The sequence below is a fragment of the Streptomyces sp. NPDC048604 genome, from assembly GCF_043199435.1.
In the GTDB taxonomy this organism is placed as follows: domain Bacteria; phylum Actinomycetota; class Actinomycetes; order Streptomycetales; family Streptomycetaceae; genus Streptomyces.
Window position 1 is genome coordinate 7,095 of sequence record NZ_JBICVX010000010.1, and the last position, 57,671, is coordinate 64,765.

At 72.4% G+C, this 57,671-nt stretch carries 43 protein-coding genes; 13 read left to right on the top strand and 30 right to left on the bottom strand.

The genetic code is table 11. The features are described 5' to 3' along the window. Window positions 1-147 precede the first annotated feature (147 nt). The 4 genes from ACGFMM_RS20945 to ACGFMM_RS20960 form a co-directional block, all read right to left on the bottom strand. On the bottom strand, window positions 148-984 hold the full coding sequence (locus ACGFMM_RS20945) for a BTAD domain-containing putative transcriptional regulator (protein WP_393647883.1): 837 nt from the start codon (window positions 982-984) through the stop codon (window positions 148-150). A 283-nt stretch (window positions 985-1,267) separates the two neighbouring features. After that, on the bottom strand, window positions 1,268-1,903 hold the full coding sequence (locus ACGFMM_RS20950; protein WP_393647884.1) for a ScbR family autoregulator-binding transcription factor: 636 nt from the start codon (window positions 1,901-1,903) through the stop codon (window positions 1,268-1,270). A 100-nt stretch (window positions 1,904-2,003) separates the two neighbouring features. Then, entirely contained in the window at window positions 2,004-2,774 is a 771-nt protein-coding gene (locus tag ACGFMM_RS20955) for a glucose 1-dehydrogenase (protein ID WP_393647885.1), read from the bottom strand. Between the two features lie 106 nt (window positions 2,775-2,880). Then, window positions 2,881-3,576, bottom strand: coding sequence for an HAD family hydrolase (locus ACGFMM_RS20960; RefSeq protein WP_393647886.1), 696 nt, complete (start codon window positions 3,574-3,576; stop codon window positions 2,881-2,883). 378 nt (window positions 3,577-3,954) lie between these two features. Between ACGFMM_RS20960 and ACGFMM_RS20965 the strand changes: the two genes are divergently transcribed. Further along, window positions 3,955-4,920, top strand: coding sequence for a ScbA/BarX family gamma-butyrolactone biosynthesis protein (locus ACGFMM_RS20965; RefSeq protein WP_393647887.1), 966 nt, complete (start codon window positions 3,955-3,957; stop codon window positions 4,918-4,920). Window positions 4,921-4,957: 37 nt separating this feature from the next. Here the strand turns inward: ACGFMM_RS20965 and ACGFMM_RS20970 are convergent, their stop codons facing one another. Beyond that, on the bottom strand, window positions 4,958-5,428 hold the full coding sequence (locus ACGFMM_RS20970) for a DUF1772 domain-containing protein (RefSeq protein WP_393647888.1): 471 nt from the start codon (window positions 5,426-5,428) through the stop codon (window positions 4,958-4,960). Window positions 5,429-5,517: 89 nt separating this feature from the next. After that, window positions 5,518-7,050, bottom strand: coding sequence for a von Willebrand factor type A domain-containing protein (locus tag ACGFMM_RS20975; protein ID WP_393647889.1), 1,533 nt, complete (start codon window positions 7,048-7,050; stop codon window positions 5,518-5,520). Between the two features lie 219 nt (window positions 7,051-7,269). On the opposite strand from ACGFMM_RS20975, the gene ACGFMM_RS20980 reads away from it, so the two are divergent. Next, window positions 7,270-8,058: a DNA-binding response regulator gene (locus ACGFMM_RS20980; protein WP_393647890.1), complete on the top strand. Its 789-nt coding sequence runs from the start codon at window positions 7,270-7,272 to the stop codon at window positions 8,056-8,058. Window positions 8,059-8,091: 33 nt separating this feature from the next. On the opposite strand, the gene ACGFMM_RS20985 is transcribed toward ACGFMM_RS20980, so the two are convergent. Both ACGFMM_RS20985 and ACGFMM_RS20990 read right to left on the bottom strand, forming a co-directional pair. Then, a complete protein-coding gene (locus ACGFMM_RS20985) occupies window positions 8,092-8,994 on the bottom strand; it encodes an ABC transporter permease (RefSeq protein WP_393647891.1) in 903 nt (300 codons plus the stop codon). Continuing rightward, window positions 8,991-11,648 (bottom strand): alpha/beta fold hydrolase, encoded by a 2,658-nt coding sequence (locus ACGFMM_RS20990; RefSeq protein WP_393647892.1) that lies wholly within the window; start codon window positions 11,646-11,648, stop codon window positions 8,991-8,993. Before ACGFMM_RS20990 ends, ACGFMM_RS20985 begins: the two co-directional genes overlap by 4 nt. 202 nt (window positions 11,649-11,850) lie before the next feature. Between ACGFMM_RS20990 and ACGFMM_RS20995 the strand changes: the two genes are divergently transcribed. Next, on the top strand, window positions 11,851-13,038 hold the full coding sequence (locus ACGFMM_RS20995; RefSeq protein WP_393647893.1) for a S8 family serine peptidase: 1,188 nt from the start codon (window positions 11,851-11,853) through the stop codon (window positions 13,036-13,038). Window positions 13,039-13,108: 70 nt separating this feature from the next. Here ACGFMM_RS20995 and mmsA read toward each other — a convergent pair whose 3' ends face one another. From mmsA to iolC, 5 genes are read right to left on the bottom strand one after another with little or no spacing between them, the layout of a single operon-like run. After that, on the bottom strand, window positions 13,109-14,611 hold the full coding sequence (gene mmsA / locus ACGFMM_RS21000; RefSeq protein WP_393647894.1) for a CoA-acylating methylmalonate-semialdehyde dehydrogenase: 1,503 nt from the start codon (window positions 14,609-14,611) through the stop codon (window positions 13,109-13,111). A 13-nt stretch (window positions 14,612-14,624) separates the two neighbouring features. After that, window positions 14,625-16,499, bottom strand: a complete 1,875-nt coding sequence (gene iolD, locus ACGFMM_RS21005; protein ID WP_393647895.1) for a 3D-(3,5/4)-trihydroxycyclohexane-1,2-dione acylhydrolase (decyclizing) — start codon at window positions 16,497-16,499, stop codon at window positions 14,625-14,627. Then, entirely contained in the window at window positions 16,496-17,314 is an 819-nt protein-coding gene (iolB, locus tag ACGFMM_RS21010; protein ID WP_393647896.1) for a 5-deoxy-glucuronate isomerase, read from the bottom strand. The genes iolD and iolB overlap by 4 nt, the downstream gene beginning before the upstream one ends. Before the next feature lie 24 nt (window positions 17,315-17,338). Further along, window positions 17,339-18,241 (bottom strand): deoxyribose-phosphate aldolase, encoded by a 903-nt coding sequence (locus ACGFMM_RS21015; RefSeq protein ID WP_393647897.1) that lies wholly within the window; start codon window positions 18,239-18,241, stop codon window positions 17,339-17,341. Next, a complete protein-coding gene (gene iolC, locus ACGFMM_RS21020) occupies window positions 18,238-19,275 on the bottom strand; it encodes a 5-dehydro-2-deoxygluconokinase (RefSeq protein ID WP_393647898.1) in 1,038 nt (345 codons plus the stop codon). The genes ACGFMM_RS21015 and iolC overlap by 4 nt, the downstream gene beginning before the upstream one ends. Window positions 19,276-19,398: 123 nt before the next feature. Here iolC and ACGFMM_RS21025 point away from each other — a divergent pair, with 123 nt between their 5' ends. Together ACGFMM_RS21025 and ACGFMM_RS21030 are read left to right on the top strand one after the other, a co-directional pair. Further along, on the top strand, window positions 19,399-20,346 hold the full coding sequence (locus tag ACGFMM_RS21025; RefSeq protein WP_393647899.1) for a sugar phosphate isomerase/epimerase family protein: 948 nt from the start codon (window positions 19,399-19,401) through the stop codon (window positions 20,344-20,346). Between the two features lie 235 nt (window positions 20,347-20,581). Continuing rightward, the gene (locus ACGFMM_RS21030) at window positions 20,582-20,779 is read left to right on the top strand and encodes a helix-turn-helix transcriptional regulator (protein ID WP_393647900.1); all 198 of its coding nucleotides are present in this window, start codon (window positions 20,582-20,584) and stop codon (window positions 20,777-20,779) included. Between the two features lie 21 nt (window positions 20,780-20,800). Here the strand turns inward: ACGFMM_RS21030 and ACGFMM_RS21035 are convergent, their stop codons facing one another. Further along, window positions 20,801-23,068: an MMPL family transporter gene (locus tag ACGFMM_RS21035; protein WP_393647901.1), complete on the bottom strand. Its 2,268-nt coding sequence runs from the start codon at window positions 23,066-23,068 to the stop codon at window positions 20,801-20,803. A gap of 163 nt (window positions 23,069-23,231) precedes the next feature. Between ACGFMM_RS21035 and ACGFMM_RS21040 the strand changes: the two genes are divergently transcribed. From ACGFMM_RS21040 to ACGFMM_RS21050, 3 genes are all read left to right on the top strand, one after another. Next, on the top strand, window positions 23,232-23,876 hold the full coding sequence (locus ACGFMM_RS21040) for a TetR/AcrR family transcriptional regulator (protein WP_393647902.1): 645 nt from the start codon (window positions 23,232-23,234) through the stop codon (window positions 23,874-23,876). 92 nt (window positions 23,877-23,968) lie between these two features. Continuing rightward, window positions 23,969-24,283, top strand: a complete 315-nt coding sequence (locus ACGFMM_RS21045) for a heavy-metal-associated domain-containing protein (protein WP_393647903.1) — start codon at window positions 23,969-23,971, stop codon at window positions 24,281-24,283. A gap of 100 nt (window positions 24,284-24,383) precedes the next feature. Beyond that, window positions 24,384-26,594, top strand: a complete 2,211-nt coding sequence (locus ACGFMM_RS21050; protein WP_393647904.1) for a heavy metal translocating P-type ATPase — start codon at window positions 24,384-24,386, stop codon at window positions 26,592-26,594. A gap of 362 nt (window positions 26,595-26,956) precedes the next feature. Here the strand turns inward: ACGFMM_RS21050 and ACGFMM_RS21055 are convergent, their stop codons facing one another. Both ACGFMM_RS21055 and ACGFMM_RS21060 read right to left on the bottom strand, forming a co-directional pair. Then, complete coding sequence (locus tag ACGFMM_RS21055) at window positions 26,957-28,246, bottom strand: citrate synthase (RefSeq protein WP_393647905.1); 1,290 nt, start codon at window positions 28,244-28,246, stop codon at window positions 26,957-26,959. A gap of 133 nt (window positions 28,247-28,379) precedes the next feature. Beyond that, complete coding sequence (locus ACGFMM_RS21060) at window positions 28,380-30,635, bottom strand: ATP-dependent RecD-like DNA helicase (RefSeq protein WP_393647906.1); 2,256 nt, start codon at window positions 30,633-30,635, stop codon at window positions 28,380-28,382. 122 nt (window positions 30,636-30,757) lie between these two features. On the opposite strand from ACGFMM_RS21060, the gene ACGFMM_RS21065 reads away from it, so the two are divergent. Both ACGFMM_RS21065 and ACGFMM_RS21070 read left to right on the top strand, forming a co-directional pair. Then, window positions 30,758-31,579, top strand: coding sequence for a Scr1 family TA system antitoxin-like transcriptional regulator (locus tag ACGFMM_RS21065; RefSeq protein WP_393647907.1), 822 nt, complete (start codon window positions 30,758-30,760; stop codon window positions 31,577-31,579). Then, on the top strand, window positions 31,566-31,790 hold the full coding sequence (locus ACGFMM_RS21070) for a DUF397 domain-containing protein (RefSeq protein ID WP_393647908.1): 225 nt from the start codon (window positions 31,566-31,568) through the stop codon (window positions 31,788-31,790). The genes ACGFMM_RS21065 and ACGFMM_RS21070 overlap by 14 nt, the downstream gene beginning before the upstream one ends. A 161-nt stretch (window positions 31,791-31,951) precedes the next feature. Here the strand turns inward: ACGFMM_RS21070 and ACGFMM_RS21075 are convergent, their stop codons facing one another. Genes ACGFMM_RS21075 through ACGFMM_RS21085 form a run of 3 tightly spaced genes read right to left on the bottom strand, consistent with a single transcriptional unit; the run spans window position 31,952 to window position 35,063 of the window. Beyond that, entirely contained in the window at window positions 31,952-32,734 is a 783-nt protein-coding gene (locus tag ACGFMM_RS21075; protein ID WP_393648132.1) for a sugar phosphate isomerase/epimerase family protein, read from the bottom strand. Window positions 32,735-32,760: 26 nt separating this feature from the next. Further along, complete coding sequence (locus ACGFMM_RS21080) at window positions 32,761-33,915, bottom strand: dihydrodipicolinate synthase family protein (RefSeq protein ID WP_393647909.1); 1,155 nt, start codon at window positions 33,913-33,915, stop codon at window positions 32,761-32,763. Then, on the bottom strand, window positions 33,912-35,063 hold the full coding sequence (locus tag ACGFMM_RS21085; RefSeq protein WP_393647910.1) for a Gfo/Idh/MocA family protein: 1,152 nt from the start codon (window positions 35,061-35,063) through the stop codon (window positions 33,912-33,914). The genes ACGFMM_RS21080 and ACGFMM_RS21085 overlap by 4 nt, the downstream gene beginning before the upstream one ends. A gap of 106 nt (window positions 35,064-35,169) precedes the next feature. On the opposite strand from ACGFMM_RS21085, the gene ACGFMM_RS21090 reads away from it, so the two are divergent. Together ACGFMM_RS21090 and ACGFMM_RS21095 are read left to right on the top strand one after the other, a co-directional pair. Then, window positions 35,170-36,216 carry a LacI family DNA-binding transcriptional regulator gene (locus tag ACGFMM_RS21090; protein WP_393647911.1) on the top strand — a complete coding sequence of 349 codons (1,047 nt, stop codon included), beginning with the start codon at window positions 35,170-35,172 and terminating at the stop codon, window positions 36,214-36,216. Window positions 36,217-36,626: 410 nt separating this feature from the next. Continuing rightward, window positions 36,627-38,447 (top strand): glycoside hydrolase family 3 protein, encoded by a 1,821-nt coding sequence (locus ACGFMM_RS21095; RefSeq protein ID WP_393647912.1) that lies wholly within the window; start codon window positions 36,627-36,629, stop codon window positions 38,445-38,447. Between the two features lie 76 nt (window positions 38,448-38,523). Here the strand turns inward: ACGFMM_RS21095 and ACGFMM_RS21100 are convergent, their stop codons facing one another. The 7 genes from ACGFMM_RS21100 to ACGFMM_RS21130 form a co-directional block, all read right to left on the bottom strand. Continuing rightward, window positions 38,524-39,972: a S28 family serine protease gene (locus ACGFMM_RS21100; RefSeq protein ID WP_393647913.1), complete on the bottom strand. Its 1,449-nt coding sequence runs from the start codon at window positions 39,970-39,972 to the stop codon at window positions 38,524-38,526. Window positions 39,973-40,095: 123 nt separating this feature from the next. Continuing rightward, window positions 40,096-40,461, bottom strand: a complete 366-nt coding sequence (locus ACGFMM_RS21105; protein WP_393647914.1) for a hypothetical protein — start codon at window positions 40,459-40,461, stop codon at window positions 40,096-40,098. Between the two features lie 176 nt (window positions 40,462-40,637). Beyond that, entirely contained in the window at window positions 40,638-44,357 is a 3,720-nt protein-coding gene (locus ACGFMM_RS21110; protein ID WP_393647915.1) for an ABC transporter ATP-binding protein, read from the bottom strand. A 147-nt stretch (window positions 44,358-44,504) separates the two neighbouring features. Further along, complete coding sequence (locus tag ACGFMM_RS21115) at window positions 44,505-45,380, bottom strand: serine hydrolase (RefSeq protein ID WP_393648133.1); 876 nt, start codon at window positions 45,378-45,380, stop codon at window positions 44,505-44,507. Window positions 45,381-45,557: 177 nt separating this feature from the next. Further along, window positions 45,558-47,240, bottom strand: coding sequence for a thiamine pyrophosphate-binding protein (locus ACGFMM_RS21120; protein WP_393647916.1), 1,683 nt, complete (start codon window positions 47,238-47,240; stop codon window positions 45,558-45,560). Window positions 47,241-47,282: 42 nt separating this feature from the next. Continuing rightward, window positions 47,283-48,254, bottom strand: coding sequence for an agmatinase (gene speB, locus ACGFMM_RS21125; protein WP_393647917.1), 972 nt, complete (start codon window positions 48,252-48,254; stop codon window positions 47,283-47,285). A 64-nt stretch (window positions 48,255-48,318) separates the two neighbouring features. After that, the gene (locus ACGFMM_RS21130; RefSeq protein ID WP_393647918.1) at window positions 48,319-49,164 is read right to left on the bottom strand and encodes a nitrilase-related carbon-nitrogen hydrolase; all 846 of its coding nucleotides are present in this window, start codon (window positions 49,162-49,164) and stop codon (window positions 48,319-48,321) included. A 119-nt stretch (window positions 49,165-49,283) separates the two neighbouring features. Between ACGFMM_RS21130 and ACGFMM_RS21135 the strand changes: the two genes are divergently transcribed. Then, window positions 49,284-50,795 carry a PucR family transcriptional regulator gene (locus ACGFMM_RS21135; RefSeq protein WP_393647919.1) on the top strand — a complete coding sequence of 504 codons (1,512 nt, stop codon included), beginning with the start codon at window positions 49,284-49,286 and terminating at the stop codon, window positions 50,793-50,795. 242 nt (window positions 50,796-51,037) lie between these two features. Here ACGFMM_RS21135 and ACGFMM_RS21140 read toward each other — a convergent pair whose 3' ends face one another. From ACGFMM_RS21140 to ACGFMM_RS21155, 4 genes are all read right to left on the bottom strand, one after another. Then, complete coding sequence (locus ACGFMM_RS21140; RefSeq protein ID WP_393647920.1) at window positions 51,038-52,540, bottom strand: MFS transporter; 1,503 nt, start codon at window positions 52,538-52,540, stop codon at window positions 51,038-51,040. Between the two features lie 171 nt (window positions 52,541-52,711). After that, window positions 52,712-53,491, bottom strand: a complete 780-nt coding sequence (locus ACGFMM_RS21145) for a M48 family metallopeptidase (RefSeq protein WP_393647921.1) — start codon at window positions 53,489-53,491, stop codon at window positions 52,712-52,714. Between the two features lie 4 nt (window positions 53,492-53,495). Beyond that, window positions 53,496-57,050, bottom strand: a complete 3,555-nt coding sequence (locus tag ACGFMM_RS21150; protein WP_393647922.1) for a type I restriction endonuclease subunit R — start codon at window positions 57,048-57,050, stop codon at window positions 53,496-53,498. A gap of 94 nt (window positions 57,051-57,144) precedes the next feature. Next, a complete protein-coding gene (locus tag ACGFMM_RS21155) occupies window positions 57,145-57,432 on the bottom strand; it encodes a hypothetical protein (protein WP_393647923.1) in 288 nt (95 codons plus the stop codon). Window positions 57,433-57,671 lie beyond the last annotated feature (239 nt).

Here is a 57,671-nt window from a genome sequence, read left to right on the forward strand (position 1 = left end):
GTCTTCTCGTATCGCCCCCCCCAATTTACTGGGCGCTCCGCCGCGGCCTTACCCCCCCACCCCCGGGCGGGGGGGGGGGCAGGACTTCCGCCGGCCCCCCCGCCGTCGTGCGTCGTGCGTCATGGGCCGTACGTCGTGCGTGTGTCCTCACACGAACGAGCCCGCCGGCGTGCCCACCAACGGACGCAGCGGCGGACGGACCGTCATGATCGAGCGCTGCAGCCGGCGCAGCCGGGGCGACGGCTCCCGGCCGGTCTCCCGGCGCAGCCCGTCCCGGAGCCGCTGGTAGACCTCCATGGCCTCGTCCTGCCGGCCGCAGCGCAGCAGCGCGACGATGAACTGGCAGTGCAGGGACTCGTTGGTGCGGTGCAGGGCGACGAGTTCGGAGAGCTCGGGCACCATCTCCACGTGCCGGCCGAGCTGCAGCCGCGCCTCGACCCACTGGTCCAGGGCGCTGAGCCGGGAGGCTTCCAGGCGCTCGATCTCGGCGCGTAGATGCGGGCCCGCGGCGACATCGGCGAACGGGTCACCGCGCCACAGTTCCAGGGCCTCGCCGAGCCTGCGGGAGGCGCGGTGGAGGTCGCCGGACTCCATGGCCCGGTAGCCGGCGCCGGTGGCCCGTTCGAACTGCCAGGCGTCGTGCGAGCCGCCGCCCGTGTCGAGCCGGTAGCCGCCGGGGAGGCTCACCAGAACCGCCTCGGCGGTGCGGCGCTCCTGCCAGGCGCCGCCGGCCGGCGGTGCCTCGGTGTTGCGCAGCGCGGTGGCGATCAGGGAGCGCAGCCCGTGGATGTGCGCCTGGAGTTCGGCGCGGGCGCCGCGGGGGGCGCCGGAGGGCCAGAGTTCTTCCAGGAGAACGGTGACGGGGACGACCTGGTCGGCCTTCGCGGCGAGGAGGGCGAGGACCTGGCGGGGTGCCGCGGCGGTGGCGACGACGCAGACGCCGTTCTCGCGTACCGACAGTCCACCCAGGATCCGGACGTCCACTGCTTCCCCCTCATGCGTGCGGCTCGGCCCTGCACGATTAGAAAAGAGACCGGGAGGCATGTCAATAAGAAACCTCGCGGTATGGAATACGGATTGCACTAAGATGCAGGTCCTGTCCGAAGTTTCCCGATTTAAAGGGATGATGCAAGCGCTTGCCGCACGCAGAAGCGTACCCCCGCGTCCAGATTCTGGACCCGGGGGTACGCTTTCATGGAGCGGAATCAAGGAACGTTCGAGCGACGTGCGGGTGCACGGCAAGAAAAACCGGCAGGTCGGTATGGTTTCACGCGCCGCCGAGCGCCCGCTCGCCACGGCCGGGCTCCATATCGAGCATCGCCAGCACCGCCGGCACCGCGATGCTCGGCAGCACATGGCGGTAGAGCACGGACGCCCACCGCTCCATGTCCGAACGCCCCGAACCCAGCGCCTGCGACATCAGGTTCAGCCCGGCGTACGAGCCCACGACCAGCGGCGCCACCTCGGCCGGATCGGCGTGCGGCAGCAACTCGCCGCGCGCCTTCGCCTCTTCGAGGACCTTCAGGTTCAGTTCCGTCCACTCGCGGTACGGGCCGCCGCGGTTGAGCTCGTGACCGCCCTGGTCGAGGGTGAGCCGTACGCTGCCGCGCAACAGTCCGTCGTGGGTGAGCCGGTGCGCGAAGATCATCCCGATGTCGACGAACTCCTGCAGCTTCGACACCTGGGGCCGCGGTTCGGGCGCGGCCGAGACCTGCGCCTCGATCACCGCGTTCGCCAGGTCCTCCTTGGACTCGAAGTGGAAGTACAGCGCGCCCTTCGTGACCTGGGCCAGTTCCAGGATGTCGGAGAGCTTGGCGGCGTCGTACCCACGCTCGTCGAAAACGGCGGCGGCCGCTTCCAAGATCGCCTGGCGGGTACGGATCGCCCGATCCTGTTTAGCCATTGGTGGTCACGTCCTTCGCTCTTGCCCGGTACCCGCCGGAGCGGGGACACCGGTGTGGCCCGCCGCTGCCGGCGTCGTTCGTCTCGCCGTCCATCGAGATTCACACCATTGTGAAGCCGCCGTCGACCGGCATGGTGACACCGGTGACGAACGACGCCCGGTCGCTGAGCAGCCACGCGGCCGCCTCCGCGATCTCCGCGGGCTCGGCCGTCCGCGGCTGCGGCGTCGCGGCGTGCAGCGCCTCCTCGACGCCGGGGACCGCGGCGAACCATTCGGCGACGACCTCGGTGCGGGTGGTCCCCGGGGCCACCGAGTTGATCCGTATCCCCTGCGCCGCGTACTCCGCCGCGGCCGCCTTCGTCAGCCCGACGACGGCATGCTTGGCGGCCACGTACGGGGCCGCGACGGGGGTGGCGAGCAGCCCGCCGACGCTGCTGTTGTTGACGATCGCCCCGCCGCCGGCCGGCAGCATCACCGCGATCTCGTCGCGCAGGCAGTTCCACACGCCGCGCACGTTGACGTCCATGATCCGGTCGTAGAGCTCGTCGTCCATCTCGTGCAGCGGTTCGCGGCCGGCGCCCCAGCCGGCGTTGTTGAAGGCCGCGTCGAGCCGTCCGTACGTCTCCACCGCGCAGGCCACGGCGGCCTTCGTGTCGGCGCGGCGGGTCATGTCGGCCACCACGTACTCGGCCTCGGCGCCGCTCTCGCGCAGCTCGGCCACCAGCTCCTTCAGCCGGTCCTCGCGGCGCGCGGCCAGCACCACCTTCGCCCCCTCGCGGGCGAACACCCGGGCGGCGGCGGCCCCGATCCCGCTGCTGGCGCCGGTGATCAGGGCGACCTTGTCGGTCAGCAGTCGGTGGTCTGCGGTCATGGCGGAGTCGTCCCTCTCGGACCGATGGATGGGATGGGTGTGGCATGTGTGGTGCGTGTGGCGCATGTGGTGCGTGTGGTGCCTATGGTGCACGGGCACGGCGGGCTCAGCCCGTCCAGACACGGCCGGCGGCGGCCTCGGCGTCGACGGCGCGCAGCAGGGGCTCGTCGATCGCGTCGAGCGAGCCGACGACATGGCGGACGCCCGCCCGGCGCATGAGTTCGCCCTGGAAGCCGTGCGCGAAGTCGCTCGGGTGGCCGACGAACGCGGTGCCGAGCTCGCGCGCGGCCTCGGCGACGCGGGCCACGTCGTCGATGAACAGCGCCCGGCCATGGTCGAGTCCGAAGACCTCGGCGGTGATCTCGTGCACCCCGGGACGGAAGTCGTTGGTGCACACGTAGCCCGGCTCGTCGAAGAGTCCGGCGAGCGGGCCGAGGTACGCGTCGAAGTGCCGCCGGTCCAGGCCGCCGTAGCAGACGGTCCGCAGGCCGAGCGAGCGCAGCCGGCGCAGCAGCGCCTCGGCGCCGTCGAGCACCCGCAGCGGGTGCTCGGCGAGATGGGCCGCGCGCTCCTCGAAGTAGCGGGCGAGGACGTCCTCGGGGCTGTCGGGCAGTCCGGCGGCGGCGCCGAGGGCGCGGGCGGCGGTCAGCTGGCCCTGGGAGAAGATCTCCCGCTCGACCTCGGCGGTGTAGCGGCCGCCGCGGCTGGTGACGAAACGATGGATCACCGGGCTGAACGTGTCGTTGAGCAGCACGCCGTCGATGTTGACGGCCGCGAGGCGCAGGTGGCGCAGGTGTTCCACGGAAACTCCCAGGACAGCCGAGACAACGAGCCGGGCACACCACGTCGAACCGCCCGTCGCGGGAGGTTCCGGCCCGGACCGGCCTCACTCGACACGTAGCCGACATTCGACCGAGAAACAAACCCGGCGGTACAGATTTCCGGCGTCTGGAAGATACCCGAAGCGCCTGCGGCTTTGAAGCCCGGGTCTCCCGCCACCGGACATGTGCCGTTCGCCGGAAGGAAATTCGGACGTCGGAACGTCGCGATGCACTTGTGAACGAATTTCGAACAGACCTGACACAGCCTGAGCGCGCGCCTTGTAAACCGACCCGGGGGTTCGTAACTTCCGGCCCAGCCGGTAGCCCGACCTCAACGACGAAGGCCGAGGGGATCCTCCATGCTCCAGACGTCCGCACCGTCCGAGACAGCGGCGGACGCGTCAGTGCCGCAGCTCTCCACGACGGCCCCGCGTCAGTACGTGCACCGCGCCGCGCTCGCCGAGGTCTTCCTGACCTCCGGATGGACCCGGCACGACGAGGCACACTTCACCATGGGCGCGCAGTGGCCGCGGGCGCACAGCTTCTTCGGGCCGCTGGGCGGCGGCCACTACGACCCCATGATGGCCGCCGAGACGATCCGTCAGGTCGGCGCCCTGCTCGCGCACGTCGGCTTCGACGTGCCGCTGGGACACCAGTTCCTGATGTGGGAGCTCAACTACCGCGTGACGCCGGGGCGGATGGCCGTCGGCGGCGCGCCGGCGGAGCTGCGGCTCGACGTCACCTGCACGGACATACGCCGGCGGGCGGGCCGGCTGACGGGGCTCTCGTACGAGGTCGAGATCAGCGAGAACGGCCGCACCCTCGCCTCCGGCGACGCCCGCTACACCTGCACCAGCCCGGAGGTCTACCGGCGGCTGCGCGCCGACCGGCCGGTCGTGGCGGACCTGGTGCCCGGCCTGCTGCCGGAGCCCGTCGAGCCCGCCCTGGTGGGCCGGCTGAGCCCGTTCGACGTGGTGCTATCCGCCGAGGACGCGGGCGAGACCGGCGACCGCTGGCGGCTGCGGGTCAACACCGCCCACCCGGTCCTGTTCGACCACCCCGGCGACCACATCCCCGGCATGGTGCTCCTGGAGGCGGCCCGGCAGGCGGTGCGCAGCCGCGCCCCGCGGGGCCTGGAACTGATGCCGGTGGCGATGGACAGCGCCTACCACCGGTACGCGGAGTTCGGCAGCCCGGTCTGGATCGAGATCGACCAGGCCGTGGACTACCCGGGCACCTCGGAGAGCCTGGTCTCGGTGAGCGGCCGGCAGGACGACGAGCTGGTGTTCACGGCGATCACGACGGTGGCCCCCTGCCCGAGGTGAGCGGGGCGGCGGGGGCTGTCCGATCGTCGGACGGTCCCTACGTGAGCGAGGCGGCGATCAGCAGGCCGAAGCCGGCGGTGACCAGCGGCGTACGGATCCGGTGGAAGGCGTTCCAGCGCCGCTCGAAGGCGGCCCGTACGGCGGCCGGGTCGTCGCCCGCGCCGCCCTCCGAGTCCGCCAGCGCGTTGTTGAGCGGGATGTTGCCCGCGACCGTCACCAGATGGTTGAGCAGGACGCAGACCAGGCCGGCGACGATCAGCCACTTCTGGGTGTCCGAGCGTCCGTCGACCGGGACGAGCAGCGCGGCCACCGGGAACACCACGATCCCGAGGAACACCACGAGGAAGAGCGGCTTCGGCACGTACTCGTTGATCCGCCGCATGGCGTGCACGAACTCCGCGTCCGTGAGCCGGGCCAGGGCGGGCATGATCCCGGTGAGGAAGATGAGCATGAAGCCGGCGTAGAGCCCGGTGCATCCGACGGCGAGGGCGAGCAGCAGGGTGGGCATGGCCCCATCATGACGGACCGTCACCCACCCCGCCGGGAATTGCGCTCACCTCTCCTGGCCGTCTTCGGTTCCTGAGGCGGTCCGCCTGCTCAGTTCCTGAGGCGGTCCGCCTGGCGGATCGACTCGGCCAGCTCCCGTACCGACGCGGACTCGGCCCGCTCCGCCAGCGCCCCGGCCTTCACGGCCAGCTCCGCGTACCCGGGCGCGCCCGGCAGTTCGCCGCCGCGCAGCCGGTCCGCGAAGTACGCGGCGATCGCCGTCAGCTGCAGGCTGTCGTGCCCGCCGCCCCACACCGAGCCGGCCAGCGCCCCGGTCTCGACCGAACCGGTCTGCTCGTGCGGGGCCCGGGTGGCCGGGTCCAGCCAGCGGACGGTCGCGGTGGCCAGGTGCCCGGAGCGGCCGGCGCGGACCTTGACCGCGTACAGCGCGGTGACGGTGTGGCCCGCGCCGACCTCGCCGCCGTCCACCCGGTCGTTGCGGAAGTCCTCGTCGGCGACGTCCCGGTTCTCGTAGCCGATCAGCCGGAACTGCTCCACGGTCTGCGGGTCGAAGGCCACCTGCGCCTTGGCGTCGCGGGCCCGCAGCTCGATGTGGGCGGGCAGCTGGTCGACGAAGACCTTGCGGGCCTGCTCCGGGTCGGAGACGTACGTGGTGTGGCCGTCGCCCTTGTCGGCGAGCTGCTCCATGAACGCGTCGCCGTAGTCGCTGCCGACGCCGACCCCGAAGAGGGTGATGCCGTACGAGCGGCGGGACTCGTCGATCCGGCGCAGGATCGACTGCGCGTCGGTGTCGCCGGTGTTGGCGAGCGCGTCGGAGAGCAGCACGACCCGGTTGGTCGCGCCCTTGCGGCGGCCCTCGACGGCGACGTCGTAGCCGGTGCGGACGCCCGCCTCGACGTTGGTGGACGAGGTGGTCTCCAGGCCGTTCACCACGGCGCGGATACGGTCCCGCGCGCCGCCGACTCGGGTCATCGGCAGCCGGGTCTCGGCCTCGTCGCTGAAGGTGACCAGGGCCACCGAGTCGTCGTCGCCCAGCTGGTCGGCGAGCACCCCGAGGGACCGCTTGACCAGGTCCAGGCGGCCGGGTTCGGCCATCGAGCCGGAGATGTCGACGACGAAGGTCAGCGCGGCCGGCGGGCGCGGGCCGTGCCGGTCGGCGGCGCGGGTGGCGAGCCCGACCCGGACCAGCGACCAGCCCTCGGCCGTCGTGCGGGCGCCGTCGACGGTGACGCCGAAGCCGTCGCCCTCGGGCCGCTTGTAGTCGGGGCGGAAGCTGTTGACGAACTCCTCGGGCCGCACCGTGTCCGGGGCGGGCAGCCGGCCCTCGGCGAGGGTGCGGCGGGCGTAGCCGTAGGAGGCGGTGTCCACGTCCAGGGCGAAGGTGGACAGGTAGTCGGGGGCGGGCGCGGAGCGCTGCTCGCCCTCGGGAGCGGAGTCGTCGCGGGCCGCGCCGGGGGCGGGGGCCTTGCCTCCGCCCCCGGATCCGCCGGTGGAACCGGCGCCGGGCTTCCGGGCTCCGCTGTCGGCGGACGTGCGGCTGACGTCGCCCGCGCTGCAGGCGGTGAGCAGCAGTCCGGCGGCCAGCAGTCCGGCGGCGAACGCCCTCCTGTGACGTCGGGTCATGTCATCTCCCCCTCTGTGTACGGCACTTGTGAATGTGACGTCCGAGACGGCCCGAAGGAGCAGACGAAGGAGTTGCGGAAGGATCTCAATGCGGCAACGGCCGTCTGCCGTGGCAGGCACTCGCCATCCTTCGAGCTGGGTCTTGTCACCGTGCGCAGTCACATGAGTACATGGAGTGGCGCACACCGATTTCTGCGGGGGGTGGTCACGGTGGCGGACATGGCGGGCTCCGTGCTCGGCCGGACGGCGACGGCGGGCACCTCCGCGCGCGACGGCACGGGCGTGCGGGGCGGGGCGGCCGGCACAGGCGTACGGGACGGTGCGATGGTGCCGGACGGTACGGGTGTGCGGGACGGACCGGCGGCGCTGCGGCCGTCCGGGCGGCCGGTGCGCGGAGTGCGGCAGATCAGCGCCGTACTGGCCGGGCTCGCCGGCTCGGCGCGGCACGAACTGCTGACATACGACGATCCGGCCGCCTCCGCGGGCCGTGCGATCCCCGGGCCGTTCCTGGAGCTGGCAGGAGCGTGCATGCGGACCGCGGCGGAGCGGGCCGGATCGGTGCGGCGGATCGTGCCGCGGCACGCCCTGCCGCAGGTCGACGGGACGGTCCGCACGGGCCGCGCCCGGGTCGCCCAGTCGATCCCGTTCAAGATGATCGTGGTCGACCGGCGGGTGGCCGCGGTCCCGCTCGATCTCGAACTGCTCTACAACGGGCTGCTGCTGATCCGCGACCCGGTGATCGTGCAGGCCCTCGTCCGCGCCCACCGAGCCACCTGGGACGCGGGCGAGGAACTGACCGGCGCCGTCGTCCCGCACCGCGAGCTGTCCCCGCAGCTCCGGCCGGTGCTCGAGGCGCTGCTCGCCGGGCAGACCGACGAGGCCGCCGCCGCCCGGCTCGGCATGTCGGCGCGCACCTACAGCAGACGGGTCGGCGAGCTGCTGAACGCCCTCGGCACGACGAGCCGCTTCCGGGCGGGTGCGGAAGCGGCTCGTCGGGGGTGGCTGTGAACGCCGGGGCGCCCGGGCTCAGGGCCCGTGCGGTCAGGACACGATGTCCTTGCGGGCGAAGCCGCGGAAGGCGAGCGCGAACAGGATCAGCGCGAAGGTCACCGAGACCGCCGCCCCCTTGGCCATGCCGCCCCACACCAGTTGCGGCTGGAGCGCGTCGGCCCAGGCGAACTGCCAGTGCGCCGGCAGGAACTCGCGCCAGTCGCCCAGCGCGGTCACCGCGTCCAGGACGTTGCCGATGATGGTCAGCCCGACCGCGCCGCCGACCGCGCCCAGCGGGGCGTCGGTGCGGGTCGACAGCCAGAACGCGAGCCCGGCGGTGACCAGTTGGGAGACGAACACGAAGCCGACGGCCAGCGCCAGCCTCGGCAGGGCCTCCCCGGTCGGCAGCGCTCCCCCGGTGGGCAGCTGCAGCGGCCCCCAGCCGTACGCGACCGTGCCCACGCCCAGGGCCACCAGTGGCAGCAGCACCATCGCGGCCGCGCTGAACGCCAGACCCACGACCAGTTTCGACCACAGCAGCCGGGCCCGCGGCACCGGCGCGGCAAGGAGGTAGCGCAACGAGGACCAACTGGCCTCCGAGGCCACCGTGTCACCGCAGAACAGCGCGACAGGCACCACGAGGAGGAAACCGGCCGAGACGAACAGGCACGTCGCGGCGAAATTGGCGCCGGACGCGGTCGCCGTGTCCATCAGGTTGATCCGGTTGTTGCCCCGGCCGTCCCCGTCCGGGCCCCCGCCGATCCAGAAGGCGACGGCGAGCACGAACGGCAGGGCGGCCAGGATCCCGGCCATCACGTAGGTGCGGCGGCGCTTGAGCTGACGCAGGGCCTCCACCCGCAGCGGCAACGTGCGCCGGGCCCGGTAGCCGGGCGCGGTCTCCGCCAGGGCCGCCGGGGCGGGGGCCGGGGCGGGAGAAGCGGTCGGGGCGGTCATGCGGAGTCCCCTCCGATCAGCGTGAGGAACGCGTCCTCCAGGCGATGGTGCGGGCCCACCCCGGTCAGCGGCACGTCCAGGCGGACGAGTTCGCCGATCAGGGCGGTCGGGGCCGCGCCGTCCAGCCGGACCAGGACGCCGCCCTCGGTACGGGCCGCGGAGCCGACGCCCGGCAGCGCGCCGATCTTCTCGACGAGAGGCTCGGACAGTTCGCCGGCGACGGTGACGAGCAGGGTGTCGCCGGCTCCGGTGATCTCCTCGACCGGCCCGGCCTGCACCAGCCGGCCGCGGTCCATGACCACGAGATGGGTGCAGGACTGCTCCACCTCCGACAGCAGGTGGCTGGAGACGATGACGGTCCGGCCCCCGGCCGCGTACCGGATCATCACGTCCCGCATCTCGCGGATCTGCGGCGGGTCGAGACCGTTGGTCGGCTCGTCGAGGATGAGCAGGTCCGGCAGGCCGAGCATGGCCTGGGCGATGGCGAGACGCTGCCGCATGCCCTGCGAGTACGTGCGCACGGCGCGGGCCAGGGCGTCGCCGAGACCGGCGATCTCCAGGGCCTCCTCGATGTGCGCGTCCTCGGTGGGCCGGCCGGTGGCCTTCCAGTACAGGTCCAGGTTGTCCCGGCCGGACAGGTGCGGCAGGAAGCCCGCGCCCTCGACGAACGCGCCGACCCGCGACAGCACGGGCGCGCCGGGCCGGATCGCCTGCCCGAACACCCGGATCTCGCCGTCGTCCGGGGTGATCAGACCCATCAGCATCCGCAGGGTGGTGGTCTTCCCGGCCCCGTTGGGGCCGAGCAGACCGAGCACCTGGCCCTGCTCGACACGGAAGGAGAGGTCCCGTACGGCGTACCGGTCGGTGGCGCCCGCGTACTTCTTCGTCAGCCCGGCGATCTGCAGCGGGACGGCGGCCAGCGCCGGGTCCGGGGCGGGCGCGGCGGTGCGGCGGCGGGCGGTGAGCAGCAGGGCGGCCGCGATCAGCGCGCCCGCGGCGGGCAGGCCCCAGACCCACCAGGGCAGTCCCGCCGCCTGGGTGCGCACGGCCGGCGCGGTGGGCACGGTGAGCGGCCCCTGCGGGGTGACGCTGTACGTGGCCGGGGTGACCGGCGAGGCGTAGCCGAGGTCGGTGGCGGCGAGCACCAGGCGCAGCCGGTGCCCGGCCTCGACCTCGTGGTCCACGGCGGGCAGCGTCAGGTCGACGGTCCGGCCCTGCCGTGCGCCCTCGACGCGCACCGGGGCGACGAGCTGGGAGGGCAGCACCTGCTGCCGGCCGTCCGGTCCGACGTCGTACACCTTGCCGAACAGGACCGCCTCGCCGGTGTCGGAGGCGACCTTGACGCGCACCGTCGGCGCGCCGGTGATCCGCATCGGCGTGGTCAGCGGGCGGGACTCGAAGGCGGCGGACTGGCCGGGGAAGTCCAGCGAGAGTCCGACGCCGAGGGAGGAGAAGGAGCCGAGCGCGCCGCCGACGCCGGGGACGGCGGAGATGGCGGGCGGGTTGGCGCCGGCGGGGTTGGTGAAGGTCCCCGGCCGGGCGGCGAGTTCGACGGTGCGTGCGCCGGCGGCGAGGCCGGGGTAGCGGTCGGCGGTCGCGCCGCGCAGCGTGGCCTGTCCGTCGGTGGAGTCGACGCCGCCGGAGCGGCTGACCCGGAAGGCGGGGCCGGTGTCGGCGTTCGCATCGCCCTTGAGGTGGCGGTCGAACCAGGCGCGGACGCGGGACTCGACGCGGTCGGTCTCGCGGTCGCCGCCGTCGTGGCCGCCGGCGATCCAGTCGACCGCGACCGGTGCGCCGTTGGCGGCGATGGTGCGGGCCATGGCGTCGGCGTGGGAGAGCGGGAACAGCGAGTCGGTCTGCCCCTGGACGATCAGCGCCGGGACCTTGATCCTGGCGCCGACGGCGGACGGGCTGCGGGCCTCCAGGAGCGCACGGGCGGCGGCGTCCGGCTTTCCGCTCACGGCGACGCGCTGGTAGAGGGCGCAGAGTTCGTCGCTGAAGCGGCCGCAGGCGGACGGCGCGGTGGGGCGTCCGGGAGCGCCCGGAGCCGCCGAGGTGGACCCGGTGGAGAAGAAGATCCCGGCCCAGAGCTTCTTGAACACCCCGTTCGGGAACAGGGCGTCCGCGAGGTTCCAGTACGTGATCGCCGGGGCGATCGCGTCGACGCGGGTGTCGTACCCGGCGGCGAGCAGCGCGATCGCCCCGCCGTAGGAGGCGCCGGCGACGCCGACCCGCGGGTCGCCCTTCTTGTCGAGCCGCACCTCGGGGCGCCCGGCCAGCCAGTCGATCAGCCGGCGGACGTCCTGGACCTCGTGGGCGGGGTCGTTGAGCCCGATCCGCCCGGTGGACCGGCCGAAGCCGCGGGCGGACCAGGTGAGCACGGCGTACCCGTCGCCGGCGAGCTTCTCGGCCTGGGCTCGCACATCGTCCTTGCTGCCGCCGAAGCCGTGCCCGAGGAGCACGGCGGGCCGACGGCCTTCACCGCCGGCGGTGAAGTACGAGGTGTCGATCCGCGCACCGGGCAGGTCGAGGACCCGGTCGGCGCGCTGCACGGGCGGGGGTCGGTCCGAGGCGGCGGCAGCCCAGGCCCCGCCGCCCGCGAGCACGGCGAGGACGGCGAGGACCGCGGTCCACCGGGGAAGTCGGGGCTTCATGCGCCAAACCCTAAGCGCCGCACCGGCCCGTAAGGCGGCCCACCGGTCGGAACCGCACGGCCTCCTTGAGGCGTACGCGGAGGTTCCGCGTACACCCGCTGCTGTATGTGGACGTCGCGTGATCCCCCCTTGTGCCGCACATGACAACAAGAGACTCTGTGGCACCCCCCGATCGGACAACGAAAGGTCAGGTGCCCCTTTCATGACTTCCGCATCCCGCCGGTCCCGCCGTCTCGGAGCGCTGATACCCGTCGTCGCGCTGGTGGGCGGCCTTCAGTTCGCCGCCTCCCCCACGGCGCAGAGTGCGACGGTCGGTGAGCTCCGGCTCGCGCCGAAGGCCGTGGCCGTGGACGGCAGTTGGATCGTCGTCCTCAAGGACGGCTCGACGCGCGCGGCGGACCTCGGCGTGACGCCGCAGCACGAGTACCGCTCGGTGCTCAAGGGCTTCTCGGCCTCGATGTCGCGGGCGCGGGCCGCGCGGCTGGCCGCGGACCCGCGGGTGAAGTACATCGAGCAGAACGCCACGGTCCGGATGGCCGGCACCCAGCCGGACGCGACCTGGGGCCTGGACCGGGTCGACCAGCGGAACCTTCCGCTGTCGACGACGTACACATACGACACCACCGCGTCGAACGTGACGGCGTACATCATCGACACCGGTATCCGCACCTCGCACGGCGAGTTCGGCGGCCGGGCCTCGGTCGGCACGGACACCGTCGGCGACGGGCAGAACGGCCAGGACTGCCAGGGCCACGGCACGCACGTGGCGGGCACGGTCGGCGGCGCGAAGTACGGCGTCGCCAAGGGCGTGAAGCTGGTGGCCGTCCGGGTGCTGGGCTGTGACGGCTCCGGTACGACCGCCGGTGTCATCGCCGGCGTCGACTGGGTCACCGCCAACGCGCAGAAGCCGGCCGTGGCCAACATGAGCCTCGGCGGCAGCGCGAACGCCTCCCTGGACGACGCGGTCAAGCGCTCGATCGCCTCGGGCGTGACGTACGCCGTGGCCGCGGGCAACGGTCTGCCGCTGCTCGGCCTGCCCGCGAACGCCTGCAACTACTCGCCGGCCCGCGTGCCCGAGGCCCTCACGGTCGGCGCGACGGACCGCACCGACCGCCGCGCCTCGTTCTCCAACTACGGCCGCTGCGTCGACCTGTTCGCCCCGGGCGTCGACATCACCTCGGCGTGGAAGGACGGCGACTCGGCCACGAACACCATCTCCGGTACGAGCATGGCGACGCCCCACACGGTCGGCGCCGCGGCCCTCTACCTGTCCGCCCACCCCACAGCCGCTCCGGCGCAGGTGAACGCGGCCCTGGTGGCCAACGCCACCCCGGACAAGGTCCAGAACCCGCTGACCGGCTCGCCGAACAAGCTCCTCTACACCCGGTAGCGGCAGCGACGGCCGAGGCCCCGTACGGATCGGACGATCCGTACGGGGCCTCGGCGCGAGGGGGGGGACCTCAGTGGTTGCGCGGGAAGCCCAGGTCCACGCCCGCCGGGGCCTCGGACGGGTCCGGCCAGCGGGTGGTGACGACCTTGCCGCGGGTGTAGAAGTGCACGCCGTCGTTGCCGTAGATGTGGTGGTCGCCGAAGAGCGAGTCCTTCCAGCCGCCGAAGGAGTGGTAGCCCACCGGCACCGGGATCGGCACGTTCACGCCGACCATGCCCGCCTCGACCTCCAGCTGGAAGCGGCGGGCCGCGCCGCCGTCCCGGGTGAAGATCGCCGTGCCGTTGCCGAACGGCGAGGCGTTGATGAGGGCGAGGCCGTCCTCATACGTCTCGGCGCGCAGCACGCACAGCACCGGGCCGAAGATCTCGTCGCGGTAGGCGTCCGCGTCGGTGGAGACCCTGTCGAGCAGCGACAGGCCGATCCAGTGGCCGTCCTCGTAGCCCTCGACCGTGTAACCGGTGCCGTCGAGGACGACCTCGGCGCCCTGGGCCGCGGCGCCGTGCACGTACGAGGCGACCTTGTCGCGGTGGACCTTGGTGATCAGCGGGCCCATCTCGGAGGTCGGGTCGTCGCCCGGACCGATCTTGATCTTCTCGGCGCGCTCGCGGATCTTGTCGACCAGCTCGTCGCCGATGGAGCCGACCGCGACGACCGCGGAGATCGCCATGCAGCGCTCGCCGGCCGAGCCGTACGCCGCGGAGACCGCCGCGTCGGCGGCGGCGTCGAGGTCCGCGTCCGGCAGCACCAGCATGTGGTTCTTCGCGCCGCCGAGGGCCTGCACGCGCTTGCCGTTGGCGGAGGCGGTGGTGTGGATGTGGCGGGCGATCGGGGTGGAGCCGACGAAGGAGATCGCGGAGACGTCGGGGTGCTCCAGAAGCCGGTCGACGGCCACCTTGTCGCCGTGCAGGACGTTGAACACGCCGTCCGGCAGTCCCGCCTCGGCGAGCAGCTCGGCGATCTTCAGGGACGGCGAGGGGTCCTTCTCGCTGGGCTTGAGGATGAACGTGTTGCCGCAGGCGATGGCCAGCGGGAACATCCACATCGGCACCATGGCCGGGAAGTTGAACGGCGTGATGCCGGCGACGACGCCGACGGGCTGGCGGATCGCGGCGACGTCGACCCGGTTGGAGACCTGGGTGGACAGCTCGCCCTTGAGCTGGGTGGTGATGCCGCAGGCCAGGTCGACGATCTCCAGACCGCGGGCGACCTCGCCGAGCGCGTCGGAGTGCACCTTGCCGTGCTCGGCGGTGATCAGCTCGGCGATGGCGTCGCGGTTGGCGTCGAGCAGGGCGCGGAACTTGAACAGCACGGTGGTGCGCTGCGCCAGCGAGGACTGGCCCCAGGTCGCGAAGGCGGCCTTCGCCGAGGCCACGGCCGCGTCGACCTCGTCGACGGAGGCGAGCGCCACCTGCGTGGTCACGGCGCCGGTGGCCGGGTCGGTGACCGGGCCCCAGTTGCCCGACGTGCCCTCGACGCTCTTGCCACCGATCCAGTGGTGGACGGACTTCGTCATGACGGTTACTCCTTCACAGATGGCGGCGTCGGGCTGTGACGTGCCGGTCGTACTGCTCCCGTGCCTTGACCGCCGACGGGCGGGTGGCGGTCTCGGCCACGGGCACATCCCACCACGCCTCGGCCGGGGGCGCGCCCGACACTGTGTCTGCCGTTTCGGTCTCGACGTAGACACATGTGGGGACGGTCGCGGCACGGGCGTCGGACAGTGCTTCCCGCAGGTCACGGATGGTGTGGGCGCGCAGCACCCGCATGCCGAGGGAGGCCGCGTTGGCTGCCAGGTCGACCGGCAGCGGGGGTCCGGTGTAGGTGCGGTCGGCGGCCCGGAAGCGGTAGGCGGTGCCGTACCGCTCGGCGCCGACGGACTCGGACAGCGAGCCGATGGAGGCATAGCCGTGGTTCTGCAGGATCACGAGTTTGATCGGCAGGTCCTCCTGTACGGCGGTGACGATTTCGGTGGGGTTCATCAGGTATGTACCGTCGCCGACGAGCGCCCACACCGGTCGGCCGGGCGCGGCGAGGGCGACGCCGACGGCCGCCGGAATCTCGTAGCCCATGCAGGAGTACCCGTATTCGACGTGGTACTGGTCGGCGGAGCGGGCCCGCCAGAGCTTGTGCAGGTCGCCGGGGAGCGAGCCGGCGGCGTTGATCAGGATGTCGTCCTCGGTGACCAGGGTGTCGAGCACGCCGAGGACCTGCGGCTGGGTGGGCCGGGCGTCCTCCCGTCCGGGGGCGTAGGCGGCGGAGACCCGGGCATCCCAGCGGTCCCGTTCGGCGCGGTACTCGTGCTCGTAGCCGGCCGGGACGCCGTGGCCGGTGAGTTCGCGGCGCAGCCGTTCCAGGCCGGCGCGGGCGTCGGCGACCAGGGGCAGGGCAGCGGCCTTGTGGGCGTCGAAGCCGGTGATGTTGAGGTTGACGAAGCGGACGCCGGGGCGGGCGAAGAGGGTGCCGGAGGCGGTGGTGAAGTCGGTGTACCGGGTGCCGATGCCGAGTACCAGGTCGGCGCTGCGGGCGAGGTGGTCGGCGACGGCGGTGCCGGTGTGGCCGATGCCGCCGACGTCGGAGGGGTGGCCGTGCGGCAGGGCGCCCTTGCCGGCCTGGGTGGCGGCGACGGGGATGCCGGTGGCGGCGGCGAGGACGCCGAGGGCGGATTCGGCGCCGCTGTGCTTCACCCCGCCGCCGGCGACGATCAGCGGGCGTTCGGCGCTGCGGATCGCGTGCACGGCGGCGGCGAGCTCGGCCTCGTCGGGCAGCGGGCGGCGCAGCCGCCAGTTGCGTTCGGCGAAGAACTCGGCGGGCCAGTCGTACGCCTCGGTCTGCACGTCCTGCGGCAGGGCGAGGGTCACCGCGCCGGTCTCGGCGGGGTCGGCGAGGGTCCGCGCCGCGGCGAGCGCGGCGGGGATCAGCTGCTCGGGGCGGGTGATCCGGTCGAAGTACTTCGAGACCGGCCGCAGGCAGTCGTTGACGGACACGTCGCCGGCGTGGGGGACTTCGAGCTGCTGCAGGACGGGGTCGGCGGGCCGCGTCGCGAAGACGTCGCCGGGGAGCAGCAGCACGGGCAGCCGGTTGATGGTGGCGAGCGCGGCGCCGGTGACGAGGTTGGTGGCACCGGGCCCGATGGAGGTGGTGACGGCCTGGGCGGAGAGCCGGCCGTTCTGGCGGGCGAAGCCGACGGCCGCGTGCACCATGGCCTGTTCGTTGCGGCCCTGGAGGTACGGCATGTCGTCGGCGTACTCGACGAGGGCCTGCCCGATGCCGGCGACGTTGCCGTGGCCGAAGATGCCCCAGGTCGCGGTGATCAGCCGGCGCCGGACGCCGTCCCGCTCCGTGTACTGGCGGCTCAGGAAGCGCACCAGGGCCTGGGCGACGGTCAGCCGCTCGACGCTCATCGGTAGCCCTCCGTGTGGTCGGGGTGGAAGCGGATCCGCCACTCCCGCTCGGCGCCGGGGCCCGCCATCACGTTCAGGTAGTACATGGTGTGGCCGGGCTGGGCGATCGACGGGCCGTGCCAGCCGTCGGGGACGAGGACGACGTCACCCGTGCGGACCTCGGCGAGCAGATCGGCGCCGCCGGGGCGGGACGGGGAGACGCGCTGGTAGCCGTAGCCCGCGCCGGCGATCTCGTAGTAGTAGATCTCCTCCAGTTCGGACTCCTCGCCGGGCAGGTGCTCGTCGTGCTTGTGCGGTGGATAGGAGGACCAGTTGCCGCCGGGGGTGACGACCTCGACGGCGATGAGGCGGTCGCAGTCGAACGCGCCGGCGGCGGCGAAGCCGCGGACCTCGCGGGCCGTGCCGCCGCTGCCGCGGGTCTCGACCGGAACCTCCGGCGCGGGGCCGTAGCGGGCGGGGAGTCGTCGCTCGCACTTCGCTCCTGCCAGGGCGAAGCGGCCTCCCGCACCGGAGGCGATCAGCACGCGGGCGTCCCTGGGCACGTACGCGAAGTCGGCGACTCCGTCGAACACGCTTGTCCGGCCCCGCAGTTGGAAGCTCTCACCGTTCACGTGCACCGTACCGCCGCCGGACAGCGGAAGCACGATCCATTCGAACTCCCCGCTGTCGAAGGCGTGCTCGCCGCCGGGGCCGAGGTGCAGGGTCCGCAGGGCGGAGTACGTCCATCCGGCCCGCTCGGGCTCGACGCGCAGCGCGTACGGGGCCTCGGCGGCGGCGCCGGCGGGCAGATGGAGGTCGGAGCCGGTCTTGTCCATGGTCGATGCGTACCCCTCCGGGAGTCAGAGCGCGGCGAGCAGGCCGGCGGCGGTGTCGACGGCGGCGGCCACGTCGCCGTCGGGCGGGTAGAGCAGGGAGCGGCCGACGACCAGGCCGCGGACGGTGGGCAGCCGCAGCGCGGTGCGCCACCTCTCGTACGCGGCGTCCTGGTCGGGGCCGACGTCGCCGCCGAGCAGCACGGCGGGCAGGGTCGAGGTCTCCATCACGGCGGCCATGTCGTCGGGGTCCTCGGTGACGGGGACCTTGAGCCAGGTGTACGCGGAGGTCCCGGCGAGCCCGGAGGCGACGGCGATGGAGGTGGTGACGGCCTCGGCGGACAGGTCGGTGCGGAGCCCTCCGTCGGGGCCGCGGCGGCAGACGAAGGGCTCGACGAAGACGGGCAGCCGCAGTGCGGCCATGGCGTCGACGGCGCGGGCGGCGGAGTGCAGGGTGTCGAGCGAGCCGGGGTCGTCGTAGTCGAGCCGGAGCAGCAGCTTCCCGGCGTCGAAGCCGAGCCGTGCGAGGTCCTCGGGCCGGTGTCCGGTGAACCGGTCGTCGAGCTCGAACGCCGCTCCGGCGAGCCCGCCGCGGTTCATGGACCCGACGGCGATCCGGTCCTCCAGGGCCCCGAGCAGCAGCAGGTCGTCGAGGATGTCCGCGGAGGCGAGCACTCCGTCGACGCCGGGCCGCGACAGCGCGAGCCGCAGCCGTTCGAGCAGGTCGATCCGGTTGGCCATGGCCAGCGGCCGGCCCCCGACGGCGAGCGCCCCGCGGGCCGGATGGTCGGCCGCGATGATCAGCAGCTGCCCCCGCTCCCCCACCAGCGCCCGCCGTTTGCGCCGCTCCGCGGCCTCGGCGACGGCCTCCGGGTGCCGGACGCGGACGTCGACGAGCTCGGCGGGGTCGATGGGGGCGGGGACGCTCATGAGGGGCCTGCCTCGGGTTCCACACGGCCGGGTTCCACACGACCGGGTTCCACGCGGCCGGTTTCCAGTGCCGCCTCGATCTCCTCGTCGTACGGCATGGCCGAGGAGCAGGCGAGGCGAGCGGCGACGAGGGCGCCGGCGGCGTTGGCGTAGCGCAGGACCTGGTCCAGGGGGCGGGCGGCCAGCAGGCCGTGGCAGAGGGCGCCGCCGAAGGCGTCCCCGGCGCCGAGGCCGTTGACGACGTCGACGGGGACCGGCGGCACGTCCGCGCTCTCGCCGTCGGCGGCGAGGGCGAGGACGCCCTTGGGGCCCCGTTTGACGACGGCGAGGCGGACGCCCGCGGCGAGCAGGGCGCGGGCGGCGGCGTGCGGTTCGTGCTCGCCGGTGGCGATCGCGCACTCCTCCAGGTTGCCGACGGCGACGGTCGCGTATTGCAGTGCCTCGCGGTAGTGCCGTCGTACGTCGGCGGGGTCGGGGTCGTCCCAGAGCATCGGCCGCCAGTCGAGGTCGAAGACGGTGTGCCGTCCGTCGCCCGCGGTGCGGGTCCGGGCGCGGGCACGCAGGGCCTCCAGGGTGGCGCCGCGGCTGGGCTCGGCGCTCAGGCCCGTCCCGGTCATCCAGAAGAGCCGGGCCGCGCGGACGGCGTCGAGGTCGAGCTCTTCGGCGCGGATCTCCAGGTCGGGGGCCTTGGGGCGGCGGTAGAAGTACAGCGGGAAGTCGTCCGGCGGGAACAGCTCGCAGAACGTGAGGGGGGTCGGCAGCCCGTCGACGGGCGTCGCCCAGCGGTCGTCGACGCCGAAGGCGCGCAGTTCGCGGCGCAGGTAGTCGCCGAACGGGTCCGCGCCGGTGCGGGTGACGACGGCGGTGCGCCGTCCGAGCCGGGCCGCGGCGACCGCGACGTTGGTGGCCGAACCGCCCAGGAACTTTCCGAAGGCGTCCACGTCCGCGAGCGGGACCCCGGTCCGCAGGGGGTAGAGGTCCACGCCGATCCGGCCCATGGTGATCACGTCGTACGCGTCGTCCTGCCGCTGCATGCGCGCCGCCTCTCGTGTGGCCCGGCACCAGATCTAGTCCCGCCCCGGAAGCCTGTCAACATTTTGTCCTTACATTCGGACGAACTCTTGACCGCTTACCGGCCCCCGGCCAAGCTGAGCCGCATGACGCCGACGCCCCCGCAGTCGTCCCCGCTGCCGTCCCTGTCGCCCTCATCTCCGCTGTCCCGGATCCGGATCGGCTCCGCCCCCGACTCGTGGGGCGTGTGGTTCCCCGACGATCCCCGCCAAGTCCCCTGGGAACGCTTCCTCGACGAGGTCGCGCGGGCCGGGTACGCGTGGATCGAGCTCGGCCCGTACGGCTATCTGCCCACCGATCCGGCGCGGCTCACCGAGGAGACCGAACGGCGCGGGCTGCGGGTCTCGGCCGGCACGGTCTTCACCGGGCTGCACCACGGCCCCGCGGTCTGGGACCGCACCTGGGCGCAGGTCGCCGACAACGCGGAGCTGGCCCGGGCCATGGGCGCGGAACACCTCGTCGTGATCCCGTCGTTCTGGCGGGACGACAAGACCGGCGAGGTCCTGGAGGACCGCACCCTGACCGCCGCGCAATGGCGCGATCTGACCGCCCTGACGGAGCGCCTGGGCCGGGAGGTGCGGGACCGGTACGGGCTGCGGATCGTCGTGCACCCGCACGCGGACACGCACCTCGACACCGAGGAGAACGTGGCCCGTTTCCTCGACGCCACCGACCCCGGCCTGGTCGCGCTCTGCCTGGACACCGGCCACTACGCGTACTGCGGCGGGGACAGCGTCAAGCTGATCGAGACATACGGCGAGCGGATCGGCTACCTCCATCTGAAGCAGGTCGACCCGGAGGTCCTGGCCCGGGTGGTCGCGGACGAGGTGCCGTTCGGCCCGGCGGTCGCGCAGGGCGTGATGTGCGAGCCGCCCGTCGGCGTACCGGCCCTGGAGCCGGTTCTGGCGGCGGCGCAGGCGCTGGGCGTGGAGCTGTTCGCCATCGTGGAGCAGGACATGTACCCCTGCCCGCCGGACAAGCCGTACCCGATCGCCGCGCGCACCAGGCGGTTCCTCCGCTCCTGCGGCGCCTGACGGGGCGCAGGACCGGACATATGATCGGACGTCACCTTCATCACCTCCGTCCCTTCCTCGTCACACATGTCTCCATTACACGGGCTTTCCGTCACAGCCGTTCGACAAGGGATCCCCGCCGGGCGCGGGGCGTCGTTCACGGGGCACAGGCTCAGTGATCGCCAGCGTGCACGGCGCAGCTCCCCCGACGGCACCCCCCGGCCGCAGCTGCGCCGCACGCAGGGAGGTGCCACACATGACGGACAGAAGACTCTGGTCGTACAGGGACATCGCCGCGCACATCAACGTGCAGCCGGACACCGTCCGCTCCTACCGCAAGCACGGGCTGCTGCCGCCCCCCGACCAAGTGGAAAGCGGCAAGCCCTACTGGTACGCGGAGACGATCCGCACCTGGGTCTCCAACCGCCCGGGCAACCGGGCCCGCAGGCCCTGACCACCCGCCGGGAGGGGGCCGTCAGGTCCCCGCCGGCACCTTCTCCCGGCCGGATGCCGCCCCGTCCGCCGAGTCAGCCGAGTCAGCCGAGTCAGCCGCGGGGGCGGATATCGTCTCGCCGCCCTCGCTGATGCCGAACCGGTCGTGGAGCCGGCGCAGCGGGCCGGGGGCCCACCAGGTCAGCCGGCCGGTCAGCTTCATCACCGACGGGACGAGCAGACTGCGCACCACCATCGCGTCCATGAGGACGGCGAGCGCGATCCCGAGGCCCAGCATCTTGGTGTTGGTCACCCGCGAGGTGCCGATCGCCACCATCACCACGGCGAGGATCACCGCGGCGGCCGTGATCAGCCCGCCGGTGCGGCTCAGCCCGAACCGCACGGAGTGCTCGTGGTCGCCGGTGGCGTCGTACTCCTCCTTGATCCGGGAGAGCAGGAACACCCCGTAGTCCATGGAGAGTCCGAAGGCCACGCAGAACATCAGCACCGGCAGGGTGGTCTCGATGTCCCCGGTCGAGGTGAAGCCGAGCAGCCCCGACAGATGACCTTCCTGGAAGACCCACACCATCGCGCCGAACATCGCCGTCAGACTGAGCGCGTTGAGCACCACGGCCTGCACCGGTATGAGCACGCTGCCGGTGAGCAGGAAGACCAGCACGAGCGTGACCACCACGATGATCCCCAGCGCCCACGGCAGCCGCTCCGCGATCGCGTCCTGGGAGTCGGTGAGCACCGCGGCCGTGCCGGTCACCGAGGTCTCGAAGGGAGCCGGCTCGGCGCGCAGCTCGTCGACCAGCGCCTTGGCCTCGGGCCCGACGGCCTCGCCGTCCGCCAGCACGGTGAAGTACGCGTCCGTGCCCTGCACCAGCGGCCCGTCCACCCGCACCGTGCCCGGCAGCGCGTCGATCCGCTCCCGGTAGTCGGCGTACTGGGCGGGCGTGGCCCGGCCCTCGGCGAGTACCGTGAGCGCACCCCCGGGGCTGCCGGGGAAGTCGTGCCGCAGCGCGTCCTGGACGACCCGGGACTCGGAGCCGACCGGCAGCTGCCGGTCGTCGGCGGTGCCCAACGAGACGTTCAGGAAGGGCAGTCCGAGCAGGACCAGGCCCACGATCGTGGCCACCGCGAAGACCGGGGCCCGCCGCATCACCAGCGTCGCCGCCCGCGCCCAGCCCGCCCCGGCCGCCTTGCCGGACCCGGCCGCCTCGCCGGACCCGGCGCCCTTGCGGCGGAACAACTTGCGCAGGTCCAGTGCGTTCACCCGCGGCCCGAGCAGCAGCAGCGCGGCGGGCAGCAGCGTCAGCGCGGCTGTCGCGGCGAGCAGGACGACGGCGATGCCGGCGTAGGCGAAGGAGCGCAGGAAGTACTGCGGGAAGACCATCATCGCCGCGAGCGAGACCGCGACGGTCAGCGCCGAGAACAGCACCGTCCGCCCCGCGGTGCGCAGCGTCGTCGCCACGGCCGTGCGCGTGTCGGCCCCGGCGTCCAGCTCCTCGCGGAACCGGCGGACGATGAACAGCGCGTAGTCGATGGCCAGGCCGAGGCCGAGGGCCGTGGTCAGGTTCATCGCGAAGACGGACACGTCGGTGAACTCGGTGAGCCCGCGCAGCACCGCGTTCGTCCCGAGGATGGCGACGATGCCGACGCCCAGCGGCAGCAGGGCCGCGACCGCGCTGCCGAAGACCATCACGAGCAGCACCAGCGTGATCGGCAGGGCGATCATCTCCGCCCGCAGCAGGTCCTCCTGGATGATCGTCTGCATCTCGTGCTGCACGGCCACCGGCCCGCCGAGCGACACCTCCACCGGTCCGTGCGCACCCCGGAACTCGGGGGCGATCCGCTCCAGCGTCTCGCCGGCCGCCTTCTCCTCGCCCTGGATCCGGGCGGCTATGACGGCCTGCCGGCCGTCCTCGGAGCGGAGCGCGGGCGACTTCGTGGTCCAGTACGAGCCGACGCCGGTGACGCCCGGCTCGGCGTCGAGCCGCTCGGCGAGCCGGGCCGCCTCGGCGGCGACCGCCGGGGCGTCCACCCCCGTCTTCCCGGCGTCGACGAGCAGGAGCAGATTGGGCTGGGAGGCCGGGAACTCGCGCTCCAGCACCTTGGTGGCGTACGTGGACTCCGCGTCCGGGTCCTGCCAGCCGCCGCTGCCCATGCGGTCCGCCACCCCACTTCCGGCGAGCACCGACAGGGCGGTGATCACCAGCGCGACCAGCAGCGTCAGGCGGGGCCGCGCGGTGACGAACCGCGTCCACCCCCCGCCCCGCGGCGGTGCTGAATTCTTGACTTCGGCCATGACGCGGTGTCCCCTTCACCGAGACCCGTGCGCCCGCTTCCGGGCAGGTCGCAGGGTCGACTCATTGCCATACACTGGCAAACACGAGACATCGCTCGCGTTTTCCTAGAATGCGAGCGAGCGCTCGTGTTTGTCAAACGCGTCACGAAAGCTGGGGACATCCATGTCCGAGGAACCCGCGCCGCGCCGCCGGCAGGCCCGCGGCGAACGCCGGATCGCGCAGCTGCTGCAGGCCGCCGCGAGCGTCTTCTGCCGCACGGGGTACGCGGCGGCCAGCACCAATGCCATCGCCCGCGAGGCGAAGGTCTCCCCCGGCACGCTCTACCAGTACTTCCCCAACAAGGAGGCGATCGCCGTCGAGCTCGGCGACCGCCTGCTGCAGGAGATGCGCGAGACCCAGGGGCTCGCCTTCGACCGGGCCGACCTGGAGCTCCCGCTGCCGGAGCTGGTGGACGCGGTACTGGAGCCGGTGATCGAGTTCAACTGCCGCAATCCGGCCTTCCTCGCCCTCATGCACGGCAGCGGCGACGTGCCCGGCCGGATCGCCGAGGAGCACGAGGCGGTGCACGAGTCGATGCTCACCCGGGTCGGCGGCCTGATCGAGGCCATGGCCCCCGGCCTGGACGCCGGTGAGCGCAGGTGGATCGCCGCCATGGCTCTCGGGATCGTCAAGGCCGGGCTCGATCTGGTCCTCGCCGCCCCCGAGGGCGCGGAGCGGGACGGGACCGTCGCCGAGCTGAAGCGCGCCCTCGTCCGCTATCTCGACCCGCTCTACACACCGCGGCGGCTCGGCGCGCCGCACCGTTGATCGGTACCCCCCAGGGGTATAGAGTGTGGTTCCGTGACCGGGCATCACACCGCACTGCCCGAAAGAGCACTGCCCCGAAAGAGGAGAACGCCATGACCGCCGAGACGAAGACCGAGCTTCCCCAGGCCACCGGCTCCTGCTGCTCGTCCACCGGCTCCTGCCACGACGGCGCGGCGGACGTCCGGGCCGGCGGCGTCACCACGGTCTACGAGGTCAAGGGCATGACCTGCGGGCACTGCGAGGGCGCGGTCAGCAGCGAGATCTCCGAGCTCGCCGGCGTCACCTCCGTGACGGCCGTGGCCGCCACCGGCACGGTCACCGTGGTCTCCGAGGCCCCGCTCGACCGCGCCGCCGTGGCCGACGCCGTGGACGAGGCCGGGTACGAACTGGTCGGCGTCCAGGCCTGAGCCGTCCGATCCGGGCCCGCACTACGGGCCCGGCCCCCGCAGCAGCCCCGCAGGGTCGTACCGTGGCAACGGTACGACCCTGTTCGCGTCGGGAAGGCACATGACCTCCAGCAGCACCACAGAGCTCCTCGTCGGCGGCATGACCTGCGCCTCCTGCGCGGCCCGCGTGGAGAAGAAGCTCAACCGGATGGACGGCGTGACCGCCACCGTCAACTACGCGACGGAGAAGGCACACGTCGAGCATCCGGCGGAGGTCTCGGTCGACGACCTCATCGCGACGGTCGTCAGGACCGGCTACACCGCCGAACTGCCCCCGCCGCCGGAACCGGAACCGGAATCCGAGTCCCCGACGAGGGTGCCCGCCGACGAGGCCGCCTCCCTCAGGCAGCGCCTGCTCGTCTCCGCGGTCCTCTCCGCGCCCGTGATCCTGCTCGCCATGGTCCCCGCGCTCCAGTTCGACGACTGGCAGTGGCTGAGCCTCACCCTCGCCGCCCCCGTCGTCGTCTGGGGCGGGCTGCCCTTCCACCGCGCCGCCTGGACCAACCTCAGGCACGGCGCGGCCACCATGGACACCCTGGTCTCACTCGGCACCGTCGCCGCCTTCGGCTGGTCCCTGTGGGCGCTGTTCCTCGGCGACGCCGGAATGCCGGGAATGCGGCACGGCTTCGACCTCACGGTCTCCCGCTCCGACGCCGCCGCCACGATCTACCTGGAGGTCGCGGCCGGAGTCACCACGTTCATCCTGCTCGGCCGCTGGCTGGAGGCCCGCGCCAAGCGGAAGGCGGGCGCGGCGCTCCGGGCCCTCATGGAGCTCGGCGCGAAGGACGTGGCGGTCCTGCGAGCGGGCGCGGAGGTCCGCGTCCCGGTCACGGAACTGCGCGTCGGCGACCGGTTCGTCGTACGCCCGGGGGAGAAGGTCGCCACCGACGGCACCGTCGTCGAGGGCGCCTCCGCCGTCGACGCCTCGATGCTCACCGGCGAGTCCGTCCCCGTGGACGTGACCGTCGGCGACGCCGTCACCGGAGCGACCCTGAACGCCGGCGGCCGGCTCGTCGTCGAGGCCGGCCGGGTCGGCGCCGACACCCAGCTCGCCCGGATGGCGAAGCTGGTCGAGGACGCCCAGAACGGCAAGGCCGAGGTGCAGCGCCTCGCCGACCGGATCTCCGCCGTCTTCGTCCCCGCCGTCCTCCTGATCGCGCTGGTCACCCTCGCCTTCTGGCTCGGTACGGGCGCGGGCACCACCGCCGCGTTCACCGCCGCCGTGGCCGTGCTGATCATCGCCTGCCCCTGCGCGCTCGGCCTGGCCACGCCCACCGCCCTCATGGTCGGCACCGGCCGCGGCGCGCAGCTCGGCATCCTGATCAAGGGCCCCGAGGTGCTGGAGTCCACCCGTCGCGTCGACACGGTCGTCCTCGACAAGACCGGCACGGTCACCACCGGCCGCATGGAGCTGCGCAAGGCGTACGCCGAGGGCGGCACGGACGAGAACGAGCTGCTGCGCCTCGCCGGCGCCCTGGAACACGCCTCGGAGCACCCGGTCGCCCGCGCGATCGCGGCCGGGGCGGCGCAGCGCGTGGGCGAGCTGCCGTCGGTGACCGGCTTCGAGAACGTGCCCGGCCTCGGCGTCCGCGGCACGGTCGACGGCCACCGCGTACTGGCCGGCCGCCCGGCGCTCCTGGAGGCGGCCGGGATCGTGCCGCCGCCGCTGCCGGACGACCGCGGGAGCACCGTCGTCGCGGTCGCCTGGGACGGGGTCGCCCGCGGCGTCCTCACCGTCGCGGACGCGGTGAAGGAGACCAGCCCCGAGGCGGTCGCCCGGCTGCGCGCCCTGGGCCTGGCCCCGGTGCTGCTGACCGGGGACAACCGGGCCGTCGCCGAGGCCGTGGCGGCGCAGGTGGGCATCGACGAGGTGATCGCCGAGGTGCTGCCCGAGGAGAAGGTCGCGGTGGTCGAGCGGCTGAAGGCCGAGGGCCGGACGGTCGCCATGGTCGGCGACGGGGTCAACGACGCGGCCGCGCTGGCCGTCGCGGACCTGGGCCTGGCGATGGGCACGGGGACCGACGCCGCGATCGAGGCCGGCGACCTGACCCTCGTCCGCGGGGACCTGCGGGTCGCAGCCGACGCGATCCGGCTCTCCCGGCGGACCCTCGCGACGATCAGGGGCAACCTGTTCTGGGCCTTCGGCTACAACGTGGCCGCGCTGCCGCTCGCCGCGGCCGGACTGCTCAACCCGATGATCGCGGGGCTCGCGATGGCCTTTTCGTCCGTTTTCGTAGTGTCCAACAGCCTGCGACTTCGGGCGTTCACGTGAAATCACGTTCACGTGACGCACAGGACCTTCACAAAGAGATCTAGATCACAGATATTTAGGGGTAACCATCTGGGCTGTTCGCGAGTCTAAGTGGGCGATGCCGAGAACGTCTTGGGGGACGTTCATGGGATGTCTTGGGGGACGTCCCAGGCAAGCGTTGGCCGGGGCACGTGCACCGGGGAGCTTTGAGCGGCCCTCCCGTACGTACGTACCCCGGCAGACCGCGCACAGACGCCCGGCCCGGATCCCGTGGGGGGAATCCGCACCGGGAATATGGGAAGCGCCCCGTTCGCCGACCCGTGGGGGGATCGGCGGCGGGGCGCTTTTCGTCACGAAGGGCTCGGCGAGCCCTCAGCAACCGCTCAGCGGGCCTCGACCGGGACGAAGTCGCGCAGGACCTCGCCCGTGTAGATCTGGCGCGGGCGGCCGATGCGGGAGCCCGGCTCCTTGATCATCTCGTGCCACTGGGCGATCCAGCCCGGCAGCCGGCCCAGGGCGAAGAGCACGGTGAACATCTCGGTCGGGAAGCCCATCGCGCGGTAGATCAGACCCGTGTAGAAGTCCACGTTCGGGTAGAGGTTGCGCGAGACGAAGTAGTCGTCGGAGAGCGCGTGCTCCTCCAGCTTCAGCGCGATGTCCAGCAGCTCGTCGGACTTGCCGAGCGCGGAGAGGACGTCGTGCGCCGCCGCCTTGATGATCTTGGCGCGGGGGTCGAAGGACTTGTACACCCGGTGGCCGAAGCCCATCAGGCGGACGCCGTCCTCCTTGTTCTTCACCTTGCGGATGAAGGAGTCGACGTCGCCGCCGTTGGCCTGGATGCCCTCGAGCATCTCCAGGACGGACTGGTTGGCGCCGCCGTGCAGGGGGCCCCACAGCGCCGAGATGCCCGCGGAGATCGAGGCGAACATGTTCGCCTGCGAGGAGCCGACCAGACGCACGGTGGAGGTCGAACAGTTCTGCTCGTGGTCCGCGTGCAGGATCAGCAGCTTGTCCAGGGCGGAGACCACGACCGGGTCGAGGTCGTAGTCCTGGGCCGGCACCGAGAACGTCATCCGCAGGAAGTTCTCGACGTAGCCGAGGTCGTTGCGCGGGTAGACGAACGGGTGGCCGACCGACTTCTTGTACGCGTACGCCGCGATCGTCGGCAGCTTGGCCAGCAGCCGGATCGTGGACAGGTGACGCTGCGTCTCGTCGAACGGGTTGTGGCTGTCCTGGTAGAAGGTGGACAGCGCGGAGACCACCGACGACAGCATCGCCATCGGGTGGGCGTCCCGCGGGAAGCCGCGGAAGAAGTTCTTGACGTCCTCGTGGACCAGCGTGTGCTGGGTGATCTCGTTCTGGAAGACGTTGAGCTCGTCCGTCTTCGGCAGCTCACCGTTGATCAGGAGGTACGCCACCTCCAGGAAGGTGGACTGCTCGGCGAGCTGCTCGATGGGGTAGCCGCGGTACCGCAGGATGCCCTTCTCGCCGTCCAGGTAGGTGATGGCGGATTTATAGGCGGCGGTGTTGCCGTAACCGCTGTCCAGCGTGACCAGACCGGTCTGGGCCCGGAGCTTCCCGATGTCGAAGCCCTTGTCGCCGACGGTGCTCTCGACCACCGGGTAGGTGTATTCACCGTCCGCGTACCGCAGTACTACAGAGTTGTCGCTCACGTCATCCCTCACCGACGTAGTGCCTCTTCTTCGAGGTGCCCTGACTGTCTCTACCATCCCCCATTTGGCTCAGCAGAGTGCACTCGGGGTCGACCATTGGGCCATTCGGCGGCACTCAGTGCCGCCAACCTGCTCATCCTGCCCCCTTCGCCCCGGTTGGGGAAAGTCCGCCGAGCCGGTGGGCGAGTGCCGTGCACCTCCGGCCCGCCGAGACGGTGCGCACCGCCTGGCCGATCGCCTTGCGCGAACCGACCAGTACGACCAGTTTCTTCGCCCGGGTCACGGCGGTGTAGAGAAGGTTCCGCTGGAGCATCATCCAGGCCCCCGTGGTGATCGGGATCACGACCGCGGGGTACTCGCTGCCCTGCGAACGGTGGATGGTCACAGCGTAGGCATGGGCCAGCTCGTCCAGCTCGTCGAAGTCGTACGGCACCTCCTCGTCCTCGTCCGTGCGCACGGTCAGCCGCTGCTCCACCGGGTCGAGGCCGGTGACCACGCCCACGGTGCCGTTGAAGACGCCGTTCGCTCCCTTGTCGTAGTTGTTGCGGATCTGGGTGACCTTGTCGCCGACCCGGAAGACCCGGCCGCCGAAGCGCTTCTCGGGCAGGTCGGGGCGGGCCGGCGTGATGGCCTGCTGGAGCAGGCCGTTGAGGGTGCCCGCGCCCGCCGGGCCGCGGTGCATCGGGGCGAGGACCTGCACGTCGCGGCGCGGGTCGAGGCCGAACTTGGCCGGAATACGGCGGGCCGCGACCTCGACCGCGAGCCGGCCGGCGTCCTCCGTCTCGTCCTCGGCGAACAGGAAGAAGTCCGGCAGCCCGGTGGTGAGCGGGTGCTGCCCCGCGTTGATCCGGTGCGCGTTGGTGACCACGCCGGACTGCTGGGCCTGCCGGAAGATCCGGGTCAGCCGGACCGCGGGCACCGGACTGTCCGGGGCCAGCAGATCGCCCAGCACCTCGCCGGCGCCGACCGACGGCAGCTGGTCCACGTCCCCCACCAGCAGCAGATGGGCGCCCGGGGCCACCGCCTTGACCAGCTTGTTCGCCAGCAGCAGGTCCAGCATGGACGCCTCGTCGACCACCACCAGATCCGCGTCGAGCGGCCGGTCCCGGTCGTACGCGGCGTCCCCGCCGGGCTTGAGCTCGAGCAGCCGGTGGACGGTGGAGGCCTCCGCGCCGGTCAGCTCGGCGAGCCGCTTGGCGGCCCGCCCGGTGGGCGCGGCCAGCACGACCTTGGCCTTCCGGGCGCGGGCCAGCTCCACGATGGAGCGGACCGTGAACGACTTGCCGCAGCCCGGACCGCCGGTCAGCACCGCGACCTTGCGGGTGAGGGCGAGCCGGACCGCCTCCTCCTGCTCCGGCGCGAGCGACGCCCCCGTACGCCGGGCCAGCCAGGCCAGCGCCCGGCCCCAGTCCACGTCCGCGAAGCCCGCCAGCCGGTCCTCGGGCGTGCGCAGCAGCCGCAGCACCTGGGCGGCCAGGGAGAGCTCGGCGCGGTGGAACGGGATCAGGTAGACGGCCGTGACCGGCTGCCCCTCGGGCCCCGGCACCTTCTCCCGCACCACCCCCTCCGGGTCCTCGGCCAGCTCGCCGAGGCAGTCGATGACCAGCCCGGTGTCCACCTGGAGCAGCTTCACCGCGTCGGAGATCAGCTGCTCCTCGGGCAGGAAGCAATGCCCATGGTCGGTGGACTGCGACAGCGCGTACTGGATGCCGGCCTTGACCCGCTCGGGGCTGTCGTGGGGTATGCCGACCGCCTGGGCGATCCGGTCGGCGGTGAGGAAGCCGATGCCCCAGACGTCGGCGGCCAGCCGGTAGGGCTGGTTCTTCACGACGGAGATCGAGGCGTCCCCGTACTTCTTGTAGATCCGCACCGCGATGGAGGTGGAGACCCCGACGGTCTGGAGGAAGACCATGACCTCCTTGATGGCCTTCTGCTCCTCCCAGGCGGCGGCGATCTTCTTCGTCCGCTTCGGCCCGAGTCCGGGCACCTCGATGAGCCGGGCGGGCTCCTTCTCGATGATGTCGAGAGTCTCAAGCCCGAAATGGCTCGTGATGCGGTCCGCGAAGACCGGCCCGATGCCCTTGACGAGCCCGGAGCCGAGATAGCGGCGGATGCCCTGGATGGTCGCGGGCAGCAGCGTCGTGTAGTTCTCGACGGTGAACTGCTTGCCGTACTGCGGATGGGAGCCCCAGCGCCCCTCCATCCGCAGCGACTCCCCCGGCTGCGCGCCGAGCAGCGACCCCACCACCGTCAGCAGATCCCCGCTGCCGCGCCCGGTGTCGACGCGGGCGACGGTGTAGCCGTTCTCCTCGTTGGCGTACGTGATGCGCTCGAGCACGCCTTCCAGCACGGCCATCCGCGGGCCGGCGTCGGACATGGGACTGGACATGCCCCGACGTTAGCGAAGACCTCGGACATCACGGTTCGCACATCCGTCGCCATCTGTGGACAACTCATCACAGATCGGAGTCGCCCTCGCTACGCTGCCTGTGGTGGAAGGGAGTTGGTCGCATGCAGGGCCGAAAACCGCGGACACCGCGCGAGAAGTACGGGGAGGAGCTGAGACTCCGGCGGGTGGCCGCCGGACTCACGCAGGAGCAGCTGAGCGAGCAGGTGGTGTGCTCGCGCACGCACATCGCCCACTTCGAGGCGGGCAGACGCCTCCCGATCCGGGACGACGCCCGGCGGATCGACCGGGCGCTGGGGACGGACGGGTTCTTCGAACGGTGGTTGGAGGACTTGGAGTCCAAGTACACCGACCACTTCGCAGCCGTGGCAGAGCTGGAGCAACAGGCCACGGTCATTCAGCAGTTCGCCCTGACGCTTGTCCCGGGTGTGCTTCAGACGGACGATTACGCCCGCGCGCTGTTCCGCGCCTATAGCCCTAATCACACAGCCGAGGAGCTCGACGAATCCGTCGACATCCGCACGAAGCGTCGTCGCATCCTCGACGGGCCGGCGCAGCCGGTCATCTGGACCCTTCTCGACGAGGCCGTCCTGCGCCGCCGCGTCGGCGGCCGGCGGGTGATGGCCGAGCAGTTGGGGAAGGTCGCCGACCTGGCCGAGGAGGGTCGGCTGCGCCTGCACGTCGTCCCGAACGAGGTGGGCGCACACGCTCTTCAGCAGAGTCTGCTCACGCTCATGACCTTCCAGGACTCCGCACCCGTGGCCTACGTCGAAGGCTTTCTGACCGGAAACCTGATGGATGATCCGGCTCTGGTGAGCGCTTGTCACACCGCCTACGCTCTCGCTCTGAGCGACGCATTGTCGCAACAGGAGTCACTCGCCCTGGTGAGGGCGGCAGCAGAGGAACATGCAGATGGCCAGCAGTGAGCACACCGTCTCCGACTCGTCCGCCCTGGCCGGGTGGTTCAAGTCGAGCTACAGCGGCGGCGACCAGGGCGAGTGCCTGGAAGCAGCCCGTGGCCACGCCTGCGTGCCCGTCCGCGACAGCAAGGCCGTGACCGGCCCCGTCGTCGTCTTCTCCACCGACGGCTGGTCGGTCTTCGTCGCCGCGATCAAGGACGGCCACTTCGAGGTCTGAGAAAGCTACTGGGGGCCCGGTCCTCCTGGACCGGGCCCCACGCGCTCCCCCTCCGTGCCAGGCCTTCCTCGATCCCCCCAGATCCCCTCCCCGGAAGCCCTGACGCCCAGTGAGACTGCCGTCACCCGGAAAGGGTTGTACGGATGCGGGCGGTAATTTTTTCAGGAGTCGGCGAGGGCTTCGAAGCGCTTCAGGGTCTCCTCCAGGACCTCCACCCCGTCCCGTGCCCACAGGTCGTCGTTGAAGAGTTCGACCTCCACGGGCCCGGTGTGCCCGGCCGCCTCGACCAGGTCGCACCAGGCCGCCAGGTCGATCACGCCGTGGCCCAGCTGCCCGCGGCCGGTGAGGACTCCGGCGGGGAGCGGGACGGTCCAGTCGGCGAGCTGGAAGGAGTGCAGGCGGCCTTCCGCGCCTGCGCGGGCGACCGCCGCCGGGGCGCGGTCGTCCCACCAGACGTGGTACGTGTCCACGACCACGCCGACCTGCTCGGCGGGGAAGGGCGCGGCGAGGTCCAGGGCCTGGTCCAGGGTGGACACGGCGCAGCGGTCCGCCGTGTACATGGGGTGGAGGGGTTCGATGGCGAGGCGGACTCCGCGCCGGGCGGCGTACGGGGCCAGGGCGGCGATCCCGTCGGCGATCCGGGCCCGCGCGGCGGGGAGGTCGCGGCTGCCGGCGGGCAGTCCTCCGGAGACCAGGACGAGCGTGTCCGTGCCGAGGGCGGCGGCCTCGTCGACGGCGGCGCGGTTGTCTGCCTCCCGGCCGTCGGCGGTGAAGAAGCCGCCGCGGCACAGGCTGGTGACGGTCAGTCCGGCGTCCCGGACGAGCGCGGCGGCGGCCTCGACCCCGTACGCCCGGACCGGCTCGCGCCAGAGGCCGACCCCGCGGATGCCGAGCCGGACGCAGTGGGCGACCAGGTCCGGCAGGGACAGCTGCTTCACCGTCATCTGGTTGATCGAGAAGCGGTCGCGGTTCACCGGTCGACTCCGTACACCGTGAGGAGGGATTTCATGCGCTGCTCGGCGAGGCCGGGATCCGGGAACAGGCCCAGTCCGTCGGCGAGTTCGTATGCGCGGGCCAGGTGCGGGAGGGAGCGGGCGGACTGCAGGCCGCCGACCATCACGAAGTGGTCCTGGTGGCCGGCCAGCCAGGCCAGGAACACCACGCCCGTCTTGTAGTAGCGGGTGGGGGGCTGGAACAGGTGGCGGGACAGCTCCACGCTCGGGTCGAGCAGCGCCCGGAAGCCCTCGACGTCCCCGGTGTCCAGGACCCGTACCGCCCGCGCCGCCAGCGGGCCCAGCGGGTCGAAGATCCCGAGCAGCGCGTGGCTGAAGCCCTTCGCGTCGCCGGCGATCAGCTCCGGGTAGTGGAAGTCGTCGCCCGTGTAGCAGCGGACGCCCTGCGGGAGCCGGCGGCGCAGCTCGATCTCGCGCCCCGCGTCGAGCAGGGAGATCTTGACCCCGTCGACCTTGTCCGGGTGTTCGGCGACGACCTGGAGGAACGTCTCGGTGGCGGCGTCCAGGTCGGCCGAGCCCCAGTAGCCCTCCAGGGCCGGGTCGAACATCGGGCCGAGCCAGTGCAGGATCACCGGCTCGGCGGACTGGCGCAGCAGATGCGTGTACGTGTCGAGGTAGTCGTCGGGGTCCTCGGCGGCCGCCGCGAGGGCCCGGGAGGCCATCAGGACCGGCCGGGAGCCGGTCTCCTCGACGAGCGCGAGCTGCTCCTCGTACGCCTCGCGGACGGTCACCAGGTCGGCGGGGCCGGTGAGCTGGTCGGTGCCGACGCCGCAGGCGATCCGCCCGCCGACGGCCTTCGCCTCGGCGGCGGACCGGCGGATCAGCTCGGCCGCGCCGGCCCAGTCGAGGCCCATGCCGCGCTGTGCGGTGTCCATCGCCTCGGCGACCCTGAGGCCGTGCGCCCACAGGTGCCGGCGGAAGGCGAGCGTGGCGTCCCAGTCGACGGCGGCGGGCCCGTCGGGTGAGACGTCGGCGTACGGGTCGGCGACGACATGGGCGGCGGAGTAGACCGTGCGGGAGCGCAGTTCGTCCTCCCCCGCCGGCGGGTGCGCGGAGGCCGGCCTCGGCTCGTACGCGCGCGGTCCCCCGCCCGCCTGCGGCAGCCGGATCACAGCATGACCTCCGGGACCTCGATGCGGCGGCCCTCGGCCGACGAGCGCAGCCCCAGCTCCGCGAGCTGCACACCGCGGGCGCCCGCCAGCAGGTCCCAGTGGTACGGCTCGCCGGCGACCACATGGCGCAGGAACAGCTCCCACTGGGCCTTGAAGCCGTTGTCGAACTCGGTGTTGTCCGGGACCTCCTGCCACTGCTCCCGGAACGACTCCGTAGCGGGCACGTCCGGGTTCCAGACCGGCTTCGGAGTCGCCGAGCGGTGCTGGACACGGCAGTTGCGCAGCCCCGCCACCGCCGAGCCGTGCGTGCCGTCGACCTGGAACTCCACCAGCTCGTCGCGGTCGACCCGGACCGCCCAGGAGGAGTTGATCTGCGCGACCGCCCCGCCCTCCAGCCGGAAGATGCCGTACGCGGCGTCGTCGGCGGTCGCCTCGTACGGCTTGCCGCGCTCGTCCCAGCGGCGCGGGATGTGCGTGGCGACCTGGGCGGTCACGCTCGTCACCCGGCCGAACAGCTCGTGCAGCACGTACTCCCAGTGCGGGAACATGTCGACGACGATCCCGCCGCCGTCCTCGGCGCGGTAGTTCCACGACGGGCGCTGCGCCTCCTGCCAGTCGCCCTCGAAGACCCAGTAGCCGAACTCGCCGCGCACGGACAGGATCTCGCCGAAGAAGCCGCCGTCGATCAGCCGCTTCAGCTTCCGCAGACCCGGCAGGAACAGCTTGTCCTGGACGCAGCCGTGCCGGATGCCGGCGGCCTCGGCCAGGCGGGCCAGTTCCAGCGCGCCGGCGAGGTCACCGGCCGTGGGCTTCTCGGTGTAGACGTGCTTGCCCGCGGCGATCGCCTGCTTGATCGCGTCGACGCGGGCGGCGGTGACCTGTGCGTCGAAGTAGATCTCGACGGTGTCGTCGGCGAGGACCGCGTCGAGGTCGGTCGACCACTCGGTGAGGCCGTGCCGCCCGGCCATCTCGCGCAGCGCGTGCTCACGGCGGCCGACCAGCACCGGTTCGGGCCACAGCACCTCGCCGTCGCCGAGCGGGAGCCCGCCCTGCTCGCGGATCGCGAGGACGGAGCGTACGAGGTGCTGGCGGTAGCCCATCCGTCCCGTGACGCCGTTCATGGCGATCCGGACTGTCCTGCGTGTCACGTCGCAACCTCCGAGCCGATAGAAAGCGCTTTCTACGAGGGGGGACGCTAGCCTGCCGACTACACCTCGGACAAGGGGTGGGCCCGACTCTCCCCGGAGGTACGCGATGACCGTCACGCTGGCCGACGTGGCCGCGCGCGCACGGGTGTCCCCGGCCACCGTCTCCCGCGTCCTGAACGGCAACTACCCGGTCGCCGAGGCCACCCGCGAGCGGGTGCTGCGGGCCGTGGACGAGCTGGACTACGTGCTGAACGGCCCCGCGAGCTCACTGGCCGCCGCCACGTCCGACCTGGTCGGCATCCTGGTCAACGACATCGCCGACCCCTTCTTCGGGATCATCGCGGGCGCGGCGCAGAGCGCGATCGGCGCGAGCGCGTCGGGGCGGGCCGGCGGGGAGAAACTGGCCGTGGTCTGCAACACGGGCGGCTCGCCGGAGCGGGAGCTCATGTACCTGACGCTGCTCCAGCGCCAGCGGGCCGCGGCGGTGGTGCTGACCGGCGGCTCGTTCGAGGACCCGGCGCACGTGGCGGCGACGACGGCGAAGCTGGCGCGGCTCGCGGAGGCCGGTACGCGGGTGGTGCTGTGCGGGCGGCCGCCGGTGCCCGGGGACACCACGGCGGCGACGCTCGCCTTCGACAACCGGGGCGGGGCGCGCAAGCTCACCCAGCATCTCCTCGGCCTGGGCCACCGCCGGATCGGGCACATCATGGGCCCCGAGCGGTACACGACGACCCGGCACCGCCTGGAGGGCCACCGGTCCGCGCTCGCGGCGGCGGGCCTCGGCGACGCGCCCACGGTCCACGCGCCGTACGAGCGGACCGCGGGCTACGAGGCGGCGCGCGAACTCCTGCGCCGCGACCCGGATCTGACGGCGATCGTCGCGGCGAGCGACACGGTCGCCCTCGGCGCCTGCGCCGCGCTGCGGGACCTGGGCCGGAGCATCCCCGGCGACGTGTCGGTGACCGGCTTCGACGACCTGCCGTTCGCCATCGACACGGCCCCGGCGCTGACGACGGTCCGCCTCCCCCTCCAGGAGGCCGGCCACCGCGCGGGCCTCCTGGCGACGGGCGCGGAGGCCGTGCCGGACGGCGGGGTGGCGACGATCGAGGCGGAGCTGGTCGTCCGCGATTCGACAGCCCCGCCACGGGGCTGACCGCGCGTCAGCGGGTGCAAAAGGGCCGCCACCGGCGCGGGTTGGGGGGCGCGCCGGTGGCGGGGCGCTGTCGGGTGCGCCGCGGCTGGGAGGGGGAGCGCGTCGCGGAGTCCGGCCAGCGGGAGTTGGACGGGGCGGGGCGGAGGTCGGTTCCCCGGGGCTCGGTCCGCAGCCGTCTGCCCCAGTCCGCCGCCCCTGCCCGCTGCCGCAGCCCTCTGCCCCCAGTGGGCTGCCACAGGATGCATGACGCCGCAGGACTCCACGAGGGCGGAACGAATGCCCACAACGTGCGCGCGTTCGTGCGCCGGTCCTTGACCTGGCAGTTACTTTCGGGCTAACCCTGCATCTTGGAAGTTTCCTTCAGGACCCCCGCCCCACCCACACCACCAGCACGGCCGGAAGGAGCACCAGTGCACCACCGCGCCACCTCCCGACGTACCGTCCTCACCGCCTCCGCCGCGGCAGCCGTCGCCGCCGTGACCGGCGTCGGACTGCCCGCGGGCACCGCGTCCGCCGCGGGCCACGACCACGCGCTCAGAGGGCTGATCGCCCGCATGTCCCTCGAGGAGAAGGTCGGCCAGCTCTTCGTCATGCGGGTGTACGGCCACTCGGCCACCGCTCCCGACCAGGCGGACGTCGACTCCAACCTCAAGGAGCTCGGCGTCCGCACCGCCGCCGAGCTGATCGCGAAGTACCACGTCGGCGGCATCATCTACTTCGCCTGGGCGCACAACACCCGCGACCCGCACCAGATCGCCGAACTGTCCAACGGCATCCAGCGGGCCGGACTCGCCCAGGCCACCCCGCTGCCGCTGCTCATCTCCACCGACCAGGAGCACGGCATCGTCTGCCGGGTCGGCAAACCCGCCACGCTGATGCCCGGCGCGATGGCGCTCGGCGCGGGCGGCTCGCACGCCGACGCGCGCAAGGCCGCGCAGATCGCCGGCGCCGAACTGGCCGCCGTCGGGATACGGCAGAACTACGCGCCCGTCGCCGACGTCAACGTCAACCCCGCCAACCCCGTCATCGGCGTCCGCTCCTTCGGCTCCGACCCGCAGTCCGTCGCCGGTCTGGTGGCCGCCCAGGTGCGCGGGTACCAGAGCAGCGGGGTCGCCGCCACGTCGAAGCACTTCCCCGGCCACGGCGACACCGCCACCGACAGCCACTACGGCCTGCCGACCATCACCCACACCCGTGCCCAGTGGGGCGAGCTGGACGCCCCGCCGTTCCGCGCGGCGATCGCGGCCGGGATCGACTCGATCATGACGGCGCACATCGTCGTCCCGGCCCTCGACCCGAGCGAGGACCCGGCCACCCTCTCCCGCCCGATCCTCACCGGCATCCTCCGCGAGGAACTGGGCTACAACGGCGTGGTCGTGACCGACTCGCTCGGCATGGAGGGGGTGCGGACGAAGTACGGCGACGACCGCGTGCCCGTCCTCGCCCTCAAGGCGGGCGTGGACCAGCTGCTCAACCCGCCGAAGCTGGACGTGGCCTGGAACGCGGTGCTCCAGGCCGTCAAGAGCGGCGAGCTGACGGAGAGCCGGCTCGACGAATCGATCCTGCGGATCCTGCGGCTGAAGGCGCGACTCGGACTGTTCCGCGACCCGTTCGTGAAGCGGTCCGACGTGGACCTGACCGTCGGCACCGCCGCGCACCTGGCCGCCGCCGACCGGATCGCCGAGGAGACCACGACCCTCGTCGTCAACGAGGACGGACTGCTGCCGCTGGACCGCCGCACCCACTCCAAGGTGCTGGTCGTCGGCGCGGACCCGGCCTCCCCGTCCGGCACCACCGGCCCGCCGACCGCCACCCTGGCCGGCACGCTCGCCGGACTCGGCTTCACCACCCGGGCGCTGTCCACCGGCATCACCCCGACCGCCGCGAAGATCGAGGAGGCGGTGGCCGCCGCGGCCGGTCAGGACGTGGTCGTCGTCGGCACGTACAACGTCACGGCGGCCAGCCCGCAGCGGACCCTGGTGTCCCGGCTGGTCGCGACCGGGGTCCCGGTCGTCACGGTCGCGATCCGCAACCCGTACGACGTGGCCCAGCTCGCCGGCCAGCGGGCGACCGTCGCCACGTACTCCTGGACGGACGTCGAACTGCGCGCCGCGGCCCGGGTGATCGCCGGCGCGGCGCGTCCGCAGGGCCGGCTGCCGGTGCCCGTGGTCCGCGCGGACGACCCCGCCAAGGTGCTGTACCCGGTCGGGCACGGGCTGGCGTACGGCTGAGCGGACGGCTGAGCAGGCGGAAGGGGCCGCGCCCGGCCGGGCGCGGCCCCTTCCCCTGTGCCTCTTCCCCTGCGCCTTACGGGCGGCGGGCCTGGCTGCGCGTGACCTCCGGGTCCGCCACGTCCAGCTTCGCGTCGAAGCGGGCCAGCGGTGCGGCGGACGCGGCCGCCGGGGCCTCGACGCCCGCCCAGGCCAGGATGCGGGCGGTCGCCTTCTCCCGGTCGGCGTCGGTCAGCGCGGCGACGCTCGCGCCGTGGTTGGCGCCCGGAGCCGTCATGACGTAGCTGTCCCGGGCCTTCTTGCCGAGCCGGAACGGCTCCGCGCCCCACGGGTCGTCGCCGCCGTACACGAACAGCATCCGGTTCGCGTTCTTGCGGACCCAGTCGTCCACGTCGCGCATCACCCACGGCTTGAACGTCGTCGGGATCTCGCGCGGCACGAAGTTCCGGGCGGGCTGGTAGCCGTACCGGCTCAGGCCGTCGAGGTGCGGCTGCCGGATGTCCGGCGAGCCGAGCTCGGTGGCCGCCTGGTAGTAGTACGGCGTGTACGGCGTCAGCTCCTGGTCGGAGTAGAACGCCCAGCCGGAGTACGCGTCGATGGTCTCGTACACCTGGTCGTCGGTGGCCGTGGCGGCCTCCGGGATGTTCCCGCAGTCGGCCTCGCCGTAGTACTGCCGGAAGCCCCAGACGAAGTCGAGGACGACGGCCTCGTACGCCTTGTCGAGGGTGCCGACCGTGTTGAACGTCGCGCCGTTCTCCTCGGCCCACGCCTTGTACTTCTTCTGCAGCGGCTCGCGGCGGATCAGCGCCTCGCGCTGCAGCGCGTTGAGCCGGTCGCGGCACTCCTTGGTGCCGACGGTGGCGAGGAAGCGGTCGTAGGCCGAATCCTCCTTGTTCACCACGTCGTTCGGCGCCACGTACGCCACGACGCCGTCCATGTCGCGCGGGTAGAAGCGCTCGTAGTACGTGGCGGTCATGCCGCCCTTGGAGCCGCCGGTGGACAGCCAGTTCTCCGAGTAGACCGCCTTCAGCGCGGTGAAGATGCGGTGCTGGTCGCTGGCCGCCTGCCAGATGTCCAGCTTCCGCCAGTCGGCGGGCTGCGGCCGGGACGGCGTGAAGAAGCGGTACTCCATGGAGACCTGGTTGCCGTCGACGATCCGGGTGGGCTCGCGCCGGCTGGGGTTGGTGCTCAGGCCGTAGCCGCTGGTGTGGAACACCGTCGGCCGGGCGGTGTCCTTGTGCAGCACGGTGATCCGCTGCTGGAACGTGCCCGCCGACGGACGGCGGTGATCCACTGGCTGCGTGTAGTTCAGGACGAAGAAGCGGTAGCCGGCGTACGGCTTCTCCTCGATCAGGCTCATCCCGGGGATCGCCAGGATGCGGTCCTTGATGTCCGTGCTGTCCGCGCGGTCCGCGACGGCGGACCTGACACCGGCCTCCGGCTCGGCGGCGGTGGCCGCACCGGTCGCGCCGACGGTGCCCATGAGCACCGCGAGCGACAGGATCCCTGTCAGCGCCTTGCGCATTCACCCTCCCCTTGATTCACAACGGTGTCGCGAACCTAGCGGGGGCAACATGCGTATCGCCAGACCCAGTTGACCCTTACCTACGCTTCGTCCCGCGCTTCCCCCCTTGTTCCACCCCGCCTTTCAGCACAGGACCCAGCCGGTCGTGGCGGTGACGCCGCCGACGTTGCCGGTGGCACGGACGCAGCGGTTGAGGGCGTGGACGGTGACCGGGCCGGCCTGCCGGGTGAAGCGGCCCTCGTCGACGGCGGCCCGGCCGCCGCGCGGCTGCAGCTGCACGCTCATGAACCGGCGCGCGCCCGGCGACTTGGCCACGGCGACGGCGCAGGCGTAGTGCCGGGTGCGGTACAGGCGCAGCTCGCCGGTGGAGAAGGAGACGGTCTTGGCGGGCCGGCCGGTGCAGACGGAGGCGGCGGCGGCCTGGGACGTTCCGGGGGCGGCGACCGTCAGCGCACCGGCCGCCAGGCTCACGGCGAGCAGCCGCGCCACCAGACGTCGCCCGGGTGACCGCGGTCCTTCTCGCCCGTCCCGCCCTTCTCGTCCGCCCTGCCCGCCCCGCCCGCTCCGTATCGTCGTGCCGGTGCCGTCGAACACGTGGGTCCCCTCCCGCATCAGAGCCGTACGTGCGTACGACGCGGGAAGGGACCCTTCGGTTGCGTGGGATGTCAGACGCGCTGCGGCTCCTCCTCGCCGATGAACGTGCGCCACAGCGCCGCGTACCGGCCGCCCTGGGCCAGCAGCTCGTCGTGCGTGCCGTCCTCGGCGACCCGGCCGCCGGCCATCACGACCACCCGGTCCGCGCGGGCCGCGGTCGTCAGCCGGTGCGCGACGACCAGCGTCGTACGGCGGCCGGCCAGCCGGTCCGTCGCCGCGTTGACCTGGGCCTCGGTGGCCAGGTCCAGGGCGGCGGTGGCCTCGTCGAGCAGCAGCACGTCCGGGTCGACCAGCTCGGCGCGGGCCAGGGCGACGAGCTGGCGCTGACCCGCCGACAGGTTCCGGCCGCGCTCGGCGACCTCGTGCAGATAGCCGCCGTCCAGCGTGGCGATCATGTCGTGCGCGCCGACCGCGCGGGCCGCGGCCTCCACCTCGGCGTCGCTCGCGTCCGGCCGGCCGTACGCGATGGCGTCCCGGATCGTCCCGGCGAACAGGTACGCCTCCTGGGGGACGACGCCGAGCCGGTGCCGGTACGCGGTCAGGTCGAGGTCCCGCAGGTCCGTGCCGTCGACGGTGACCCGGCCGGCGGTCGGGTCGTAGAACCGGGCGACCAGCTTGACCAGCGTCGACTTGCCCGCGCCGGTCTCGCCGACGAAGGCGACCGTCTGCCCGGCCGGGATGCGCAGGGCGATGTCGCTCAGAGCAGGCTCATTGGAGCCGTAGCGGAACGAGACGTCCTCGAAGGCGAGCTCGCCGCGCAGCGCGGGCACCTCCAGCGGCTTCGCGGCCGGCGGCGTCGACGTGCGCTCCTGGAGCAGCTCCTGCATCCGCTTCAGCGAGACCGCGGCCTGCTGGTAGCCGTCGAAGACCTGGGAGAGCTGCTGCACCGGCGCGAAGAACAGGTCGATGTAGAGCAGGTACGCGACGAGCGCGCCGGTCGTCAGGGTGCCGGCCTCGATCCGGTTCGCGCCGACGATCATGACGGCCGCGGCGGCGACGGAGGACAGCAGGGTGACGAACGGGAAGTAGATCGAGATCAGCCACTGGCCGTGCACCCGGGCCTCGCGGTAGCCGGAGCTGCGCTCCGCGAACCGGGCCGCACCGTCCTGCTCGCGGCCGAAGGCCTGCACGATCCGCAGTCCCGAGACCGACTCCTGGAGGTCGGCGTTGACCACGCTGATCCGCTCGCGGGCCAGCTCGTACGCCTTCACGCTGGCGCGGCGGAAGAAGAACGTGGCGACGGCGAGCACCGGCAGCGTGGCGAAGACGACCAGGGCCAGCTGGAGGTCGAGGACCAGCAGCGCGACCATGATCCCGAAGAAGGTCACGACGGAGACGAAGGCGGTGACCAGGCCGGTCTGCAGGAACGTGGACAGGGCGTCCACGTCCGTCGTCATCCGGGTCATGATCCGGCCGGTGAGCTCGCGCTCGTAGTAGTCCAGGCCGAGACGCTGGAGCTGGGCGAAGATCTTCAGGCGCAGCGCGTAGAGGATCCTTTCGCCGGTGCGGCCCGTCATCCGGGTCTCGGCGGTCTGCGCGGCCCACTGGACGATCACGGTGACCAGGGCCAGCGCGGAGGCGGCCCAGACCGCGCCGACGGCGAGCCGGTTGACGCCGTCGTCGATGCCGTGCCGGATCAGGACCGGCAGCAGCAGGCCCATGCCGGCGTCCACGGCGACCAGGCCGAGGCTGGCGAGCAGCACCCAGCCGAAGCCGCGGAGCAGCCGACGCAGTCCGTACGAGTCCTCGGGCGCGACCGCCCGCGTCTCGTCGACGTCCGGGGTGTCCAGCGCCGGTGGCAGGGCCTCCACGGCGGCGAGCAGCTCGGGGGTGGCTCCGGGGGCGGCGTCCTCCTCGGCGGCCTCCTCCTCCCGCACCCACAGGGCCGGGGTGAGCCCGCGCTCGGCGTCGTACTCGGCGTCGAGCTCGGCGCGCAGGAGGCGGTCCTCGGGCAGCTCGTCCGCGGTCTCCGCGGGCAGCACGTGGCCGGGCGACACGCCGCCGAGCTCGTCGGGGTCGGTGAGCAGCCGGCGGTAGAGCGGGGAGCGGCGCTCCAGCTCCTCGTGGGTGCCGATGTCGGAGAGCCGGCCGTCGTCGAGGACGGCGATCCGGTCGGCGAGGCCGAGGGTGGAGCGGCGGTGGGCGATCAGGAGGGTGGTGCGCCCCGCCATCACGGACCTGAGCGCCTCGTGGATCTCGTGCTCGACACGGGCGTCGACGGCGGAGGTGGCGTCGTCGAGGAGCAGCAGCCGCGGGTCGGTGAGGATGGCGCGGGCGAGCGCGACGCGCTGGCGCTGGCCGCCGGAGAGGGTGAGGCCGTGCTCGCCGACCTTCGTGTCGTAGCCGTCGGGCAGCTCGGCGATGAACCGGTCGGCCTGGGCGGCGCGGGCGGCCGTCTCGATCTGCTCCTGGGTGGCGTCCGGGAAGCCGTACGCGATGTTGGCGCGGACCGTGTCGGAGAACAGGAAACTGTCCTCGGGGACGAGGCCGATCGCGGCGCGCAGCGAGGACTGGGTGAGCTCGCGGACGTCGTGGCTGCCGACGAGGACGGCGCCGTGGGTGACGTCGTAGAAGCGCGGCAGGAGGAGCGAGACGGTGGACTTGCCGGAGCCGGACGCGCCGACGACGGCGACGGTCTCGCCGGGGCGGATCCGCAGCGAGAACCCGTCGAGGACCGGCGAGCCGTCCTCGTACGCGAACGAGACGTCGTCGAACTCGACGGTGGCGGGAGCGTCGGCGGGCAGCTCCTTGGCACCGTCCGCGATGGCCGGCTCGGTGTCGATCAGCTCCAGGACCCGCTCCACGCCGGCGCGGGCCTGCTGGCCGACGGTGAGGACCATGGCGAGCATGCGGACCGGGCCGACGAGGGAGGCCAGGTAGGCGGAGAAGGCGACGAACGTGCCGAGGGTGATCTGGCCCCGGGTGGCCAGCCAGCCGCCGAGCGCGAGCACGGCGACCTGGCCGAGGGCGGGGACGGCCTGGAGGGCGGGGGTGTACTTCGCGTTCAACCGGATCGTCCGCAGCCGGCCGGCGAACAGCTTCCGCCCGGCCGTGCGGATCTTGCCGGTCTCCTGGTCCTCCTGCCCGAAGCCCTTCACCACGCGGACCCCGGTCACCGCCCCGTCGACCACACCGGCCACGGCGGCGGCCTGCGCCTGGGCGTACCAGGTGGCGGGGTGCAGCTTGGTGCGGCTGCGCTTGGCGATGAACCAGAGCGCGGGGGCGACGGCGAGGGCGACGAGGGTCAGCGGGATCGACAGCCAGGCCATGACGGCCAGCGAGATCAGGAAGAGCAGGATGTTGCCGATCGTCATGGGCAGCATGAACAGCAGCCCCTGGATCAGCTGCAGGTCACTCGTGGCCCGCCCGACGACCTGCCCGGTGGACAGCTCGTCCTGCCGCCGCCCGTCGAGCCGGGTGATCGTGCCGAACATCTCGGTCCGCAGGTCGTGCTGCACGTCGAGCGCGAGCCGCCCGCCGTAGTAGCGGCGGATGTACGTGAACACGTACACGAGCAGGGCGGCCCCGATGAGCAGCCCGGTCCAGACGGACAGCGACCGCGTGTGGGCCTGCACGACATCGTCGATGATCACCTTCGTGATCAGCGGCACGAGCGCCATCACGGCCATCCCGGCCAGCGACGAGCCGAGCGCGAGCACCACGTTCAGCCGGTACCGCCACGCATACCCGGCGAGTCGCCGCGCCCACCCTTGATCAGACCCCGCCGCCACGTGATGCCTCCCGTTTCCGCTGCTCTACCGCAAGGCACCAACGCGGGCGACGAGGGATTTCATCCCACTGCAACAAAGTACGGTCTGAGGTCCTAGGACGGTCCTGGGCCGTCCTAGGACCCTCCTAGGACGGTCCTGGGCTGCCCCTCAGTACGCGGGCCCCCGCTCCGGCACGGGCACCGAGGCCTCCTTCGGGACGGCCGGCGGAGTGAACACCGAGTTCATCGTCGCGGTCGGGTTGAGGTTCTTGTGAACGGCGCGCGCGACACGCTGGATGGTGTCGACGCCATAGTTCATCGTCGTGCTGTCGTGCGTCAGGACGGTGATCGTGTAGTTCTTCGTGCTGCCGGTGAAGGCCCCGATGCTGTGCACCCGCCAGCCGTGGGTGGCCCGCGACAGCCAGCCGTTCTTGACATGGACCTTCAGCGTGCTGGGGGCACCGGCCGGGGTGCCCCAGCGCTGCGACGGGACGACCGCGTTCATCAGCTGCAGGATGTAGCTTCGCGAGGCGTCCGTCAGCAGGCCGTTCTTCACCGTGATGCGGGACAGGAGCTTCTGCTGGTCATAGGCGGTGATCTGGGTGAGCCCCCAGTAGCCGCCGGAGCCCGGGACGGTATTGGTCAGCCCGGCGGCCCGGAGGAAGGCCTGGATCCTGGTCACACCGAGCTGGCGCCACAGGGCGCTGGTCGCGGTGTTGTCCGACTGGGTGATCATGGCGTTGGCGCGGGACTTCTCGGTGGCCGTCAGCGCCCGGCCGGTCTTCTGCGCGTCCCACAGCAGGGTGGCGAGCACGATCACCTTGACCACGCTGGCGGAGTCGAACCTCTGGTCCTTCCGCAGCGAGCAGCTCGTACCGGTGACGCGATCGTTGACGAAGACGGCGGCCGTCGTGGCGCGGCCCGCCAGGGCGGCGTTGACGTCCCCGGCCAGTTTGGCGGCGAGGCCCGGGGTGAGCGAGGTGCACGTCACGGTAGGGGTCGCGGCGGTCGCAGGCGCCGCCGACAGGCCGGTCGGCACGAGCACTCCCACGGCGAGGGCCGCACCGAGAGCGCCGCGTCCGCGGCGGCGGGATATGGAGTCGTGAGTCACGCATCGGAAGACTCACCGACGGCCGAACGGTTGCACGGAAAGCGAGCACGATTTCGTCACGTCCGGACAAGTGCCGTGCGCCGCACGGCCCGTGGGCGGTGGAGAGGCTGGTCAGAGGTGCGTCGGTGCGAACATGCGGAGCACCGCCGGCAGGACGACCACCGACGGGCCGGGGGTCTTCAGGGCCTTCTTCAGGTCCGTCGTCAGGGTTTCCGGGGTCGTGAGGGTCGCCGGGACGCCGAAGGACTCGGCGAGGGCGACGAAGTCGGGGCGGGTGAGCTCGGTGCCGGTCGCCTCGCCGTACGCGTCCGTCAGGTACTCGCGCAGGATGCCGTAGCCGCCGTCGTCGACGATCAGCCAGGTGACGTCGAGGTCGTACTGCCTCGCCGTCGCCAGCTCCGCGAGGCCGTACATCGCGCCGCCGTCGCCCGACACCGCGAGGACCGGGGTGCCCGGCTCGGCGACGGCCGCGCCGAGGGCGGCCGGGAAGGCGTACCCCAGGCCGCCCGCGCCCTGCGCCGAGTGCATCGTGTTGGGGCGGCGGGCGTCGAAGCCGGCCCACGCCCAGTAACCGAGGATCGTCATGTCCCAGAAGGTCGGCGACCGGTCCGGGACCGCCTTGCGGACGGCGGTGAGCAGGCCCTGCTCCAGGGCTCGGTCCTGGGCGTCGATACGGGCCCGGACCTTGGCCAGGACCTCGCCGACCGCCTCGGCCGCCTTCGGGTCGGTGCGCTCCCCCACCGTCTCCAGGAGGGCCTGGAGTGCCAGCCGGGCGTCCGCGTGGACGCCAAGGGCCGGGTGGTTGGACTCCAGCTTCCCCAGGTCCGCCTCGATCTGCACGATCCGGCCGCGCGGGGCGAACGTGTGGTAGTTCGAGGACAGTTCGCCCAGGCCGCTGCCGACGACCAGGAGGACGTCCGCGTCCTCCAGGAAGTCCGTGACGTGGCGGTCCTCCATCCAGGACTGGAGGGACAGCCGGTGGTTCCACGGGAACGCGCCCTTCCCCCCGTACGTCGTGACGACCGGCGCATCCAGCCGCTCCGCCAGCTGCTTCAGCTTGCCCGCCGCGTCGGCGCGCACCACCCCGCCGCCCGCGACGATCACCGGCCGCTCCGCCTCGTGAAGCCAGTGCGCGGCCAGCGCCGTCAGCTCGGGGCGCGGCGCAAGCTCCGGCGGGGTCGCGTCCACGCCCGTGACCTGCGGCAGCACCGTCTCCGCGCGCAGCACGTCCTCGGGGATCTCCACCCACACCGGCCCGTGCGGAGCCGTCAGCGCCGACTGCCAGGCCGCGGCGATCGCGGACGGGATCTGGGAGGCCGCGCGCACGGTGTGCACGGACTTCACGACGTCCCGGAACGACGCCTGCTGGTCGCGGAGTTCGTGCAGATGGCCGCGCCGGCCGCCGCCGAGCCCCGCGACCGGGACCTGGCTGCTGATCGCCAGCACCGGCGCCGACGCGGCCGCCGCCTCCTGCAGCGCGGGCAGCGCGGTCAGCGCGCCGGGACCGGTGGACAGCAGCAGCGGCACCGCCTCGCCGGTGATCCGGCCGTACGCGTCGGCGGCGAAGCCGGTGTTGTTCTCCACCCGCAGTCCGACCAGCCGCAGGTCGGAGCGGCGGACCGCGTCGAACACCGCCAGCGCGTGCTGCCCCGGCAGCCCGAACACGGTCGTCGCGCCCAGGCTGCGCAGGGTCTCCACGACCAGGTCCCCGCCCGTGCGGCCCGGCGGCGGCGCGAGGGCGGCCGCCGTCTGCGCGTCGGTCGGTCGGAGGACGAGGTCGTGGTCGTGCGTCACGCGCTTATGTGCCCTTCGGTGCGGCTCGGGACGCCTTTCGCGTCAGCCCTGCTGCCGGGCCGCCGCGATCTGGCGGCTCATGATCGTGGTCAGCTCGTACGCGGTGTGCGAGGCCGCGACCGAGGTGATCTCGGCGTGATCGTACGCCGGGGCCACCTCGACGACATCCGCGGAGACCAGGTTGCAGGAGGACAGGCCGCGCAGGATCTCCAGGAGCTCGCGGGACGTCATGCCGCCCGCCTCCGGCGTGCCGGTGCCGGGCGCGTGGGCCGGGTCGAGGCAGTCGATGTCGATGGAGATGTACAGCGGACGGTCGCCGATCCGCTGGCGCAGCTGGTCGGCGACCTCGTCGGCGCCGCGGCGGTAGACGTCGGAGGACGTCACGATGCCGAAGCCGAGCTTCTCGTCGTCGGTGAGGTCCTGCTTGCCGTACAGCGGGCCGCGGGTGCCGACGTGCGACAGCGCCTCGGTGTCGAGGATGCCCTCCTCGACGGCCCGGCGGAACGGGGTGCCGTGGGTGTACTCGGCGCCGAAGTACGTGTCCCAGGTGTCGAGGTGCGCGTCGAAGTGGAGCAGCGCGACCGGGCCGTGCTTCTTCGCCACCGAGCGGAGGAGGGGAAGCGCGATGGTGTGGTCGCCGCCGAGGGTCATCATGCGGGCGCCGGTGCCGAGCAGCTCGTCGGCGGCGGCCTCGATCGTCTCGACGGCCTCGTTGATGTTGAACGGGTTCACGGCGATGTCGCCGCCGTCCGCGACCTGCGCGAGCGCGAACGGGGAGGCGTCCTGCGCCGGGTTGTACGGGCGGAGCAGGCGCGACGCCTCACGGATGGCGTTGCCGCCGAAGCGGGCGCCGGGACGGTACGACACACCGGAGTCGAAGGGCACGCCGACGACGGCGACGTCGGCGGTGCCGACCTCGTCGAGGCGCGGCAGCCGGGCGAACGTCGCGGGGCCGGCGTAGCGCGGGATGCGGGAGGAGTCGACGGGGCCGCGGAACTGCTGCTGCTCGCTCATGGTGGGTGCCTTTGCCTTCCGGGGTGGTTCGGGGGGAAGTTCGGTGCCGGCTGGGGGCCGATTCTCAGAGGTCGTACAGGTCGGGGCGACGGTCTGCGAATACGTCGTTGTGGTCGCCGATCCGCTTGTCGCGGGCCTGGCCTAGCGCGCAGGCGGCGACCAGCAACGACTCGCCGGTCTCCGTCGCCGGGCCCGCCAGCGGGAAACCGTCGGGGTCGGTGATCACCGAGCCGCCGGTCCACTCGACGCCGTTCTCGGTGCCGGTGCGGTCGCAGGCCGCGACGAACATCCGGTTGACGGCGGCGTCCGCCTGGACGCGGATCACCTCGGCGGCGCGCTCGCCCTCGGGGCGCGGGAACAGCGGCCAGTTGACCGGGGCACACAGGAGCTGGGCGCCGCGCAGCGCCACGTCGCGGACCCACTCGGGGAACTCGACGTCGTAGCAGACCATGACGCCGATCCGGCCCACGGCCGTGTCGACGACCGGCGGGCGCTCGTCGCCGGGGACGAACGCGGCCTTCTCGATCGCGCCGAAGAGGTGGGCCTTGCGGTAGACCGCGCGGACGCCGGTCGGGTCGACGAGCACGGCCGAGTTGCGGGTGGTGCCGGTCTCGTCGCGCTCGCAGAAACCGGCGACCAGGACCATGTCGTGGCGGGCGGCTGCCTCGGCCCAGGCCGTGACGGTCGGACCGTCGGCCGGCTCGGCCAGCTCGGCGGCGTGCGCGGCATCGCGGAACACGTAGCCGGTGTTCGCGAGCTCGGGCAGCACCAGCACCTTCACGCCGGCCGCCGCGGCGGCCTCGATCGCGCGGTCGGCGGCGGCGCGGTTGCCCTCGACGTCGCCGACGGCGAGGGAGAGCTGCGCGCAGGCGACGAGAACGGTGTCGTCCGGGGCGTGCATGTCCTCCATGGGCGGGTGCCCTCCGTTCGCGGCGTGGGACGGGTGATCGTCCGCACCGTACGTCGGGCTCGCCCTGCGGACGATCGCCCGGAGGGCGAAACTGGGCCGACCGGGTGGACACTGTGTCCATGACCTTCACCCTCGCCGACCTCGTCGCCCGCCCCGAACTGCGGCTGTCGGTGACCGCGGGCGCCGGGGCCCTGGACCGGCCCGTGCTCGCCGCACACGCCTCGGAACTGGTCCGGCCGGGACAGTGGCTGCAGGGCGGGGAGCTGCTGATGACCATCGGGCTGCTGCTGCCGATGGAGGCGGAGGCGTGCCGCGCGTACGTCGAAGACGTGCGGGCGAGCGGCGCGAGCGCGCTCGCGCTGGGGCTCGGCGCGGCGCTCCCCCACCAGTCCGCGCCGCCGGTGCTGGTGGCGGCGGCGGAGGCGGCGGGGCTGCCGCTGCTGACGGTGGCGGACGAGGTGCCGTTCATCGCCGTCACGAAGGCGGTGTTCGCGGCGCGGGCCGCGGAGCAGCGGGCCGCCCTGGAGAACGCCTTCGAGACGCAGCGCCGCCTGACCGCGGCCGCGGCCTCGGGGCGGGGGCTGGCGCCCACGCTGGAAGCCTGGACGCGGGCTACGGGGGTGCCGGTGGTGGTGGCGGATCCGGTGGGGCGGGTGCTTGCGGGGGCGGCGGGAGCCGTGGGGGCGGCGGGGGGCGCTGTGGATGCCGGGTTGCCCCCGGGGGCCGAGGAGTTGATTCGGCGGGTTGCCACGTTGCAGGCCAGTGCGGTGAGCGTGGAGGGCGGTGCGTACGTGGAGGTGCAGCCGCTCGGGGCGCGGCGGCTGCGGGGGGTGCTGGTGCTCGGGGGCGAGCCGGGCGCGGAGACGCGGCTGCTGGTGTCGGGGCTGGTTGCGTTGTTGTCGCTGGAGCTGGAGCGGCGGCATCTGGCGGACGAGCCCGAGCGGCGGCGGAGGGCGGCGCTGCTCGGGCGGCTCCTCGACGAGGAGGGGTCGGCGGAGACGGCGGGCGATGCGCTGGCGGCGGCGGGGCTCGCGTTGGGGGCGGTGCGGGCGGTGGTCGTGGACGCGGCGACTCCGGAGGACGCTGCGGAGGTGGCGGCCGGGCTGGCGCTCGCGCTGCCGGGCGGGCTGACGCGTACGGCGGGGGGTGTGGTGGAGGCGGTCGCCGCGGAGGACACGGACGTGCGGGAGCTGCTGGAGCGGTTCGCCCCCGGGTGCCCGGCGGGGATCGGGGCCCCGGTCGCGCCCGAGGCGGCGCGTACGTCGCTGCGGCAGGCGAGCGGGCTGCTGGAGGTGAGCCGGCGCTCGGGGCGGCCCGCGCTGGCGCAGCGCAGCCACTCCAGCCGGCTGCTGCTCGGGCTCGGCGAGCGGGACGCGCTGGCGGGGTACGCGGACACCGTCCTCGGGCCGCTGGACGTGGCCGACCCGGCGGGCGAGCTGGTCGAGACGCTGGCGACCTGGCTGGACTCCGGGTGCTCCTGGGACGAGACCGGGCGGCGGCTCGGGCTGCACCGGCACACCGTGCGCAACCGTCTCGACAAGGCGATGCGGCTCACGGGGCGGCGGCTGGACGACGGGGACGACCGGTTCGACCTGTGGCTGGCCACTCGGGCGCGGCGGGCGGCGTTGTGACGCCGGTCGTGGGTGCGGGGTGGTCTGTGCCGGGTGGTGGGTGCCGCGTAGGACGTGGAGGGGGTCGTATTCGGGACGCATGATTTAGGCGCGTGCGGGTCCTACGAGGGATGGGCGTTTCTGCCGCGCCACAAATCACGCGACATTGTCCCGAATACGACCCCCTCCACGCCCCCGCTCCCGTCCGTCGTGACCTGCCCCTGGCGCGCCGACATGCGCCAGGGGCAGGGGTGTGGGGGCCGTCAGGCCGTCGCGTTCTCGCGCTTCTTGCGGAGGGCCGTCAGGGCTATCGCCGCGCTGATCGCCGTCACCGCCGCGCTCGCCACGCCGATGGCGTTCAGGCCGCTGGTGAATGCTTCTCGGGCGGCGGTCAGGAGGGCTTCGGCTGTGGGGGCTGAGAGGTCGTTTGCGGATCTGATGGCGTCCTCCATGCTGTTGGCGGCCGTGGCGGGGGTGCCCTGGGGGGCGTCGATCGTGTCTCGGTAGACCGCGGTGCCGAGGCTGCCCAGCGTGGCGATGCCGAGCGCGGAGCCCAGGTCGCCGCAGATGGAGGACAGCCCCGCCGCCGAGCCCGCCCGCTCCGGCGGGACGGAGCCGACGACGAGACCCGTGCCGAGGGCGCCCAGGGTGCCGACGCCGATGAAGATCGTGACGAAGCCGGCCATCAGCAGCGGCAGGCCGCCGACCGGGTCGACGAGCGTCAGGAGCAGGTAGCCGAGCGTGCCGATCAGGAGGCCGACGCCGATGACGGTGCTGGGCGAGTACCTCTTGGCGAGGACCGGTGCCACTTGGGCGGCGAGGATTGAGGCGAGGGCCGCGGGGGCCATCCACAGGCCTGCCTTCATCGGCGAGAAGCCCTCGACCATCTGCAGGAAGCCGGTGATGAAGAGGTAGCCGCCGCCGGTGCCGAGCATCGACACCATGAGGATGAGGAGGGAGGCGGTGAACGCGCCGACCTTGAAGAGGCTGAGGTCCAGGAGGGGCGCTGTCAGGGTGCGCTGGCGCTTCACGAACGCCGTGCCGGCGGCGACGCCGATGAGGATCGCGACGGCCGGAACGGGGGCGAGGCCGTGGCGGGCGAGTTCCTTGAGGCCGTGGATGACGGACAGGATCGCGATCAGGGAGAGCGCCACGCTCGGCAGGTCGATGCGGCCGGCCTCGGGGTTCTTGTACTCGGGGAGGAGGGTGGGCGCCATGATCAGTAGGACGATCATGACCGGTACGCCCAGCAGGAACACCGAGCCCCACCAGAAGTACTCGAGCATCATGCCGCCGACGACGGGGCCGAGCGCCGTGCCGCCCATGAAGCAGCCGGCCCAGACGGCGATGGCGCGGCCGCGCTGGTAGGGGTCCTGGAACATGGTGCTGATCAGCGCGAGCGTGGACGGCATCAGCGTCGAGGCGGCGATGCCGAGCAGGCCACGGGTGACGATCAGGGCCTCGGCACTGTTTGCGTACGCGGCGGCGACGGACGTGACGCCGACGGCGACGGCGCCGATCAGCAGCAGTTTGCGGCGGCCGATCCGGTCGCCGAGCGTGCCCATGGTGATCAGGAAGCCGGCGATCAGGAAGCCGTAGACGTCCATGATCCACAGCGTCTGCGTGCCGGTCGGCCGCAGGCCCTCCGCGAGGTGGGGCAGCGCCAGGTACAGCACGCTCTGGTCGAGGGAGATCAGCAGGGTCGGCAGGGCCAGCACGGCAAGCCCGAGCCATTCGCGGGATCCGGCCTTCGCGTTCGATGACATGGCCCCAGGGTGGCTTTGGGCTCTCTCGGCCCTCTCTCGGTCTGCTCTTGACGATTGGACGAAGGCAGAGGAACACGTCGAACAAAGTGCGGACGTCACGTGCCGTGTTCACGTCCCGGACACCCACACTCAGCAACGACGCGCCCGTCTCTCGGGCCGAACATCGCTGCGCTATGCGATTTCCCCCATCCACATACGCCGCCCCAGCTCGTCCAACTCGGCACGCCGCTCCTTGTACTCGGGCAGGGCACACCCCAGCAATCGCCAGAAATCCACCCCATGCCCAGAGACGCGTACATGCGCGAGTTCGTGGGCGACGACATAGTCCACGAGATGCATGGGCAACTGGAACAGTGGCCAGCCCAGACCCATACGCCCACCTGCGCCCTCGGACGGCTGGTAGCTGCCCCATCGACCGCCGAGGTCCGACACGTCCATCACCGGTTCCGCGACACCCATGCGCGCCGCCCACGGCTGGATCCTGCCCCTGGCCCACTCGCGGCCCGCGCGGCAGTACCAGTCGACGAGGGCGGAGCGGCCCCGGGCCGGGCTCTCGGCCTGCTCCGGACTGAGGAGCAGGCGTCCGGCGACGAGCCGGACCCCGGCGTTTTCCGGGCGCTCGGGGTCGATGGACAGCCGGTACGTCCGCCCCAGATACCGGAAGACCTCGCCCTCGACGAGCCGCTTCGACGGGTTCAGGGGGCGGGTTCGCTCTCGCTGAGCCGTCTTGGCGGCCATCCATGCACGGTGAGCCGTGACGAACGCGAGTGCGTCAGCCGCGGAACGCCCCTGGGGAGCATGCAGGGTGACCGTGGCATCCATCTCCACGGTGAGCGCGAATCGCTTGCGCCGGGCGCTGACGCGCACGTTGAGTTCCACCCCGTCGGCAGCGAGCCGATCGCCCTCGGCAAGGGCCATCGGCTCGGCGCGGTCGACGGTGACGGTGCTCACCCGCCTATTCTCCCCTCAGCCTGGCCAGGAAGAACTCCTTGTTCTGCTGGGCGTAAGCGGCGAGCCGCTCCGCAAGATCGCGGAGGGCCGCCCATTCCGTGCCGACCGGGCGCAGCCGCCCCTTGATCAGCTCCATCCTGATCTTGTCGGCGAGGAAGGTGAGGTCCTGGTGCTCGCCCTGGTACGCGGCCTTGGCCATGGTGCGTGCCGCTGTGTCGCACACCGTCCCGACCACCGACCGAAGGTCCGCAGCGCTCGTGTCGATGTCCGGGTTCTCCGCCGCTTCCCGGTCCAGCAGTCGGTACAACCGCTGCTCCAGCGGAGTGAGCCCGGCCAGCCTCGGGTCCTCCTCGTCCTCCTGCCGCGCCTGCTCGAAGAGCGGTCCGAAGGCCTCGATCTGGTCCTCGAACCTCCCGGGCATCTCGCGCAGGATCTCCTCCAGTCGCTGCGAGAGCCGTACGTACTTCTCCGGGTCCTCCCGCTTGACCCGCTCCTCCAGGTGGAACCGGAGGGCGTGCCCCATCTCGGCCGCCGCCTCGCGCGGGGGCATGGCACCTACCTTCTCGTCGAACAGCGGCGACGCCAAGGAGACCGGTGCGATCACCTGATCGATCGCGGGGCCCTCCAGATGGTCGGCGATCAGCGCCCGCACCTTGCGCCCGTAGGTACGCATCGTGAAAGCCCCGCCCGAGGCGTCGCGGTGGAGGGTACGGATGCGCTTCTGGAGCAGCCCCCAGCGGCGGGCCTCGCCCACGAAGTCCAGGCCGCGCTCGTGCGGCAGCACGCGCTCCAGCACGGTGAGGAAGTGGCGCAGCACCTCGTCGAAGCCGAGGCGGACCGATTCGTCCTCGAACGCCAGGGCGGCAGACCGTACCGCGCTGAAGTCGACGAGGTCGGCGTCGGTGACTCCGACCTGGTCGCTGAGGTAGCGGCGTACCTCCTCGGCGGCCGGCTCCAGACCGTCGATCTCCTCGGCCATGCTGCGCATCGTGTCGTCGACGTCGTTCTTCCGGTACTCAGCGAGTGCACTGCTCAGGTGTTCGAAGACGCCGTAGTAGTCGACGACGTACCCGATCTCCTTGCCGGGCATGGGCCGGTTCACCCGGGCGACGGCCTGGAGCAGTTCGGCGTCCCGGATCGGACGGTCCAGGTACAGCGCCTGTTCACGCGGGGCGTCGAACCCTGTGAGAAGCATGGACTTGACGATCAGGAAAGCGATGGGGCTTTCGGGGTGCACCGGGTCCGGGACTGTGCCCAACGTCTCCGGCTGCTCCACGCCCTCCTGGGACCACGGGTTGTCCCCCGTGCCGACGTGCTCCTGCGCCTCCTGAACTGGTGGGTGGAAGGGAGTGGTGGCGACCCAGTCGGGCTCCGGCGGCAGCACCGGGAAGCCCTGGTGGAATCGTTCGATGTACGCGGCCTGCCGCACGGGGTCCGTCCAGTGCAGCCACCGGCGGTACTTGCGCTCCTTGCCGGGCGAGATGACGGGCACGAAGTCGATCCGGCGCAGCAGCGAGCGGAACTCGTACGCCTGGAACAGGTACCGCGTGTGCGGAGGCAGCTCGTCGAGAGGGATTCCGGCGACGGACTCCGGCCGGAACGCGGCCAGCTCCACCATCAGGGCGTCCCGCGCGGCCCGCAGCGCGTGGTGGTACTCGACGGCAGCCTTCCGGCTGACCGCGGCGACCTGTGCCTTGAACCCTCCGGAGGACAGCACCGTCGTGACCCAGTGCTCCAGCATGTCCTCCGCTTTGGCCCGGATCATCGGTGTCGACTCCGCGACGTCCCGTTCGGTGGGCCAGCGGTTCAGCAGCTCGCGCCGTTCCTCGTCCGTGCGATCACGGACGAGATCCTCGAAACTCCGGTCCAGGCCCTCCTTGTCGAAGACCTTGCCCTCGCCAGTACGTCCCTCGTAGCGGATGCGGACGACGACGCCGTCGTGCTCCGCGTCCGCCATCCGGTAGGTGTCCAGAAAGTCTCGGTCCACGCCTCCGCTGAAGATGCGGCGGGTGTCCTCGGTCTTGCCGGTCATGATCGGGGTGCCGGTGAAGCCGATCTTCGCGGCGTTGGGGATCGCCTTGCGCAGGGCTGCGTGGAGCAGGCTCGTGTGCGACCGGTGCGCCTCGTCGACGAGGACCAGGATGTCCGGGGAGGTGTTGCACTCGGGGAAGTTCGGTGCGGGAGGCAGCTTGGCCGCCCGCCGCTCCCGACGGGCCCGCTCGGCGTCGTCGTACTCGGCGGCTAGGTCCCGGTCGTCGCCGTCGCCGTCCGCCTCGGCGGCGAACGTGAATCCGCCGGCCCCGTACTTCTGGATCATCGCGAACACGACCCGTCGGCCGCCGTCCCGCAGCAGCCCCTCCATCTGGGTCGCGGTCTTCGCGGTCTCCACCTCGGACTCGCTCAGCTTGAGCGTTCCCGCCAACTGTTCCTGCAACTGGGTGCGGTCCGTGACCACGACCACCATGAACTCACTGAGCCGGTGGTGCAGATGCATTCGGCGGACGAGGAACGTCATCGTGAGGCTCTTGCCGGAGCCCTGGGTGTGCCAGATGACCCCGCCGCGCTCGTCGTCGAGGACCGGTCCGCCGCGCGTCTTGCCGGTGAGCAGCTTACGGACCGCCTTCTCGGCCGCGCGGTACTGCTGATGCCGCGCGACGGCCTTGACGGTACGGCTGCCGCCCGCGTCGGTCTGGACGGGGAGGGGGATGACGTAGTGGCGAACGACCTTGAGCAACGCGGCCGGGCGCAGGACAACGCCCACCAGCTTGTGCCGCTCGCTGAGCTTGCCGGTCCCGCCGGGCAGTGCGGCCCTGAGGGTCTCCTCGCTCTCCGGTTCGACACTGCGCCAGGGGTGGTAGTGCTCGGGGGTCGACGTGACCGTGCCGAGGTACGCGGTCTCCGCCGTGGCCGCTACGAGGAGCTGCACCGTACGGAACAGCTCCGGCACCCCTGCGGGAACCGGCAGATCACTGCCGTCCCGTTCGTCGTCGGGCAGCGGGGCGCCCGCGTAGTGCCGCAGGTCGAGTACGGCACTGCGGATCGGATCGGCGAGGTCCGGGCTCTTGCACTCCACGGCGACGAGCGGGATGCCGTTCACGAAGAGGACGAGGTCGAGTATCGACACCTCGCCGGAGCGGTTCCGTACGCGGAGCTGGTCGACGACCGTGAACTCGTTCCCGTCGATGCGCTCCTCGTGCCACTCGATGTACTGGACGGTGGCGGAGGGGCCGCCGTGCGCGGCGGACGGGCCGGGAAGCTGGAGGCCGCTGAGAAGGATGTCGGTGGCGGCGAAGTTGGCCCTGTCGATGCCGGCGCCCAGGGAGACGTCCGCGAGCCCGGCGATGGAGCGTTTGACGTCCGTCTCGTCCATCCACGGCTCGCCGTCGACGGCGCGGAGGTTAATGCGACGCAGGGCGGCGGACAGGTGATCGGTGAGGAACGGGACAGCGACATCGAGCGTGCCGACGTCCTTGCCCGGTACGTGAATCCAGCCCATCGCGCGCAACTGCGCGATGATCGGCCGCTCCACCTCGTCCCGCTCGACCTGCAGTGCTGCCATGCCCCCACGCCTCTCGCCCACCGCCGCGCCCCGTCTGGTGATCCATTCTGGGGGATGGGCGGACGGCAGGCGAGGTTTCCAGCCGCGACGGGGCCTACCCGGTGAGCCGAGCGCCCCGGCTCCGGGCGATGCCGTGCACGTGGCGCAGGGACTCTGCCAGGCGGGCGATGCCGTAGCGGAGCTGCTCGGGGGTGGCGGAGCGATCGCTCAGCAGGTCGTCGGTGTGGTCGAGGAGGTCGACGGCCATGCCGAGTTGCACGCTCTCGATGTTGTCGGCGAGGCGGGACACGTAGCCGGTGCCGTCGCCGATGAGGTAGCAGGGCTTGCCCTCGGCCCCGACCCAGGGAAGCAGGCGCATTGGTTGTGTGGTGTGACGGTTCATGCCGTCACCCGCCGTCCGTGGATGACGTGGGGGCCGACGTCGACGCCGTGGAGCGCGAGCCAGAGTGCCCGTCGCCGGGCCCTCTGTCGGCGGACCTCCGCCTGACGGCGCTCATGGGCGAGGAGGTAAGGACGGACGAGGGGGCTGTCCCCGCCTCGGTAGTACGGGGAGGGAGCGCGGGTGGGCCGGGCCGAGTGGGGTGGCGTGGGGCGGTGGTTCGTGGCCAGCGGGGGCCACAG

Bases quoted from the DNA above. Each gene is read 5' to 3' on its own strand.
- ACGFMM_RS21090 (WP_393647911.1), top strand. From the start codon at position 35,170: ATGACCGTCACGCTGGCCGACGTGGCCGCGCGCGCACGGGTGTCCCCG.
- ACGFMM_RS20990 (WP_393647892.1), bottom strand. From the start codon at position 11,648: ATGAAGCCCCGACTTCCCCGGTGGACCGCGGTCCTCGCCGTCCTCGCC.
- ACGFMM_RS21035 (WP_393647901.1), bottom strand. From the start codon at position 23,068: ATGGCCGAAGTCAAGAATTCAGCACCGCCGCGGGGCGGGGGGTGGACG.
- iolB (WP_393647896.1), bottom strand. From the start codon at position 17,314: ATGGACAAGACCGGCTCCGACCTCCATCTGCCCGCCGGCGCCGCCGCC.
- mmsA (WP_393647894.1), bottom strand. From the start codon at position 14,611: ATGACGAAGTCCGTCCACCACTGGATCGGTGGCAAGAGCGTCGAGGGC.
- ACGFMM_RS21140 (WP_393647920.1), bottom strand. From the start codon at position 52,540: ATGTCATCGAACGCGAAGGCCGGATCCCGCGAATGGCTCGGGCTTGCC.
- ACGFMM_RS21135 (WP_393647919.1), top strand. From the start codon at position 49,284: ATGACCTTCACCCTCGCCGACCTCGTCGCCCGCCCCGAACTGCGGCTG.
- ACGFMM_RS21015 (WP_393647897.1), bottom strand. From the start codon at position 18,241: ATGAGCGTCCCCGCCCCCATCGACCCCGCCGAGCTCGTCGACGTCCGC.
- ACGFMM_RS21130 (WP_393647918.1), bottom strand. From the start codon at position 49,164: ATGGAGGACATGCACGCCCCGGACGACACCGTTCTCGTCGCCTGCGCG.
- ACGFMM_RS21065 (WP_393647907.1), top strand. From the start codon at position 30,758: ATGCAGGGCCGAAAACCGCGGACACCGCGCGAGAAGTACGGGGAGGAG.
- ACGFMM_RS21075 (WP_393648132.1), bottom strand. From the start codon at position 32,734: ATGACGGTGAAGCAGCTGTCCCTGCCGGACCTGGTCGCCCACTGCGTC.
- ACGFMM_RS21070 (WP_393647908.1), top strand. From the start codon at position 31,566: ATGGCCAGCAGTGAGCACACCGTCTCCGACTCGTCCGCCCTGGCCGGG.
- ACGFMM_RS21045 (WP_393647903.1), top strand. From the start codon at position 23,969: ATGACCGCCGAGACGAAGACCGAGCTTCCCCAGGCCACCGGCTCCTGC.
- speB (WP_393647917.1), bottom strand. From the start codon at position 48,254: ATGAGCGAGCAGCAGCAGTTCCGCGGCCCCGTCGACTCCTCCCGCATC.
- ACGFMM_RS20955 (WP_393647885.1), bottom strand. From the start codon at position 2,774: ATGACCGCAGACCACCGACTGCTGACCGACAAGGTCGCCCTGATCACC.
- ACGFMM_RS20985 (WP_393647891.1), bottom strand. From the start codon at position 8,994: ATGACCGCCCCGACCGCTTCTCCCGCCCCGGCCCCCGCCCCGGCGGCC.
- ACGFMM_RS21060 (WP_393647906.1), bottom strand. From the start codon at position 30,635: ATGTCCAGTCCCATGTCCGACGCCGGCCCGCGGATGGCCGTGCTGGAA.
- ACGFMM_RS20970 (WP_393647888.1), bottom strand. From the start codon at position 5,428: ATGCCCACCCTGCTGCTCGCCCTCGCCGTCGGATGCACCGGGCTCTAC.
- ACGFMM_RS21100 (WP_393647913.1), bottom strand. From the start codon at position 39,972: ATGCGCAAGGCGCTGACAGGGATCCTGTCGCTCGCGGTGCTCATGGGC.
- ACGFMM_RS21030 (WP_393647900.1), top strand. From the start codon at position 20,582: ATGACGGACAGAAGACTCTGGTCGTACAGGGACATCGCCGCGCACATC.
- ACGFMM_RS20950 (WP_393647884.1), bottom strand. From the start codon at position 1,903: ATGGCTAAACAGGATCGGGCGATCCGTACCCGCCAGGCGATCTTGGAA.
- iolD (WP_393647895.1), bottom strand. From the start codon at position 16,499: ATGAGCGTCGAGCGGCTGACCGTCGCCCAGGCCCTGGTGCGCTTCCTG.
- ACGFMM_RS20995 (WP_393647893.1), top strand. From the start codon at position 11,851: ATGACTTCCGCATCCCGCCGGTCCCGCCGTCTCGGAGCGCTGATACCC.
- ACGFMM_RS21155 (WP_393647923.1), bottom strand. From the start codon at position 57,432: ATGAACCGTCACACCACACAACCAATGCGCCTGCTTCCCTGGGTCGGG.
- ACGFMM_RS20975 (WP_393647889.1), bottom strand. From the start codon at position 7,050: ATGACCCGACGTCACAGGAGGGCGTTCGCCGCCGGACTGCTGGCCGCC.
- ACGFMM_RS21150 (WP_393647922.1), bottom strand. From the start codon at position 57,050: ATGGCAGCACTGCAGGTCGAGCGGGACGAGGTGGAGCGGCCGATCATC.
- ACGFMM_RS20965 (WP_393647887.1), top strand. From the start codon at position 3,955: ATGCTCCAGACGTCCGCACCGTCCGAGACAGCGGCGGACGCGTCAGTG.
- ACGFMM_RS20980 (WP_393647890.1), top strand. From the start codon at position 7,270: ATGGCGGGCTCCGTGCTCGGCCGGACGGCGACGGCGGGCACCTCCGCG.
- ACGFMM_RS21040 (WP_393647902.1), top strand. From the start codon at position 23,232: ATGTCCGAGGAACCCGCGCCGCGCCGCCGGCAGGCCCGCGGCGAACGC.
- ACGFMM_RS21025 (WP_393647899.1), top strand. From the start codon at position 19,399: ATGACGCCGACGCCCCCGCAGTCGTCCCCGCTGCCGTCCCTGTCGCCC.
- ACGFMM_RS21050 (WP_393647904.1), top strand. From the start codon at position 24,384: ATGACCTCCAGCAGCACCACAGAGCTCCTCGTCGGCGGCATGACCTGC.
- iolC (WP_393647898.1), bottom strand. From the start codon at position 19,275: ATGCAGCGGCAGGACGACGCGTACGACGTGATCACCATGGGCCGGATC.